This is a genomic window from Plantactinospora alkalitolerans, assembly GCF_015690345.1.
GTDB lineage: Bacteria > Actinomycetota > Actinomycetes > Mycobacteriales > Micromonosporaceae > Plantactinospora > Plantactinospora alkalitolerans.
Genome location: NZ_JADPUN010000177.1, coordinates 1 through 57,671 on the forward strand (window position 1 = coordinate 1; position 57,671 = coordinate 57,671).

Sequence of the window (57,671 nt, forward strand, 5' to 3'; positions counted from 1 at the left end):
GTCTGTGGATCCGGCATCGTCTGTGGATCCGGCATCGTCTGTGGATCCGGCATCGTCTGTGGATCCGGCATCGTCTGTGGATCCGGCATCGTCTGTGGATCCGGCATCGTCGCCGGTCCGCCCGGTCGACGCGGTCCCGGCGGTCCCGGCCCGGTGTTCGGGCAGCGCCAGGGCCACCGCCGCGCAGAGCAGTGACACGAGCACACTCGCCGCACCCGCCGCCGGGTAGCCACCGCTGGCGAACACCGGAGCCGCGACCGCGGTGGCCAGCAGCACGGCGAGCAGGCTGAGCGTGCTGGCCCGGCCGATGACCCGCCCGTACCGGTCGGCCAGGCCGAGTCGGTCGAGTTCCTCGTAGACCAGTGCCTCGGAGGCTCCGGACTGGAGCGCACCGCGCGCTCCCCACAGCACGAACCCGAGCGCGAACGCCCAGTACGAGGGGGCCGCGACCCACAGTCCGAACCCGAGGCCACCGAGCAGCGGTGCTCCGGCGAGCAGCAGCCGCCGGGAGACCATGTCGGCCCAGACGCCGGAGGGGACCTCCAGCAGGATGCCGGTCGCGGCCCAGATGACGAACAGCGAGGAGATCTCGGCGACGGAGAGTCCGGTGTCGGTGAAGAGCAACGCGTACACCGGGTAGAGCAGGACGAAGTCGTCCAGGAACGCGTAGAGGTAGAAGGTGACGACGAGACGCCGCGCGGCGCTCGCCGCCGCGCGCGCTGGAGAGATGAACATGAGGCCTTCCCACCGGGACGATTCGGACAGGGGTCACGAAGGTCCCGGCGGTGCCCGGCAGCGGGTGCCGTGGCGGCCTCTGGTCGAGAACTAATGTCGTTGCGTCATGCGGGTCAGTCTAGGCGCTCCACCGCCGTCACAGGGCCCGCGCCGAGGCGGTCGGCGCCGCCCCGTCGACCGAAACCGGGATCGCGATTTCCGGGCGGGGAGCAACCGGAGAATCGGCCCGGTACCGGGCCCATGGAGCGCCGGACGTCGTGGACGTCGTGGACCGCCCAGGTGGGAAGTGTCAGGCCGGCAGCAACCCGTCCAGGCTGGGCCGTTTTCTGGTAGTTGCCGCATCTTCCGACTGGTTACCACCGGTTCCCGCCAGCGGACACGAAAGTGCGCCGGATCGGGATTGCTGATCAGGGCTGAACGGGAATAGCAGTTGACGAAGGAGGAGCCATGTCGCCCATAGAAGTCGTCCTGATCGTCCTTGTGGTCCTCGCCGTCGCGGCCGCCGTTCCCGCCATCTGGGTAGCCAGCCGCCGACGGGCCCTACGCACCCGGTTCGGCCCCGAGTACGACCGGGTGGTCGCCGAGCAGCAGGACCGTTCGGCAGCCGAACGCGAACTGCGGGAGCGCGAACGCCGCCACGCGGAGTTGAACCTGACCTCGCTCTCGGCCGACTCCCGCAGCCGGTACACGGCCGCCTGGGAGGAGATCCAGGCCCGCTTCCTCGACTCCCCCGCCGAGGCGGTCGGTGCGGCGGACGAACTGGTCACCCGGCTGATCGCCGAGCGCGGTTACCCCACCGGGGACTACGACGACCACCTCGCCCACCTGTCCGTCGAGCACGCCCGCACGCTGACCCACTACCGGGACGCCCACGACATCCACCTGCGCAACGAGCGTGGCGAGGCCAGCACCGAGCAACTCCGCCAGGCAGTCGTGCACTACCGGGAACTCTTCGCCGACCTCCTCGGCGAGGACCCCGTACGCCAGCAAACCTCGGACGAACCCCGTCCGGACACCCCGCAGGACGTATCGAGTCGGTAAGGAGAGACTTGCCATGCGCCAGCAGGACCGCCAGATCAACGACGACACCCCCGATGTGATCAAGTCCGAGCCGGTGCCCGTACCCGGGCCCGGCAGCGTCGAGTTCCCGGCGCCGGACGACCCCGACGGCCGACACCGGACCGGTTACCCGAACAGCGACATCGCCGACCACGGTCCGGAGGACGCGCTGGACGAGCGGGGCTCCTACGACAACGACCTCGACACGTCCGGGCCGGGACCGTGGTCCGGCGACCCGGCGGCGGACGCACGTACCAGGGACGAGCGGCTCGGGAGCGACCGCCGGCCCGAGGAACGGGCCGAGGACGCCGCGTTGGACGACGACGCGCTCACCGAGCGCACCCCCGGCGACCGGGCGGCGGACCCCGACGGCGACGACCGCGGCACGAGCGACCGGGGCGACCTGGCCGACGCCAGCCAGGCCGACGCCGACGGCCCGTCGGCGGATGCCGACAGATCACGGGCCGACGCCGAACGGGCCGACGCCGAGCTGGTCGACACCGAACGGGCCGACGGCGAGCACGTCGACGCCCAGCAGGCCGACGCCGAGCAGGTCGACACCGAACGGGCCGACGGCGAGCAGGTCGACGGGGACGCCCGGAACCGGCCGGAGTTCCACGAGCCGGCACCGCTGCCGACCTCCTTCGGCGCCCCGACGGTCGGCGGCGCGGTAGCGGCGTCCGCGCTGGCCGGGAGCCACCGCGACGCCCGGGAGGAGGACACCGTCCGATCCGGCGACGGCCCGGCCGAGGACCGGATCGACGGCGTCGGCGACGAATCGGAGCGTGACCGCCACGCCATCCTGGCCAGCGACGAGGACCGGAGTCTGGGCGCCGCCGATGCCGCGGTCGATCAGCGGTCCGACGGAACGGCCGTGGGCCGGGATGCGATCGACGGCGCGGACCATGGATTTGGCACCGCGAACACGACGGAGACCGGCAGCACCACGGATGCCGTAACCACGCCGGATGCCGTAACCGTGTCGGATACCGGAACCGTGCCGGATACCGGAACCACACCGGCTGCCGGTACGACGCCGGACGGCGAACTGCTGCCCGGCGCGGCACCGGCCGAGCCGATCGTCGCCATCCTCAGCCCGGACACCGTCCAGGGCCTCCGCGACCGGTGGCGGGAGGTCCAACTGCGCTTCGTGGACGATCCGCCCGGCGCTACCGCCGACGCCCACCGACTGGTCGAGGAGTCCGTCGACGCGGTCACCGCCGCCCTGACGCAGCAGCGCGAGGAACTCGGCGGCTGGCAGCGCGACGGCGCGACCGACACCGAGGAGTTGCGCATGGTGGTCCGCCGGCACCGGGACTTCCTGGACCGCCTGCTCGGCAGCTAGCAGTACCAGCGCTCAGACGATCTTCGACGGCTCCCCGACGCGCCCGCCCGCGGGTCGGGGAGCCGCCGCCGCTCCGGCCGGGTCGACACCGCCCGGCCGCCGTCGACACAGGCGTGAAAACTCCTCACCCCGGGTAGTAGGGCCTCGCCCGGCGGCGGGTCCGCCGGAAGCGGACGGCGCGAGGCGTACGAACGAGGTGGACACTGTGGATGGTGGCCTGCGACTGGACATGGACGCGCTGGACTACGTGATCCTGGCGCTGTACTTCGTCACCGTTCTCGGGGTCGGTATCGCGGCCCGCCGCGCCATCCGGACCAGTGTCGACTTCTTCCTCTCCGGCCGTTCGCTGCCGGCCTGGGTGACCGGACTCGCCTTCGTCTCGGCCAACCTCGGTGCGCTGGAAATCATGGGGATGGCGGCCAACGGCGCCCAGTACGGCCTGATGACCCTGCACTACTACTGGATCGGCGCCATCCCGGCGATGGTCTTCCTCGGCATCGTGATGATGCCCTTCTACTACGGCTCCAAGGTACGCAGCGTGCCGGAGTACCTGCGGCTGCGGTTCAACCGACCCGCCCACCTGCTCAACGCGCTCAGCTTCGCGATCGCCCAGGTGCTCATCGCCGGAGTCAACCTCTACGCGCTGGCACTGATCATGCAGGCGCTGCTCGGCTGGCCGCTCTGGGTGTCCATCGTGGTCGGCGCCCTGATCGTGCTGGCGTACATCACGGTCGGCGGGCTCTCCTCGGCGATCTACAACGAGGTGCTGCAGTTCTTCGTGATCCTTGCCGGTCTGATCCCGATCACGATCATCGGACTGGTCAAGGTAGGTGGGGTGGACGGACTCTGGGACAGGGTCCGCGGCTCCGACCTGGGCGAGGCGGGGCTGCACACCTGGGCCGACACCGGCAGCTCCGCGAACCCGCTGGGCGCCAGTTGGATCGGGATCGTCTTCGGCCTCGGCTTCGTCCTCTCCTTCGGCTACTGGACGACAAACTTCGCCGAGGTCCAGCGGGCGATCTCAGCGAAGAACATGAGCGCCGCGCGCCGTACGCCGATCATCGCCGCGTACCCGAAGATGTTCATCCCGTTGGTCACGGTCATCCCGGGCCTGATCGCGGTGGTGACCGTCAACGGCCTGGGCGCCGAGACCGGCGACCTGACCTACAACAACGCGATCCCGCTGCTCATGCGCGACCTGCTGCCGACCGGGGTGCTCGGGGTGGCGGTCACCGGCCTGCTCGCGTCCTTCATGGCCGGGATGGCCGCCAACGTCAGCGGCTTCAACACCGTCTTCACCTACGACATCTGGCAGGCGTACGTCCGGCGCGACCGACCGGACGGGTACTACCTGCGGGTCGGTCGGATCGCCACCGTCGCAGGGGTGCTCGTGGGGATCGGGACGGCGTTCATCGCCGCCGGTTTCAACAACATCATGAACTACATCCAGATGCTCTTCTCGGTGTTCAATGCGCCGTTGTTCGCCACCTTCATCATCGGCATGTTCTGGAAGCGGATGACCGCCTGGGCCGGTTTCTGGTCGCTGTTGACCGGTACCGCCGGGGCACTCGCCACCTATCTGCTGTACGAGGCCGGGGTGCTGCCGTTCGACTCCGACCTGGAAGAGAGCTTCTGGGGCGCCGGGATCGCGTTCGGGCTGGTCGTCGTCGTCGCGGCGATCCTCACCCCGCTCACCCCCGGCAGGCCCGAGGACGAACTGCGCGGCCTGGTCTACGGACTGGGTGGCGCCGACGCCCAGGGCGACATGCTGGCCGGTGACGCCCGCTGGTACCGCTCGCCGATTCTGCTCGGCGGGATCGCGGTGCTCCTGGCCGCGCTGTTCTACCTGCCGGTGCTGTGAGGCCCACGGCCGCGCCGGCCCCGGCACCGGGGCCCGGGACACCGACCGTGGCGGCACCTCGGATCGCCGACGCCGATAGCGAGAAGGGACAACCTCGATGGAAGACGACAACCGAGCCCCGGGCGAGGCACCGATGGACGAGGCGCCGGTCGACGGGGCCGAGCAGGAGCGTCGGTCGGCCGCCGCCCGGCTGTTCGACATCCGCCGGGTGATCGGAGGTCTCTTCGTCGCGTACGGCGTGATCGTCGGCCTGATCGGGCTCTTCGACGGCTCGGCGGCGATCGAGAAGGCGGAGGGAATCCGGATCAACCTCTGGGCCGGTCTGGCCATGCTCGCCCTCGGCCTCGGCTTCCTGCTCTGGCAGTGGCTCCGCCCGGTCGACCGCGAGTGACAAACGGGCGTCCGGGGCCGGGAAGTGCACCGGTCGTGTCCGGTCCCGACGGGCCGACCCGGGGCACGGCGCGGCCCGGCCACGGGTCCGGCGGGCAGGCATGGCGTCGGTGGTCCGGGGTAGTCGATTTGGAGGACCGACGCCCGCACGAAGACCGACAACCGGATGGCGTAGCCGGACAGGAGGGCAGGAAGATGACGGACCGCGATCCGCTACCGAATCGGCCGCTCGAGGAGAGTCCCGAGGTGGCCTCGGCCGTCGACGACGACACGGCCGTACCCCAGTTCGCCTCCGATGGCGGGCGGGGCGCCCAGAGCCCGGACTTTCTCGACGCCGAGGATGCTCCCGGCGACTTTCCGGCAACCGACGACCTGATCGGCGACCCGTACGGCGCCGGCGCGGGCAGCGCCGGCGACACCCGTACCGGAGCCGAGCAGCCGTGGGAACCGGCCGATCTCGCCATCGCGCAGGGGCGCGATCCGACACCGGAGAACATCGACCGTGCCCGCGGGGAACTCGACCGGGAGGGTACGGCCGCCGCGGTGGAGAAGACCGTTCCCTGACCGCCGTTCCCGGGCCGCCGTTCCCGGACGGTCCGGATGATGCACCCGAGCGGGGCGGGACTGTCCGAACCCGACACCGGGTTCGCTCCCCCGATCGGCATCGACGACCGACGGTCCCCGGTCGGCGCCTGTGCGCCGGCCGGGGACCGCCTGGTGGTGTAGCCGTGGTGGTGCTGTTCAGCCGATCAGAGAGCCGGGTAGGCGTTCTGCATCAGCTGGGTGAGCTGGGCGGGGAACCAGGCACCGGAGATCGGGGCACCGGACAACGCACCACTCATGTTGTTGTTGTTACGCGGGTTACCGGTGTAGGTCGGGTCACACATCCGGTCGAAGCCCTTGCCCTCGTCGTTGTCGATGAGGGTGCTGGAGCCGTCCGACTCGCCCGGAGGCTTGATCCAGACGTACGCGTCGATGCCGGTGGCGGGCGCCGCACGGGGCCGCTCGCCGATGCCGGCACCGCTCTGGTTGCACCAGTTGCCGAGGTGGATCCGGCGGTCGATGCGGGAGCCGTTCACCTGCGCGTTGACGTCGCCCGTGGTGACCGCGGCGGTCGGCCGGCCCGCGCCGCCCCAGCCGTTACGGGAGGTGTCGATCAGCATGCCGACGTTGGAGTCGAAGCCCTGCGAGACCATCTCCGTACGGAGTGCCTGGGCGTAGCGCTGCTCGTCCACGTACCGGTTCCAGTCGATCCAGGTCGACAGCCGGTTCGCCTCGGTCACGTTGAGGTAGGGCTCCACGGTGGCCGAGAAGTTGGCGGTGTTGGCGATGAAGCCGTGCACGTTCGCCGTGGTGCTGCCCTCGGCCCGAGCCGCCTCGGCGATGATCTGCGCCGACGGCCGGAAGTTGTCGTCCCAGCCGAGCCAGCCGTGGTGGCCGACGTCGACGTAGTTGTAGACGTTCGGGATCGCGCCGAGCTTCGCCAGGGCGTAACCCACACCCTTGACGTAGTTGCCGTTGGCCTTCATCGTGTCGCAGTTCGCGGTCGCCGTCGCTCGCGGGGAGACGTTGGTGATCAGGTTCGGCAACGAGTCGATCTCGACGATCGTGATGATCCGCAGGCTGCTGTACGCCGCGTCGTCCAGGATCGCCGCAATCGGGTCGATGTAGTCCGTCTTGTACTTGGGCAGGTCCGTCGCCTGGAGTTCACCGTTCGACGCCAGCGCAGAACAGTCGCGGCCCGGCAGGTTGTAGATGACGAACTGGATGTAGCCGGCACCCTGGGCGAGGGCCTCGTCCAGGTGGTCCCGGACGCCCATCGGGCCGTTCGAGCTGCTGTCCGGGTCACCCTCGATCGCGGAGATCCGGTCGATCCAGACGCCGGTCGGGTTGCTGGAGATCCGGTTGCCGCCGGAGACGCTCTCCGCCTTGGCCTTCCACTCCGGGTTCACGTAGCCCCGGGCACCCGAGTACGGGTTGTTCACCCGCGCCGGGCCGGGCCCGCCGGTCGGTCCGGTCGTCGGGCCGGTCGTCGGACCGGTCGTCGGCCCCGTGGTCGGACCGGTCGTCGGCCCCGTGGTCGGACCGGTGGTGGGCGGGGCGCCGTTGCAGTTCACCCCGTTGACGCTGAAGGAGGTGGGCGACGGGTTGCTGCCGCTCCACGCGCCGTTGAAGCCGATGTTGGTGGAGGCACCGGTCGCCAGGTTGCCGTTGTACGACATGTTCGTCGCGGTCACCTGGCTGCCGGACTGGGTCCAGTTGGCCGACCAGCCCTGGCTCACCCGTTGGCTGCTGTTCGGGAAGGTGAAGCGAAGGGTCCAGCCGTTGATCGCGTCGCCGACGTTCCGGATGGTGACGCTGGCGGTGAAGCCACCCTGCCACTGGTTGCTGCTGTACGTGACGTCACACCCGGGGGCGGCGTACGCCGATGTCGCAGGAAGGGTGACCAGGCCGGCAGCCACGAGGGTACTCGCGCCGGCCAATGCCACGACCTTCTGCCGGGCGGACATTCTAGTCCGTAAATTCATGCCAGTGATCTCCTTGGGCCAGCCGGTCACGACAGGCGGAACCGGCGCGGCGACCGCGCGGACGTGGTACTTGGTGGGTACGTCCGTGGACGCCATGGGGGACTGCGGTATGCCCGGCCCGGACGGGCGCGGGAGCGGTGGTGGTGCCGGCCGCGGGTAGCGACCGTGTTGACGCCGTCCGGAAAACCGGCTGCCCTCGGCGTCTGCTGCGCGGTGTGGCTCCCCCAGCACAGTGGATGAATTCTTGCATGGGAGCGCTTCCACCACAACACCTCGACACTGATGGATGACGATACCTGACACCCGGCCGCGCCGCCCGGGCGACCGAGGGTGTGCCGGCTGACCGCCACCCACTTTGGACACGTCCGCACTGGTGAACGCGGAGATTCCGCACCCCACCGCGCGGCGCCGGCGAGCAAGATACCCGTGGGACAAACCGGACGACCGGCCCCCACGTCCCGGGCCAGCACCATCCCGGATGAACAGCGGTTGACCACCCGGAACCGACGAGCACCCCCAGAAAGGCGGGATCTCGTACGGGAAGCACCCGCGAGCGCAATGGGTGCGGTAGGGCCGGTTCCCGCCAGGCTCCCAGTTAGCACGTACCGCCCCCAAGTCGGCCTGTTTGGGGAAAAGCCGAGAAAATCCGATGAAAGCTCACAAATTCGCTAATGTCGGTCGTGGCTCGTCTCCCGGCGAGCCGAGACAAGAGGGAAGGATGACGAAAGTCATGTCCAAGAAGTTCCTCGGCAAGGTGATCGCTGGAGCCGCTCTGGGCGGCGCGTCCCTACTGGTATGGGCCCCCTCGACCGCTCTCGCGGACGGCGGGTACCACCCGGACGGGTACCAGAAGCACGACTCGGGCCATGTCTTCGCGAAGCCGGAAGTGGCAAAGCCAGGGCAGGAGGTCAAATTCATCGAGGTCTGCTCTGAGGCGCAGGAGCACGCATGGCTGTGGTCCAAGGTCACCGGCAAGGTGGATCTGGCACCCAAGGACCACAAGGTGGGCCACGAAGGCGGCAAGGAAGCCGACAAGAAGGCCGAAGAGCGCAAGGACGGCTGGGACGACAAGAAGGCCGGAGACAGCGCGGAGGACGCCGCGAAGCCCGGGGACGCCGGCGGCCACGAAAGCAGCGGCGAAAACTACAAGAAAGAGCGCGAGTACCAGGAGTTCCTGAAGTACAAGGAGCAACAGGAGTACCTCGAGTACCGCCGCTACAAGGACAAGGCGGCCCCGGAGGAGGAGCAGGCGGCCCCGGGAGAGAAGGAAGCGCCGGAGGCCGAGGGCGCTCCGTCTGCCGGAGAAGGGGCACCCGCCGCGCCTGGCCCGACGGCCGACGCGGTCCCGGCTCCGACACCGTCGGCGACCGGGCAGCTCCCCCAGCCTGCCGAGGGCTACCAGCCGCCGGCCGGCGGTGCCGGTGGCGCCATGGCGGACGACGGTAAGGCATACGAAGAGGGCGCGCAGGGCTGGGACGGCAAGAAGGCCGACGAGGGCGAGCACGGCCGGGACGACAAGAAGGCCCAGGAAGGCGAACGCACCTGGGAAGACAGCAAGCCGGCCGAGAAGGGCAAGCCCAACTCGGACGAGAAGAAGGCCCAGGAGGGCGAGCACGGCTGGGAGGACAAGAAGGCCGACGAGGGCGAGCACGGCTGGGACGACAAGAAGGCCGGCTACGAGTACTGGGCCAGTGTCACCATCCCGTGGGACGCCAAGCCGGGGACGTACGAAGTGAAGGGCTCGTGCGGCGAGGGCGAGTTCGTCGTCACGCCCAAGGGTTGGGTCGACGGTGGTGACGGTGGACTCACCTCCGGCAGCAGCGACAACCTCGCGGTTGCGGGCGTGGGCATGCTCGGCATGGCCGCCCTCGGCGGGCTGGTACTGATGCGGCAGCGCCGTACCGATGAATCGCACGCCTGACTCGGCGGTGCGCGGGGCCGGCGGCCGTCACGGGGTACCGTGGCGCGCCGCCGGCATCAGCCTGGTCGCCCTGTTGGCGCTGGTCGGTGCCGGTCTGATCGGCGCCGGCCTGAACGCTCCGGATCCGACAGCACCGCCACAGCCGAGTGCCGCCGCCGCACCGCAGAACCCCGACGACGAGTCCACGACCGCCGCACCGCAGACCGGAGCGGCCCTTCCACCGACGGCCACGCCGCCGCCCGGATCGGATCTCCCCGAGGTCGCCCAGACACCCGGAGCCATGCCGACCAGGAGATCCCTCGACCGGTCCGAACCGATCAGGATCGCCATTCCGAAGATCGACGTCGGTGCGACGATCATGCCGCTCGGGGTCACCGCCGACGGCATGGTCCAGGTGCCGCCGTTGGCAAAGGCGCAACTCGCCGGGTGGTACCAACTCGGCCCGGCACCCGGGGAGGTCGGCAACGCCGTGATCGTCGGCCACGTCGACTCGAAGGAGATCGGGCCGGCGGTGTTCTTCCGACTGGGGGCCCTGCTGCCCGGAGACACGATCGAGGTGATCCGGAAGGACGGCAAGATCGCCAACTTCGTCGTCGAGGGCGTGAAGTCGTACCCGAAGACGGCGTTTCCGACCGACCTCGTCTACGGTCCGACCGACGTGCCGGGACTGCGGCTCATAACCTGCGGCGGCGACTTCGACGAGCGGATCGGCTCCTATCCCGACAACATCATCGCCTTCGCCAGGCTTGCCACCTGAGCGGGACGGCTACACCGTAGGGCCTGTTTCGGGGGACGGCGATCGCTCGCCGTCCCCCGAAGGTGTATCTCCGGGCCCGCGAGGTCGACAAGGCCCCGCAAGCACGGCAACGCCCGATGTTGGCGACAACCGCTCTATCACCTCAATACGAGCTTTCGGAAAAAATACTCGTAATCACGACATCAACTCCCAAAGTGGCTAGCGTCGGTCGTAGCTCGACTGGCCGTCGGGCGAACCAACGGGGAAGGAGTACCTCGAGATATGAGTAGCAAGTTGCTAAAGGTGATGGCCGGCGCTGGCCTGGGCGCCGCCGCACTATTGATCTGCGCGCCCGGAACCGCCCTGGCGGATGACGCCCCTCCCGGACACGAGTACAACAAGGGCTACATCTACACCGAGCCGAAGGGGGTGAAGCCGGGACACAAGTTCAAGATTCTGCTCAAGTGCGAGCACCCGGTGCAGCGGCCCTGGGTGTGGTCGAAGATCACCGGCAAGCTCTGGCTCAAGCCCGTGGAAGAGAACGGTGGGTGGGAGCCGGAACACCCACAGGCGCCCGACGACGGCCAGCCCGAAGACCCCGGCCAGCCGGAGAACCCCGGCCAGCCCTCGCAGCCTCCGGGGCAACCGACGCCGCCCCCGAACGGCGGGCAGCCAGGAGTGCCGCAGGACGGGCCGCCACAGGCCGAAACCGACGAGCCGGACCAGGGCGGCGAGGGCGGCCAGGCGGCGTACGGCAACGAGGCGAAATACTGGGCCTGGGCCGAGGTCCCTTGGAAGACCGGGCCCGGCCACTACGCGGCCAAGGGAGCGTGTGGCAACGGCAGGATCGTGGTCCTGCCTCGCGGCTCCGTCGACGGTGGTGAGGGTGGAGCCAGCACCGACCCGAGCCGTACCGCCGCCGGTGCGAGCCTGTTGGGGGCGGCCGCGCTCGGCGGATTCCTACTGATCCGTCGGCGTCGTACCGATGGCTCACCCGCCTGAGGTGCCGATCAGGGGCGCCGGCGGCCGGCACGGGCAACCGTGGCGTGCCGCCGGCGTCGTGCTGGTCGCCCTGCTGGCCCTCGGCGGAATCACGCTGGTCGCCACCGGCCTCAGTCTGGTCCCGGCGCAGCCACCTCAACCGGTGGACAGCGTGCCCGAGACGGCCCCGGCGCCGGACTGGGGCGCCGGAACGGACTTCGGCACGGACCTCGGATTGGACCTCGGCTCGGGGCTGGAGTCGACGACACCGACCCCGTCGACGACCACCGGACCCGCCCGTACGGGTCCGCCCGCCGGCACCCCGACGACACCGGCACCGGTGGCCCTGCCCCGATCCGAACCGACCACGATCGCGATACCGAAGATCAAGGTGAACGCCAAGATCATATCGATCGGACTGAACGGCGACGGCACGGTCCAGGTGCCTCCGCTGAAGCAGGCCCAACTCGCCGGCTGGTACAAGCTCGGCGTGAGCCCCGGCGAGATCGGTAACGCCGTCGTCGTCGGACACGTCGACTCGGCAGCGATGGGACCGGCGGTCTTCTTCAAACTCGGCGCGCTCCGACAGGGCGACGAGCTGCGGGTGACCCGCAAGGACGGCGAGATCGTCCGATTCGCCGTGGACACCGTCGAGTCATATCCGAAGACGGCGTTCCCGGCCGAGCTGGTCTACGGAGCCGTCGACACCGCCCGACTCCAGGTGGTCACCTGCGGCGGCAAATTCGATCGTAAGAAGGGCAGCTATCCCAACAACATCGTGGTGTCCGCGACCCGGATCCCATGAGTCGCGGAGCCTGGCCGGCGCGACCTCGCCGGCCGGCCAGGCTCCCCGGTACGTCTCAGCTGGCCGCCGACGTACGCACCAGCGTGCGGATCTGTCGCAGCAGCACGGAGAGCGCCGCCAGATCGGCCCGGGACTCGTCGAACTCCCCCATCGCCCTGCGGGTCCGGTTGATCGAGATGGAATTCGACCGCTCCCACTGCTCGACCCGCTCGTCCGGAGCCAGGTCGGCCGAAGTCCCGCTGAGCACCTCGGCGGTGAGCGCGGCCAGTGCGGCATAGAGGTCGTACCGCAACGCCATCCGGGCGAGCGTCTGCCAGCGGTCCTCCCTCGGCAGCAGCGAGATCTTCGACAACAGGGAGTCGACCCGGAAGCGGTCGGAGAGTACGAAGTAGACCGCCGCGACCTCGCTGACGTCCCGACCGGTCGTGGTGGCCGTCTCGACCACGTCCAGCAGTCCGAAGCTGTACATCAGCCGGGTCGCCTGCTCGGCCAGTTCCCGGGGCAGCCCCCGCCCGACCGACGCCTCGACGTGCGCCTCCAGCGCCCGCCGTTCGCTGCCGTAGAACAGGTTGCCCAGCTCCGGCAGGAGGCGGGACACCCCGTCGCGCAATCGGGCGACCTCGGTCGGCACGTCGATCGGGGAGCGCCGGTTCGTCACCAGCCACCGGACCGCGCGGTCGAGCAACCGGCGGGTGTCGAGGTAGACCGCGGTCTGCACCTCGGTCGGCACCCGGTTGTCCAACGCCTCGATGTCGGCCCAGACCTCGCGCAGCCCGAACACCTCGCGGACCACCACGTACGCCCGGATCACGTCCGCCGGGGTCGCGCCGGTCTCCTCCACCACCCGGTAGATGAACGAGATGCCGCCCCGGTTGACCGCCTCGTTCACCAGCATGGTGGTGACGATGTCCCGGTGCAGGCGGTGGTCCGACATCCGGTCGGCGTACCGCTGGCGCAGCGGGGTCGGGAAGTAGCCGGCGAGCACCTCGAAGGTCCACTCCTCGTCCGGTAGCCCGTCGGCCAGGATCTCCCGCTCCAGCACGATCTTGACGTACGCGAGCAGCACCGCGAACTCCGGCGCGGTCAGTCCCGAGTCGGTCCTGGTCGCCAGTTCCTCGTCCGGCGGCAGCGCCTCCAACTCCCGGTTGAGGTGACCGGCGCGCTCGAAGTCGGAGATCATCCGCCGGTGTACCGGCAGCAGGGACGCCGCCTGGGCCATCGCGTTGCCGATCGCCCGCGCCTGGTCGTAGTTGTCCCGCAGCACCAGGTGGGTGACCTCGTCGGTCATCTCCGCCAGCAGGGCGTCCCGGTCCGGAACGCTGAGCTGGCCGTCGGCCACCGCCGCGCCGAGCAGGATCTTGATGTTGACCTCGTGGTCCGAGGTGTCCACCCCGGCCGCGTTGTCGATGAAGTCGGTGAAGATCCGGCCACCCCCGAGGGCGTACTCGATCCGGCCGACCTGGGTGAAGCCCAGGTTGCCGCCCTCGCCGACCACCTTGCAACGCAGGTCCCTGCCGTCCACCCGGATGGCGTCGTTGGACTTGTCGCCGACCTGGCCGTTGGACTCCGACGACGCCTTGACGTAGGTACCGATCCCACCGTTCCAGAACAGGTCGACCGGAGCGCTCAGGATCGCCTTCATCAGCTCCTGCGGGGACATCGACTCGGCACCCGCGTCGAGGTCGAGCGCCGCCCGGACCTGCGGACTGATCGGGATCGACTTCGCGGTACGCGGGTAGATCCCGCCCCCTTCCGAGATCAGCTCCGGATTGTAGTCCGCCCAGGAGGAGCGCGGCTGGTCGAACAGCCGCCGCCGCTCCTGATAGGAGGACGCGGCGTCGGGATCCGGATCCAGGATGATGTGCCGGTGGTCGAAGGCGGCCACCAGCCGGATGTGCTCCGACAGCAGCATTCCGTTACCGAAGACGTCGCCCGACATGTCGCCGACGCCGGCCACGGTGAAGTCCTGGGCCTGGGTGTCGATCCCCATGTCCCGGAAGTGCCGCTTCACCGACTCCCAGGCACCCCGGGCGGTGATGCCCATCTTCTTGTGGTCGTAGCCGGCCGAGCCGCCGGAGGCGAACGCGTCGGCCAGCCAGAATCCCTGGGACACCGAGATCTCGTTGGCGATGTCGGAGAAGCTGGCGGTGCCCTTGTCCGCCGCCACCACCAGGTAAGGGTCGTCGGCGTCGTGCCGGACCACGTCGTGCGGCGGCACGATCTGCCCACCGACCAGGTTGTCCGTCACGTCCAGCAGGGCCGAGATGAACCCCTTGTAACAGGCCACCGCCTCGTCCCGGTCGCCCGGCTTCTGCTTGAGCACGAAGCCACCCTTGGCACCCACCGGCACGATCACCGCGTTCTTCACCATCTGCGCCTTGACCAGGCCCAGCACCTCGGTACGGAAATCCTCCCGCCGGTCCGACCAGCGGATGCCACCCCGGGCCACCGGCCCGAACCGCAGGTGCACACCCTCGAAACGCGGCGAGTAGACGAAGATCTCGTACTTCGGCCGGGGCGCCGGCAGGTCAGGGATCGCCTGCGGGTCCAGCTTGAACGCCACGTACGACTTGGGCCGCCCGTCCATCCGGCGCTGGTAGAAGCTGGTCCGCAGGGTGGCCTGGATCAGCGTCAGGTACGACCGCAGGATCCGGTCCTGGTCGAGGCTGCTCACCTCGTCGAGCTGCTGCCCGATGCTGGTCACCAGCTCCTTGCTGCGCAGCACGCGCTCCTCGGCGCCGCGGCCCGGCGACGGCGAGAACCGCACCTCGAAGAGTTCCACCAACGAGGCGGCGATCGCGGGGTAGGCGATGAAGGTGGACTCCATGTAGTCCTGCGAGAAGACCGTGCCGGCCTGCCGCAGGTACTTCGCGTACGCCCGCAGCACCACCACCTGCCGCCAGGTGAGGCCGCCGCGCAGTACCAGTTCGTTGAAGCCGTCGACCTCGGCCTCGCCGCGCCAGGTGGCGGAGAAGGCGTTCTCCACGTGCGGGCGGACCTCGGCGAGATCCCGGGCGCCGTCCGGCAACTCCAGGCCGAAGTCGTAGAGGTAGATCCGCCCGTCGATCCGGTCCACCTCGTACGGGTGCTCGTCGACCACCCGTACGCCGAGGGAGTGCAGCACCGGCAGCACCGCGGAGAGCACCATCGGCTCGCCGTACCGGTAGACCTTGAACCGGACGTCCTCGATCGCGGTGGCCGGTGCGGTCCCGCCCGGCCGGACGGCCTGCTGCTTGCGGAACATGTGCATCTCGAGCTGGCCCGGCTCTTCGAGCAGTTCGAGCTTGGCGAGGTCCTTCATCGCCTCGTACGGGGTGTGCCCGTCCTTGTAGCCCTCCGGGAACGCGTCGGCGTACCGGGTGAACAGCCGCTTAGCCTGCTCGTCGCCGAGCTTGCGCTCCAGCACCAGCCGGTAGTCGTCGTCCCACAGCCGGGTGGCGTCGGCGAGTTCCTCGGCGAGCAGGTCCGCGTCGACCTCGCTCGGCGGGTTGGCCGGGTCGGTCCGGACGATGAAGTGCACCCGGGCGAGCATCGACTCGGTGACCCGGGTGGTGTAGTCGACCCCGATCCCGTTCAGCTCGCGGAGCAGGATCTCCTGCATCCGTAGCCGGTTCTGGGTGGTGAACCGGTCCCGGGGCAGGTAGATCAGGCAGGAGATGAACCGGCCGTAACCGTCACGGCGCAGGAAGACCCGCAACTGGCGGCGGCCCGCCATCCGGAGCACCCCGACGACCGCGTGGTAGAGGTCGTCGGTCTTGATCTGGAACAGCTCGTCGCGCGGATAGGTCTCCAGGATCTGCAGCAGGTCCTTGCCGGAGTGGCTGCGCGGGCTCAGCCCGGACCGGTCCAGCACCTCGGCGACCTTCCGCCGGACCACCGGCAGCTCGCGGACGCTGGTCCGGTACGCCGCCGTGGCGAGCAGGCCGAGAAAGCGTCGCTCTCCCACCACATCGCCGGCTTCGTTGAAGACCTTGAAACCGATGTAGTCCAGGTACGCGGACCGGTGCACGGTGGCCCGGGAGTTCGCCTTGGTGATGATGAGCAGGCGCTTCTCCGTCACCTTCTGGTGCGCCTCCGGCGTCATGGAGGACAGTGCCCTCGGCACCGTCGAGTCCTGACGCAGGATGCCGAGTCCGGTGCCGAGGACCGCCTCCAGCGCCTTCTCACCGCCGGAGACCTCGACCAGCCGGTACTCGCGGTAACCGAGGAAGGTGAAGTGTTCGTGCGCGAGCCAGCGCAGCAGTTCCACCGAGTCCGTGATGTCCTTCTCCGGCACCGGTGGGCGGTTCTCCGCGGTGCGGGCCGCGGCCAACTCGTCGGCGAGCGCCAGGGCCCGCTGCCGCATTTTCGGCCAGTCTTCCACCGCCTCGCGTACGTCGGTGAGCACCCGCTGCAACTCGGCCCGCAATCGGTCCCGGTCCGCCGCACCGCGGACAGGATCGATCTCTATTCGCATCCAGCTCTCGACGATGTCGCCGTCGATCGCGTCGTCGGGTTCGACGTCGGCGGCGACCTCGGTCAACCTGCCGAGCGGCTCGCGGCGGACCACCACGAGCGGATGAACCAGCATGTGTACGTCGAGGTGGTGACCGGTGAGCAGGGCGGTGATCGAATCCACCAGGAAGGGCATATCGTCCGTGACGATCTCGATCACGGTGTGCTGCTGGTCCGGAACCGGCTCGTGGATCCGGATCTTCAACTCGCCCGGCACCCGCTGCTCGGCCAGCTCCCGATGAGCCCGCGCCGCGGTCAGCATCTCCTCGGCGGTGAACCCGATCAGCTCCTCGTCCGGCGCGAACCGCCAGAACCGGTCGACAAGCGTCGCCGCGTCGTGGTCGTTCCCGGCCAGCGTGACCGCCTGGGCGACGAGGCGCTCCGCGTTCGGCACCGGCTCGTCGAGGTCCGCGTCCTCCACGTCGTCCGCCAGCGCCTCCGGTGGCAGCCCCAGGTCGTAGAGAGTGTCGATGCTGGCTCCCGGTACGCCGGTCACGCCGGATGCGAGTCGAGAGCCGACCCCGTCATCGTCGACCGCCGTGTCGTAGCTGTCATCTCGGTCGGCATAAGCCGGCCGGAGATCGGGTTCCGGTTTGATCGCCGGACGCCGGTCCATCGTGCAACTCCCCTCGACCCACCACGCCGTGGGTCACTCTCCGCCAGACTAGGCCCTGCCGACGCACCCCTCTATCGGCGGACGGTCAGCCGGACGTCGGATCCGGACTCTGTCCTTTCACCTGTTGCGGGTAATCGACACGCCCGCCTCGGAGTACCCACGCTTCCCCTGCCTTCACCCGATTCACCGCATCCCCTCACCGAACCACCACATCCGCGGCCCGGCCACCGCGTTCCGCCGTACCCTCCACGACAACGCCGGGACCAGCATCGGAGGGCACCGAAAGGGACGTACGGGCCGGAGGGGCATCCCCGGCACCAGGGCACCCGCCGAACGGACCCGCGTACTACCGTCAAGCTGCCGCCGGAGGAGTTCACGGCGGTGCGCCGATCTGGAAGGTAACCGCAGCATGGGCTCTCCGTATCCATCCCTCCGCCACCACGGCCGGCGAACCGCCCCTCGCCAGGTGGTCGGTGCGGTCGTCGGACTACTGCTCGTCACCGGAGCCCTGGTCGGCTGTTCCGGGTCGGACGGCCCGGAACGGGCCGTGGACGCCTTTATCGCCGGCTGGCGGGGCGGCGACCTCAACAAGGTCGGTTTCCGGGACCCGGCCGGCGGGCGCATACCGGCGACCGACGTGGCCGACGAGATCAGGGAACTCTCCGGCGACCTGGCCAAGACGCCACCGGCGCTCCGCCGGGAGGGCGAGGCGAAGATCACAGCAGACACCGCGACCGTGACGGTACGGGTGGACTGGACACTTCCGGATAACACGCACTGGACGTACCCGTCGGAGATCCACCTCAAGCGTGGCAATGATGACGATTGGCAGGTGCTCTGGGAGCCCAAGGTGGTCGAGCCGAAGCTCACCAGCGGCGATCAGCTCGCCCTGCGCCGGCTCCCCGCCAAGCGGGCCCAGGTGACCGACGGCGCGGGCAACGGCATCGTGCTGCCCCGGCCGGTGGTCGTCGTTGGCGTGCAGCCCGGTGAGGTGTCCAACGTACCGGCGCTGGTACGCGACCTGGACCGGGCGTTCAAGGCGATCCGTCCGCCGATCACCCCGGCCATCGACCTATCCGACCTGCCGAAACGGTTGAGCGAGGCGAAACCGGACGCCTTCGTCGACATCGTCAGCCTGCGCCGGGACGCGTACCTCCAGATCAAGTCCCGCATCTACGACCTGCCGGGAACGAAGTTCCGGGACGAGCAGCGCGAGCTGGCACCGTACCGGGGCTTCGCCGCAGCCCTGCTCGGCTCGGTCGATCCGGTGCAGGCCGCCGACCTGGAGGCCAACCCCGGCTTGTTCTCCGACGGTGACGTGGTCGGCCACGGTGGACTCCAGGGCCGCTACGACAAGCAACTGCGGGGTGGAACCGGGATCAGCGTGATCATCACCAGCAAGCGGCCGGACGGTTCCGTGACCCCGACCGGCACCGAGGCGTTCCGCCGCGAACCGGCGGCCGGCATCCCGCTGAAGACCACCCTCGACGTGCGGGTGCAGAGCGCCGCCGACCGTGCCGTGGAGGCGGAGAAGCGCCGGAGCGCCCTGGTCGCGGTACGGATCAGCGACGGCGCGGTGCTCGCGGCGGCCAACGGTGGCAGCGCCGAGAACCTCGCCTTCACCGCCCAGGTACCGCCGGGCTCGACCTTCAAGATGGTCAGCACGCTCGGTCTGCTCGACGCGGGCGCGGTCACCCTCGACGGTCCGGTCGCCTGCCCGAAGACCTTCACCGTGGAGGGACGTTCGTTCAAGAACTCCGACTCCTTCGAACTCGGCACGGTGCCGTTCCGGACCGACTTCGCCAAGTCCTGCAACACGGCCTTCGCCGCGCTCGCTCCCAAGCTGGGCCCGGACGGGCTGGCCAACGCGGGCCGGAGCCTCGGTCTGGAGGGCACCTGGCAGCTCGGGGTCGACGCGTTCACCGGCAAGGTCTCGGCCGGCGGCTCGGCCGCCGAACGGGCCGCAGCCGCCTTCGGTCAGGGGACCACGCTGGTCAGCCCGCTGAGCCTGGCGGCGGCCACCGCCGGGGTGGCCCGGGGCCAGTGGCAGCAGCCGAAACTGGTGGTGGAGCCGAACCCGGGCCAGGCCGCGCCACCCGGTCCGCAACTTCAGGCCGGTTCGGTCGAACCGCTGCGCACGATGATGCGCGAGGTGGTCACCTCGGGGACCGGTTCGGCGCTGAAGGACGTGCCGGGCAAGCCGGTGTACGGCAAGACCGGCACCGCCGAGTACGACGACAATCCGGCACACACCCACGCCTGGTTCGTGGGCTGGCAGGGAGACGTCGCGTTCGCGGTCTTCGTCGAGAAGGGCGGAGCGAGTACGGCCACCGCCGTGCCGATCGCCGAGCGCTTCCTGCGCAGTCTGGCCGCCCGGTAACCGCGTCCGGTCTCCGGACCGGGCTCGGGGCGGCCGACGGGGAACTTTCCCGTCGGCCGCCCCGGTGTCAGGCCTTCACCAGCAGCAGTGGACCGCTGGTCAGCGGGCCAGCGCCAGACCTTCCTTGTCGGTGAACTTGCCGATCAGGATCATGATGAAGTCGATCAGCACCCAGACGCCGAGCCCACCGAAGGTCAGGATCATGAGAACGCCGGTGCCGATCTTGCCGACGTAGAACCGGTGCACCCCGAACCCGCCGAGGAAGAAGCAGAGCAGCACCGCGACGAGCCAGGACCGGGTCCCGACGCCAGCACCGGTAGTGGTTGTGGACATGTTTATTCCCTTCAGGACACACAGGCTGATTGCGCGCGCCGGAGGACGGCGCGACTCGTCCACGCCAAGGGGGTTTTCCGGCGTGGACGGCGATCGCGCACACTACCGCAACAGGCGCGGTCATGTTGTCCCTGAGCTGGGGTCCGAGCAGGGACGTTACGGGGCGACGGGCCGAGGCAGGCTCGCGACGAACATCGCGATCAGTTGCTCGTACGTCTCGTCCAGATCCTCCGGTAGGCCGAAGCCGCCCCCGGCCTCGATCGAGACGAAACCGTGCGCGATGGACCGGGCACACCTCGTGGCGTGGATCGCCCCCGAATCCGTGAGCCCGTATCCGCGCAGGGTGGCGAGGAAGACCTGCAACAGCCGGGTGCCGGCGGCCACCATCACCGGGTTGTGCAACGGGTCGGGGGGCAGCGCGGCATAGCGGGCGGGATGGTCCCGTACGTAATCGCGGTAGCCGCGCATCAGCACCGCCACCGCCTCGTCCCCACTGCGGCCCATCGCCGCCGCCGTGAACCGCTCGGTCATCTCGTCCATCACCCGCGCGCCGACCAGCATCCGCAGCTCGGCGAGTCCTGCGACGTGCTTGTAGAGCGACGGCGGCGCGACCCCGGTACGCCCGGCGACCGCCGCCAGGGTCAGCGCCTCCGCGCCCTGCTCGTCGATGACGGCCAGCGCGGCGTCCACGACCGCCGTGGTGGACAATCCGGCCCTAGGCACCGCTTCGTCCGGCAGGGACTCGAACACGGCGGGTCACCCGGCTATTGCTCATAGCCGCAAAGCTATTCACCACTACCACCACCTGTCAACCGACCGCGACCTCCGCCCCACCGACTCCAGACCTTGACGACCTGTTGTTGCTCGAACAACCGCGGTGACGACAACAGGTCGTCAACATCTACGACAAACCGTCGAGGTTGACGTGGAACTCGAGCCGGTTGCCCGCCGGGGAGCCGGCTGGGCACCCTGAAGCGCGGCCAGTCAGGCGATCTCCGCAGCCGACCCGGTCTCCGGACCTGGCGTCGGCGACTCCCGATCCGGCCCACCGATCCCCGGCACGGAATCATCGGCCGGCAGCACACCGGCCGACGGAGTCTCGGCGGGCCGCAGGCCCGTGGCTGGCGAGGAGTGGCGCCGTAGCCGTCCCGGGCCCGCCGACGCGGGCGGGCCGACCGCCTCGGACCAGCGGGCGGACAGGTCGCGAGGCTCGGGCCGTCGGGAGTTGACGCTGGTCGACTCGTCCCGGCCGAACGACGCGGCACCGTCGAACGACGCGCCCCGATCGGATGCCTCAAGGCCCTCGGGCAGCCCAACACCCTCGGGCAACTCGACACTCGCGGGCAGCCCAGCACGGGCAGACGACTCAGCCCGATCGAACGACTCAGCCCGATCGAACGACTCAGCCCGGTCGGACGACTCAGCCCGATCGGACGACTCAGCAGGGTCGGCGGCGACCGGGGCGCGGCGGTCAGACCCTGGTCCGACCGCCTGCACCAAAGGCTCGTCCGACACCGGAATCAGGGACGGGACCGGGGTCGGGGTCGGGACCGGGGACGACACCGGAATCAGGGGCGACACCGGAATCAGGGGCGACACCGGAATCGGGGCCGGGTCCGGAATCGGGGCCGGGACCGCGCCCAGGGCGGCCGCCGCCGACGAGGGCTGGGCGAAGGCAGACATCCCGAGCGGCGGGACGCCCCGCGGCGCGACCGTGGACACGGTGGGCTGCCTGGCCGGCGGGACCGCCCGGGGTCCGGGCATCGCCGTCGGACCGCGCTCGGTTCCGGCTGACCGGGTCGACACGAGCCGCGGCGGGACCGCGTCCGGGGCGGCGACCGGAGCCAGACCGGCGACCAACGTACCGACGATCTCGGCGGCGTACGAGCCGGTCGGGTCGTAGTCGGGGTCGAAGACCGTGACCTCCACCCCCAGACAGTGCGGGGTGTCGACCAGGCCCGCCAACAGCAGCTCCAACTCGGCGAACGCGATCCCGCCCGGGTCCGGCGCGTCGACCGCCGGCATCACCGCCGGGTCGAGTACGTCGACGTCGACGTGCACCCAGTAGCCCGCGCAGTCGGTCAACTGGTCATGGGCCCACTGGGCGGTCCGGGCCGCCCCCTCGACCCGCAGCGCCGGTACCGGCCGGGTCACGATCCCGGCCGCCTGCAGGTCGAGTCGGTACTCGTCATGGGCCCGGATGCCGAGCACCACCACGTCGATGTCCCGAAAGTACGGCCGGCGTCCCTCGATCGCGGCCAGGTCGGCCTGTCCCCGCCCGGTGACCAGGGCCAGGTCCTCGCCGGCCGCCGCGCCGACGTACGAGGCATTGCCCGGGTGCCGGAAGTCGGAATGGCCGTCCACGAAGACGAGGCCGATCCGACCGCCGACCGACTCGCCGAGCCGGTGCATCGCGAGCGCCGAACCGAGCAGGATGGAGCAGTCCCCGCCGAGCACCAGCGGGAACTCGCCCTGGTCGATGATCCCGCCGATCCGGTCGGCCAACTCCATCGAGTAGTCCGCGATCGCACCGGCATGGCACACCCCGTCCCCGGGACGCCAGTCGCCCGGGTCGTACCGGGACGGGGTGAGGCAGCCGGCGTCCCGGGCTCCCAGCCGGGCGATCAGCTCGTGGTCCCGCAGCGCGCCCGGTGCCTTGGCACAGCCCGGCACCGACGTGGAGGTCGGCGGACGCAGACCCAGGTTGGACGGAGCGTCCAGGACGGCGATCCGGCGCATAGTGTGCTCCCGTCCGGTATCGCGGCTGCCAGGCCGGCATGCGCGCTGCTCGTACTCACATTGTCAGAAGAGCGCGCGCGAGAGCGCCCGCCGGGCGCTGGCCACCGCAGGATCGTCCGGACCGGCGATGCTGAACAGGGACACCAGGTGCTGCCGGGTCGCCTCCCGGTCATCGCCGGCGGTCCGGCGGACCAGTTCGACCAGCCGGGCGTACGCCTGCTCCGCCTGGCCGCTGAGCACCTCGATGTCGGCGGCCAGTAGCTGCGCCGCGACGTCGTCCGGCGCCGAGTCGGCCACCGCGAGCGCTGCCGCCGGGTCCGCACCGCTCACCCGGCGGGCCAGCGCGACGTGCGCCAGGCCGGCCTCGGCCGCGGCGTCCGCCGGAGCATCCGACAGGATCTTCTTGTACGCCCGCTCGGCGGCGTCCAGGTCACCGCTGATCAGCGCCTCGTCGGCCTCGGTGAGCCGGGGGTCCTCCGGAGCCTCCACCGATACGCCACCGGCCTTGAGGACCGCGCCGATCCACTGCCGCAACTGCGCCTCGGGCACCACGCCGGAGAAGGCGTCGACCGGCTGGCCGCCCACCACCGCGTAGACCATCGGGATGCCCTGCACCCGGAACATCTGGGCGAGGCGGGGGTTGGCGTCGACGTCGACCTTGGCGAGCACCCATGCGCCGTCGCCCTCGACGGCCAGCCGCTCCAACACCGGAGAGAGCTGTTTGCAGGGCTCGCACCACTCGGCCCAGAAGTCGATCACCACGGGGGTGGTCAGGGAACGTTCCAGCACCTCGGACTGGAAAGTGGCTTCGGTGACGTCGATCACCGAGACTCCACCCGCGCCCGCGGGAGGTGTGCTGGCCGGGGCCGCGCCCGGCGTGGCACGGCTGGCCGGCTGGGCGGAGGGTGCCGGCGTGGCGGGCGTCTGGGCGGCGCGCAGCGCGCCGAGGTCTACCGCGCCGCGGGTGAAGATCGACGAGGTGATCCGTGGGTCGCTCATGGTTGTCTAGTCTCGCACGCGACGCTGGCATCCCAGCCCAACCGCCACCGCCCGACAGTATCGACCGGGTCACCCATCCCAATACCGGCCGTCACCGGGCGCACCGCCGCGTCAGAACCGGGCCGGTTCCCGGTAGACGCCCCATTCGGCGCGCAGTGCGTCACAGATCTCCCCCAGGGTCGCTTCGGCGCGTACCGCGTCCAGCATCGGCGGAATGAGGTTCTCCCCGGTCCGGGCGACGTCGACCATCCGGGCCAGGGCCGCCGTCACGGCGTCGGCGTTCCGGCCGGTTCTGCGATCGCCCAGCAGCCGGCGCTGCTCCACCTCGACCTCGTGCGAGACCCGCATGATCTCCAGCTCCTTGGCGATCGTCCCGGTGTGGCAGTTCACTCCGACGATCCGCTTGTCGCCCTTCTCCAGCGCCTGCTGGTAGACGAAGGCCGACTCGGCGATCTGGCCGGTGAACCAACCGTCCTCGATCCCGCGCAGGATGCCGGAGGTCATCGGCCCGATCGGGTGCGGCCCCTCCCCGCCGAGCTGCCGGATCCGGCTGAAGATCTCTTCCGCCTCGGCTTCGAGCCTGTCGGTGAGCGCCTCGACGTACCAGGAGCCACCGAGCGGATCGGCCACATTGGTGACTCCGGTCTCCTCCATCAGTACCTGCTGGGTCCGCAGCGCGATCTCGGCGGACGAGTCGCTGGGCAACGCCAGGGTTTCGTCCAGCGCATTGGTGTGCAGCGAGTTGGTGCCGCCGAGCACCGCGGCGAGCGCCTCGACCGCGGTGCGTACGACATTGTTGACCGGCTGTTGGGCGGTCAGCGACACCCCGGCGGTCTGGGTGTGGAAGCGCAGCCAGAGCGCGCGCTCGTCGGTGGCGCCGTACACCTCGCGCAACCATCGGGCCCAGATCCGGCGCGCGGCCCGGAACTTGGCGATCTCCTCGAAGAAGTCGACGTGCGAGTCGAAGAAGAAGCTCAGGCCGGGCGCGAAGCTGTTGACGTCCAGGCCCCGGGACAGTCCCAGTTCGACGTAGCCGAACCCGTCCGCGAGGGTGTACGCCAACTCCTGCGCGGCGGTCGACCCGGCCTCCCGGATGTGGTAGCCGGAGACCGACAGCGGCTTGTAGCGGGGGATCTCCCGCGCGCAGTACTCCATCAGGTCGCCGATCAACCGCAGGTGCGGCTCGGGATCGAAGAGCCACTCCTTCTGCGCGATGTACTCCTTGAAGATGTCGGTCTGGAGCGTTCCGTCGAGTGCGGAGATGTCGGCGCCCTGCCGTTCGGCGGCCACCAGGTACATGCAGAAGACCGGTACCGCCGGGCCCGAGATGGTCATCGAGGTGGTCACCCCGGCGAGGTCGATTCCGTCGAACAGCGTCTCCATGTCCGCCGCCGAGTCGATCGCCACCCCACAGTGCCCGACCTCGCCGAGCGCCTGCGGGTCGTCGGAGTCCCGGCCCATCAGGGTCGGCATGTCGAAGGCGACGGACAGTCCGCCGCCACCCGCGCCGAGGATCATCTTGTAGCGCTCGTTGGTCTGCCGGGCGTTGCCGAACCCGGCGAACTGCCGGATCGTCCAGGTCCGCCCCCGGTAGCCGGTCGGGTACAACCCCCGGGTGTACGGGTACTCGCCCGGCCAGCCGATCCGCTCGAAGCCGGGATGGGCGGTCCCGGGTTGGGGGCCGTACACCGGTTCGACGGGCAGGCCGGAGAGTGTGGTGAAGTCCGCGTCCCGCTTGCGTGCCGCGTCGTACCGGGCCTGCCAGCGGGCTCGACCAGCGGCGATTTCGTCGGCGTTCATCGGGAAGGCCTCCTTGCGATCCTCGACTGCGCCCCGAGTGTAGAGGCCCGACCTGAACGATCGCTAAGGAGAGTCGTGATCAAGGGATCTTCCGGGTTCGAGCCGGCGCGATTCCGGACGAAAGATCCCTGATCACGGTGATTGGCGGCCACCCCACCCCCGGCCGCAGGGTCGGGGCGGTCAGGCTCCGGCGGCCGGCGGCGCGTTCAGCTCGATGTCGTCGACCTTCACGTTCACCTCGGCGACCTGAAGGCCGTAGTTCTCGACCGCCTCGATCACCTTGGCCCGGACCGCCTCGGTCACCTCGTGCACGACGTGGCCCGCCTGGATCACCAGGACGACCCTGATGGTCGCACTGGTTCCCTTCACCTCGGCCGAGACGCCTCGCCCGGCGTCGCCCACCTCGTCCAGCCCGACCTTGTCCAGCACGCTGTTGAAGAACCGCGCCACGTCGCCACCCAGATCGGCGACACCCGGCACCGAACGGGCCGCCGTACCCGCGATCTTCTCCACGACCTCTTCGGACACCTCGGTGGCGCCCCTCGGCGCGGCGGCCGGCGCGGGCTGGGCTACCGGCGCGGGCTGGGCGGCCGGCGCGGTGCTCTCCGGCGCCTGGCCAGAATCGTTAACGTCGGTCATTCTTCGTCTCTCCCCTGGTCTCGACGGCCTGGCACGGCGCCGTCAGCGTTGACGGAGCCTACTCGCCGCGGGCAACCAACGACGGAACTGACACATTCTCGCTGTTTCGCCGGCCGCATCCCGGCCCCGTCCAGCGGCTCGGAGTCCACAGTCGCCGCGACGGAGCGCTCCGAAGTGGGCACCGAGTGGCGCCGAAAGCACGCACGCAAAGAACGTACAAGACCCACCCCCACCACCCCACGCATGCTCGCCGAGCGTAAGGAAGGGCCCCCTGTTATCGCTTTTTGTAGATAAAGGGCCCCTTCCTAACCACTGCGAGCCCGAGGAGTTCGAGATGAGCGTTTCCGTTCCCACCAGCGAGCCGGAGGCGGCGCGGGTACGGTTCGACACCAAGATCGCCGTACTGCTCCGCGCCGACCTGGCCGGCTGGCAGCGGCTCAACGTCACCGCGTTCCTGTGCAGTGGCATCGCCGGAGCCGAACCGGATCTGCTGGGTGCCGAGTACCTGGACGCCGACGGAACCCGTTACCTGCCGATGTTCCGCCAGCCTGTACTGGTCTTCGCGGGTGATCGGGACACCGTCATCGGCGCGCACCGGCGTGCCGTCGAGCGTGGGATGCGAATCGCCGTGTTCACCGAGGAACTCTTCCGGACCGGCAACGACCGGGACAACCGCGCGGCGGTACGGGCCGTCGGGCGGGACCGGCTCGAGGTGGTGGGACTGGCCGTGCACGGACCGAAGAACGCGGTCGACAAGCACATGAAGGGCGCCGTCCTGCACCCGTGAACCGGAGCGGTCAGCCGGCGTGGTGACCGAGTTGGTCGAGCAGCTCGGCGGCGGCGGCGTACGGGTCCAGCACGCCGTCGGCCACCCGTGCGGCGAGCCCTGCGAGCGGCGTACCCGCGCGCAGCGAGCCCATCCGGTCCCGAAGGGTGCCGAGCGCGATCGCCTCGACCTCGGCGGCGGCCCGCGCCTCGCGGCGCTGCCGCAGCTCGCCGTGCTCGACCAGCCAGCCGCGGTGTTTCTCGATCGCCGTGACGAGTTCGTCGATCCCCTCGCCCCGGGTGGCCACCGCGCGCACCACGCGTGGCCGCCATGCCCCGGCACCGCGCTCGCCCAGCGCGATCATGCCCTGGATGTCCCGGACGGTGGCGTCCGCGCCGTCCCGGTCGGCCTTGTTGACGACGAACACGTCGGCGATCTCCAGGATGCCGGCCTTAACCGCCTGGATCGCGTCGCCCATTCCCGGCGCGAGCAGCACCAGCGTGGTGTCGGCCAGCGAGGCGACCTCCACCTCGGCCTGGCCGACCCCCACGGTCTCCACCAGTACGACGTCGCAGCCGGCGCCTTCCAGCACCCGGACCGCCTGCGGGGTGGCCGCCGCCAGCCCGCCCAGGTGACCCCGGCTGGACATGGACCTGATGTAGACACCGGGATCGGTGGCGTGGTCCTGCATCCGGACCCGGTCGCCGAGGATCGCCCCACCGGTGAACGGGCTGGACGGGTCCACGGCGAGCACCCCGACCCGGTGGTCGCGGGCCCGCAACGCCCGGACGAGTTCGTTGGTGGTGGTCGACTTGCCCACCCCGGGCGATCCGGTCAGGCCGATCACCTGGGCTGCGCCGGTGTGCGGCGCGAGAGCCGCCGCGACCTGCGGCAGCAGTTCGTCGCCCGACTCGACCAGGGTGATCAATCGGGCCACCGCCCGTGGATCACCGTCCCGGGCCCGGCTGACCAGCGCCGGCACGTCCCGACTCCGCCGTACCGGCCCCGCCGGAGTGGCCACCCGCGAACCGTCGCCAGCCCGCGCCGTCGGGGCATCGCCTGGCCGCGCCGTCGGGGCATCGCCTGGCCGCGTCGTCGGGGCCGGACCTGCGGAACGCGGCGCCGTCACTCCTGCCCGCCACCCTGCCGGGGCACGTGGATGATCAGCGCGTCGCCCTGGCCACCACCACCGCAGAGTGCCGCCGCCCCGGTGCCGCCACCCCGGCGTCGCAGTTCCATCGCCAGGGTGAGGACCAGCCGGGCCCCGGACATCCCGATCGGGTGGCCGAGCGCGATCGCTCCGCCGTTTACGTTCACGATCTCGGGGCTCACTCCGAGGTCACGGGTCGACTTGACACCGACCTGGGCGAACGCCTCATTGATCTCGATCAGATCCAGGTTGGCGACGGAGAGCCCGCCCTTGCGGAGCGCGTGCTCGATGGCGTTGGACGGCTGCGAGTGCAGCGAGTTGTCGGGACCGGCGACGTTGCCGTGCGCGCCGATCTCGGCGAGCCAGGTCAGGCCGAGTTCCCTGGCCTTGGCCTCGCTCATCACCACCACCGCACAGGCGCCGTCGGAGATCGGCGACGAGCTGCCGGCGGTGATCGTCCCGTCCGGAGTGAACGCGGGGCGCAGCCGGGCCAGGGACTCGACGGTGGTGTCCGGACGGATCCCCTCGTCCTCGCTGATCACCAGCGGGTCGCCCTTGCGCTGCGGAACCGTCACCGGAACGATCTCGTCGGCGAAGGCACCGTTCTTCTGCGCGGCGGCGGCCCGCTGGTGGCTGGCCGCCGCGAAGGTGTCCTGCTCGGTACGGCTGATCCCGTGCCGGGAGTTGTGCCGCTCCGTGGACTCGCCCATCGCGCAGCAGTCCCAGGGGTCGGTCAGGCCGTCCAGCGCCATGTGGTCGGAGATCACCACGTCGCCGTACTTGTAGCCGGCCCGCTGACCGCGCAGCAGGTGCGGGGCGTTGGTCATCGACTCCATCCCGCCGGCCACCACGATGTCGAACTCGCCGGCCCGGATGAGCTGGTCGGCCAGGGCGATCGCGTCGAGGCCGGAGAGGCAGACCTTGTTGATGGTCAGCGCGGGTACGGACATCGGAATGCCCGCCTCGACGGCCGCCTGTCGGGCCGGGATCTGGCCGGCACCGGCCTGGAGCACCTGCCCCATGATCACGTACTGCACCTGGTCGGCAGGGACACCGGACCGCTCCAGGGCGGCCCGGATGGCGATCCCACCGAGCTTCGTCGCCGGAAAGTCCTTGAGGTTGCCCAGCAGCCGCCCCATCGGGGTACGGGCGCCGCTGACGATCACGGATGCCATCGAAACTCTCGCCTCCGGGGGGACCTGGCGAAACGCCTTAACGTCGGTTAGGTCAGACTATCGCGGTGGACGACGACGACTCGGTCTGGCCCGCTGCCGACAATGTCACAGGCACCGGTGACGTCACAGGCACTGACAACGCCACAGGCACTGGCAACGTCACAGGGATCGACAACGCCACAGGCACTGGCAACGTCACAGGGATCGACAACGCCACAGGCGCTGACAACGTCGCGGGGATCGGCCTGCTCCGTATCGATCATGTCGGGGTGGCGGTTTGGGACCTCGACGCGGCGATCGAGTTCTACCAGCGGGTCTTCGGGATGCGCTGCGTACACACCGAGACGAACACGGAGCAGGGCGTCCGCGAGGCGATGCTGAGCGTCGGCCCGACACCGGCCGGCGGCTGCGTACAACTGCTGGCACCGTTGACCCCGGAGGCCCCGATCGCGAAGTTCCTGAACCGGTTCGGGCCGGGCGTCCAGCAGGTGGCGTACACGGTGGCGGACGTCGATGCCGCCTGTGCCGCGCTGCGCGACCGGGGCGTGCGCGTGCTCTACGAGACGCCGAGACGCGGCACCGCGGGGTCCCGGATCAACTTCGTACATCCCCGGGACGCCGGTGGGGTGCTGGTGGAACTGGTCGAACCCGCGAAGGGATGAGCCCGGCGGGACGGGCGAGGGTCGTTGGTCAGGCCGGCACGGTGTCGTACGACTCGATCAGCTCGGCCGGCAGCGGCGCCAGGTCGGTCGCCCGCAGGAAGTCGCCGAGGGTCGTCCCGGTGCATTCCGAGTCGACGTTCCGCGCGCCGGCCCGAGCCTGCACGTCCCGGAGGTTGACGGCCCGGAAGTCGATGGAGAACCGGGTCCGGCCCGAGGTGTTCGGCACGGTGCTGTGCAACTGGGCGCCGGAGAAGAGCAGGACGCCGCCGGGCGGGGTGACCACCCGGAGATCCGGCTCCGGTTCGAGGTCCTGCAGGGCCGCAGGCTGCTTGCGGGTCTCGGCGTGTACCTGCTGGGCGGCGCTGGTCCGCCCGTGCGCCACCCACTCGGCGTAGTTGTAGTTCCGGGAGCTGTTCGGGATCCCGGTGTCGAAGTATCTCGGGTGGAAGGCCATCACGTTGGACTCCGCCACGTCGTACACCGGCATCCAGAAGTTCAGCTGGGACATCGGCGCGGAGAACCAGGTGTCCCGGTGGGACTCGAACTGGAGGGTCAGGCCGGCGTTGAGGTACTCGCTGGTCATCGTGCGGAGCCGGGGGACGTCGAAGTACGTCTGCGCCGGATCCGCGCCGAGGTCGGAGAGCATGCCCCGGACGAGTTCGGCGCTCCGCGGATGGTTGATGAAGCTCGGCTTGAGCTCGGCCAGCACCCGTACGTAGTCCGGACCGGCGAGGTGGTGCTGGGCGTCGGGCGGGAAGTGTGGTGTGAACGCCGTCTCGACCATCTGCCGGGCGAAGGCGACCAGCGCCATCGAGTGCGGCGTCGGCGAGTAGACGAACAGGTCCCCGGCGAAGAGCCTCTTCCGACGCTCGTCGTCGGACATCGGCGAGTCGAAGTGCAGCACCGTCACTGAGGCCTCCTGCGGTAGCTCCCGGTAGGTCTGCGCAGCGGTCACGGTAGGCGGCGTCCGGCGGCCGGCGGAAGCGGCCGTGCGGTCGGGGCGGCGCCCGTGTCGCGAATCCGACTTCACGAAGCGCGACGAGCCGGTCACGTACGACCGCCTCGGGGATCCGGGCACATAGAGTCGGACGATGCCGCCGCGCCCGCCCCTGGAGAGTCGGACGACGCCGCCCGCGCCCACCCGTGGCGAGCCACCCGCCGGGCGGTCCGTCCAGCCACCCGCCGGGCGGGGAACCGAGCCACCCGCCGGGCGGGGAACCGAGCCATCCGCCGGACGGTCCGTCCAGCCACCCGCGTACCGGTCCGTCCCGGCGCGGCCGTTCCGGTTCACCGCCTCCATGCCCGCTCTCGACGGACCGGTGGCCCGCTGGCGCGACGAGATCCGCCGGATCGAGGACCTCGGCTTCAGCTCGGTCTCGATCTCCGACCACCTCACCGGCGGCTGGGCGATGGACCCGCTCGTGGCGATGACCGTCGCCGCCGAGGCCACCACCCGGCTCCGGGTGTCGGCGATGGTCTTCTGCAACGACTTCCGGCATCCGGTGCTGCTGCACAAGTCACTGGCCAACCTCGACGTCTTCTCCGGCGGCCGGGTCGAGGTCGGGCTCGGCGCCGGCTGGCTGCGCGACGACCACGACGCGGCCGGTCTGCCGTTCGACCCGCCAGGGGTACGCGTCGAACGGCTGAGCGAGTCGATCGAGGTGCTACTCGGCCTGTTCGGGGACAAGCCGGTCAGTTTCGCCGGGCGGCACTATCAGGTCGCCGGGCTGGACGGTCTGCCCAAGCCGGTGCAGCGGCCCCATCCGCCGCTACTGGTGGGTGGCGGCAGCCGCCGGATCCTCGAACTGGCTGGCCGGCGTGCCGACATCGTCGGCATCAATCCGCGGCTCGCCCCGGACGTCGATCCGCTCGCCGCCGTCGACGAGATGAGCCCGGAGCGCTTCGCCCGCAAGGTTGCCTGGGCCAGGGAGGCCGCAGTCGCCGCCGGTCGCGACCCGGGCGCGTTGGAGTTCCAGTTGCGGATGTTCGACGTACGGGTGGTGCACCGTGGTGTCGAGCACCAGGCCAGCTCCAGTCATGCCCGGCTCGCCGACCCGGCCGCGCTGGCCTCCTCGCCGTCGGTGCTGCACGGCAGCGTCGACGAGTGTGTCGACCGGCTCCTCGCGATCCGGGAGCGGTACGGCGTCAACTACCTGCACCTGGGCGGCAACCTGGACGCCGCCGCGCCGATCGTGGCCCGGCTGGCCGGACGATGAGCCGGTCGGCGAGCACGGCGGCGGCCGTGGCCGGTCGATCGCGGCGGTCGGTGCTCCCCGTCGGCGGTCGCGGCCGGCGACCCGAAACCGGCGAGCGAAGTGGCGAGCCAAACCGGCGACCGAAAGTGGAAAAGGTACGACCGTCCGGCGAGTTGTGTTGACCTTGTCATCTGCGCGCGATAGAACGGGCCGGCTCTTGCGAAGGACCCCGGGGAGTCTGCAAGTATGTCCCAATGCCCCAGCAGCAGTCCTCCCCTCTCGCGTTCTTCGACAACGCGAACTCGCAGCCAGACTTCACGGTCGCCCTGCGCGGCTACGACCGTGAGCAGGTCAACAGTCATCTCGGCCGGCTGACAGCGGCACTGAACCAGTCGGAACAGGGCCGTGCAGAGGCCGAACAGCGGATGAACGACGCCCAGCGTCGACTCCGCCAGGCCGAGCAGCGCCTCGCGTCGGTGGAACAGAAGCTCACCGACACCAACAAGCAACTCGAGGAGAACAACCGCCCCACCCTCTCCGGCCTGGGTACCCGGGTCGAGCAGATCCTCCGGCTCGCCGAGGAGCAGGCCAACGACCACCGCAGCGAGGCCAAGCGCGAGTCGGAGGGCATCCTCTCGGCCGCCCGGCTGGAAGCTCGGGAGATCACCGACAAGGCCCGCGCCGAGGCCGCCGCGATGAAGGCCTCGGCCGAGCGGGAGGCGGGCAGCGTCCGTACCGCCGCCGAGCGCGAGGCCGCCGAGGTCCGGGTGCAGGCCCGCCGCGAGGCGGACACCCTGCGTGCCGACGCCGAGCGCGAGACCAAGCAGCTCCGTACGGTGACCGCGCACGAGGTTGCCGAGCTGAAGTCCACGGTCGAGCGGGAGGTCGCCACCCTGCGGGCCACCGCCGAGCGGGAGATCACCCAGCAGCGAGCCAAGGCTGCCCGGGAGGCCGAGGAGAAGCGCGCCGAGGCCACCAAGCTCCTCACCGACGCCCGGGACAAGCGGGACAAGGACCTCCAGGCGTTGGAACTCCAGTTGGCGGAGCGCCGGGAGAAGGCCGAGCGCGAGGAGTCCGAGCGGCACGCCGCCCAGGTGGCCCAGACCCAGAAGCTGGTCGGCGAGGCCGAGCAGCGGGCCCGGGCCGCACAGGACCGCGCCAAGGAGATCGAGCAGCGCGCCGAGGCCCGCCGGGTGGAGTCGGAGCGGTCCGCCGCCGAGACCATCGACAAGGCCAAGAACCTGTCCGACAAGACCCTCAACGAGGCCCGCGCGGAGGCGCACCGGGTGCTCAGCGAGGCGCGTACCGAGGCGGACCTGACCACGCAGGCGGCTCGCCGGGAGGTCGAGGACCTCACCCGGCAGAAGGACGCCGTCACCTCGCAGCTCGGTCAGATGCTCTCGGGCCTGGCCGGCATCGTTCCCGGTGTGGGCGCGGCGGCCAAGGCCGAGCCCGCCAAGCCGGCGGCCGACAAGGACGACTCGGAGGACCGGGTCACCGCCGACGCAGCCGGCTGAGCCGTTCGAGGGTCACAGGTCGGACTGCGGGGCAGCAGCACGGCCGGGGCCGTACCGGATTTCCGGTACGGCCCCGAGTGCTGTCCACCAACAGGTCCGGTAGGTTGGGCATTGTCATTACCCGTGAGCTTCGTCCCATCAGCGGCGCCGGGTATCGCCGCAGAACGGGGCGACCCGTGTGAGGATGGGAGCATGTCGCACGGCGAGGAACTGTTTGCCCTGAACGGGGACGTGGCTACGGAGCCGAGCTTCGAGCCGGCCTTTCGGGGCTACGATAAAGGGCAGGTGGATCGGTACGTCGCTCGCGCCGAGAACGATATCGCCACCCTGGCGGCCCAGCGTGAGCACGCGTACAGCCAGATTCACAACCTGGCGGGTCAGGTCGAGGTGTTACAGCGCGACCTCACGGCGGTACGTCGGCAGACCGGCGTGGTGGACCGGGCCTCCTTCCGGCACCTGGGTCCGGTGGTCGAACAGATCCTGACCCTGGCCGAGGAACAGGCCGAGTCCATCGCGCGGGACGCGGCGCACGAGATCGACGCCCGCAAGGCCGAGGCCGACCAGGTCCTCGAGGACGCCCGCCAGCAGGCCGCCGACGCGCTCCGCGACTTCGAGCTGGCCCTCACCGCCCGGCGGGCGGAGGAGGAGAAGGTCAACACGGCCCGACGGGCCGAGGCCGACGCCGCCGTCGCCGCCGCCGCCCAGGAGGCCACCCGGCTCCGCGAGGCCGCCCAGGCCGCCTTCGCAAAGGCCCAGCAGGAAAGCTCCGAGTTGCGCAACCGCGCCGCCGAGGAGGCGAACCGACTGCGCGACGCCAGCCAGGCGGCACACGCCAAGGCCCTGCAGGAGGCGAAGCAGCTCCGGGACACCGCCGAGCAGGAGGCGACCCGGCTCACCGAGCAGACCGCGCGGGAGAGCCAGGAGCTGACCGAGCGGACCGAGCGGGAGACCCAGCAGGTCGTCGAGCGGGCCCGGCAGGAGTCGGCACGGCTCCGCCACGCCGCCCAGCACGAGGCCAACCGGCTGCGCGACGCCGCCCAGCAGGAGGCCACCCGGCTCCGCGAGGCCGGCCAGGCGGCACACGTCAAGGCCCAGCAGGAGGCCCAGCGCCTCACCGACGCGGCGGCGCAGGAAGCCGACCGGGTGGTCGAACTCGCCAAGCAGGAGGCCACCCGGCTCCGCGAGGCCGGCGAGGGGCTGTACGCGAAGGCCAAGCACGAGGCGACCCAGCTACGCGAGGCCGGGCAGGCGGCACACGCCAAGGCCCAGCAGGAGGCGAAGCGGATCAACGAGGAGACCGCCGAGTTCGTCCAGCGTTCCCGGGCCGACGTGGAGGACTACGCCCAGAAGATCCGAGCGGAGACGCAGCAGGAGCTGGGCGCCTGGCGGGCCGGGGTCGAGCAGGAGGTGAACCGGCGTACCACCGCCGCCGAGCAGGAGATCGCCGCCCAGCGGACGGCTGCCGAGGAGGAGCTGGCCGCCGGTCGGGCCGCGCTGGAGGAGGAACTGGCCGCCTACCGGGCCGGAGCCGACCGCGAGTACGCCCAACGGCAGTCCGAACTGGAGCAGCAGTTCCAGCAGCGGCAGGCGGAGCTGGAGCAGTCGTACGAGGAACGGCGTGCGGAGATCGAGGGCGGCGCCGACGAGGTGCGCCGGCAGGCCGACGAGTACGCCGCCGAGGTCCGGGCGAAGGCGGAGGAGCGGGCCGCCGAGATCCGCCGGGAGGCCGAGGAGCGTCTCGCCGAGTTGCACCGGGAGGCGGAGGAGCAGGCCGCCACGTCCCGCCGCCAGTTCGAGGAGTACATGGCGACCGCGCAGCAGCACCTGGCCACCACCCAGCAGCACCTGGCCAGTACCCAGCAGGAGGCGGTCGCCGGACGGCAGCAGTTGGCCGAGGTCATGCAGGAGATCGCCGCGGCTCAGCAGGCACTCGCCGACATCCGGCAGGAGACGGTGTCCTCCCGGCAGGAATCCGACCGGATCCAGCGACAGTTGGCCACGGCGCGCGAGCAACTGGCCGGCGAGCAGGACCGGTTGACGGGTACGGAGCAGTCGGCCCAGCAGGCCGGGGAGCAGTTGGCCCAGGCCGAGGCCGACATGCAGCAGCTCGTCGAGGCGGCCGCCGAGCAGACCGCTCCGGACAAGCGGGCCGACGGTGGCCGGTCGTCCGGGTCGACCCGGGTGACCGAGCCGGTGACCGGCGGCGTGGACGGCGGGTTGGACGGAGAGCCGACGGTGGCCGCGATGCCGGGTACCGGTGGCCGCGAGCCGACGCCCACCAAGATCACAAGCACCGGCGACTCCGGCAAGCGGAGCGGCAAGCCGATCGTCGAGGACCAGGGCACGAAGTCGAACAAGGTCAGCGTCGACTCGGACTGATCCGGACCCGCCGCCCGAGACGTACCGTCGCGACACGCGCGACCGCCCGCTAACCTCTGCCGAGGCGATCGGTCGGGAGGTTCGGGGTGGACGGCGAGCAGCGGGCGGTGCACGGCGAGCAGGCGGCCGGCGGAAACGGCGGACCAACCGGCGGGAACGGCGGACCGGCTGCCGGGGCGGCAGCGGCCGGCACCGCGACGGATCCCGGCGAGCAGACGTCGGCGTCGACCAGCGACGCGACGGATCCCGGCGGGGGGACGTCGGCGTCGACCGGCGATGCGGCCGACCCGGGCCCGGTCCCGGGCCACCCGGCGGCCGGCGGCGCCGGTCAGTTCGGGCAGCCAGGACGGCCGCTGCGGCTCAACCCGTTTCTGGTCGGGCTCACCGGTGGGCTGGGCGTGCTGCTGGCGTACGCGTTGTTCCTGGCGGTGCGCAACGCGGGCTCGGTGCTGGTCCTGGTCTTCATCGCCCTGTTCCTGGCGATCGGGCTGCATCCGGCGGTGGTCCGGCTGCGCTCCTGGGGGCTGCCCCGGGGGCTCGCCGTGGCGGCGGTGACGCTGACCCTGCTTGCGATCATCACCGGCGCGGTGTTCGCGCTGGTCCCACCGATCGTCAGCCAGACCGGTGAGTTGATCGAGAACGTGCCCGGCTACGTCACGCAGCTACAGCGCAACGACACCGTCAACGACCTGATCGTCCAGTACGACCTCCAGGGAAAGATCAATTCGGCCGCCACCACGGAGAACATCACCCGGGCCCTGGGCGGGGTCTTCGGGGCCGCCGGGTTCGTCTTCGGCGCGGTCTTCAACATCGTCACCGTGATCGTCCTGACCATCTACTTCATGGCCACCTTCGACCGGCTCCGCGACCTCGGGTACGGGCTGGTCCCCGCCACCCGGCGGGACCGGGTCCGGCTGATCGGGGACGCGATCCTCGCCAAGGTCGGCGCGTACATGGTGGGGGCGCTGGCGATCGCGCTGCTGGCCGGGGTGTGCACGTTCGCCTTCGCGGTAGTCGTCGGCCTGGCGTACCCGTTCGCGCTCGCCGTGGTGGTGGCCATCTGCGACCTCATTCCGCAGATCGGCGCGACCATCGGGGCGGTGGTGATCAGTCTGGTGGGCTTCGCCGCCGACGTGCCGACCGGAATCGCCTGCGCGGTCTTCTTCCTGATCTACCAGCAGGTGGAGAACTATCTGGTCTATCCCCGGGTGATGCGGCGGTCCGTCCAGGTAAACGACGTGGCGGCGATCGTCGCGGCGCTGCTCGGGGTGGCGCTGTTCGGGGTGATCGGCGCGCTGGTGGCCATCCCCGCGGTGGCGGCGATCCAACTGGTGTTGCGTGAGGTGGTGCTTCCCCGGCAGCAGGTCCGCTGAGCGTGGGTAGCAACTTCTGTCCGCAATCCGTCTGAATCGAGAATAGTAACCCCTTCGATACGGCTTGTAGTATTCGTTCACGGCCAACAGATCGGAACGATCCGAATCACACCCCATCTGAGCAGGGAAGTATTCGAATCGTAGCGATCACGCCGACCGCCACGGTCGGCGCGGAGCGGCCGAACCGGCGGTGGGCAGACCTCGTTGCGAACGAGCTGCGGCCCATGCCTGTGTGTAACGCGCCCGTGGGGGGTAGCCGTGACCGACACCAACGCCGTACCGCCGATCGAGCCTCCGGATCTCGCCCGCCGAGCGGACCGCACCCGACGTCGCGCTCTGCTCGCCGGGGCCTTCACCCTCACCCTCGTCGTCCTCGCCGCCAGCGGCTATCTCGTGCTCACCCTCGCGGGCGCACCGGTCCGGGCCGCGCCGCTGGTCCTGGACCAGCCGGCCGGAGTCCTCTGGGGGCAGACCGTCAACCGGCCGATCGAGGTGGCGGCCGACAACGTCACCATCCGACGGGTGAAGGTACGCACCGGCGGTGGCGGCGCCGCGATAACGATCAGGTCCGGCGTCATCGGCACCCTGATCGAGGACACCGAGATCCGGTGCACCTCGGCCGGTACCGACGGGGTGGCCCCCGGCGGCTACTCGGCACTGCGGGTCCGGGTCAACGGCTGCCGTCAGGCGTTCCGGCAGACCGAACGGCACACCGCCACGATCGTCGAGTCCGAACAGGACGGAAAGCCGTACCCGGGTGGCGAGCTGAGCAGCCCGATCGGCCCGGTTCCGTCACCCGACCCCGAGGCCGACCAGATGCGGGACGAACCCCCGTACGCGCCCGCGGCGGCCCCGCCGACCCCGATCACGTACTGGCCCAGCGCGGCCAACACCGGCGTGCCGGTCGGGACCGCGCTGCGCAACTCGGGCTCGCTGAGCCTGCGTACCGCCGGACAGGTGGTGACCGGGCTGAACATCGTCGGCTGCGTCACCGTGGCCGCCGCCAACGTGAAGATCATCAAATCGAAGATCACCTGTAGCAGCACCACCTACTCGATCCGGACGCTGGCCGGAACGACGAACCTGCTGATCCAGGACGTCGAGATCAACGGCATGGGGATGAACTCGGCCTCGATCTGCTGCGGCGACTACACTCTGCAACGGGCGAACGTCTACAACATGATCGACGGGCCCCGGCTCGCCACCAACAGCAAGATCCTCGACTCGTACCTGCACAGCCTGGCCCGGGTCACCGGTTCGCACAACGACGTACTCCAGAGCACCGGAGGCAACAACGTCCTCGTCCGGCACAACACGCTGCTGTCATACAACGCGGTGACAAGGGATCCGTTCAACTCCTGCCTCACGATCGGCTCGGAGACCGCCCCGACGCTGACGAACCTGACCTTCGAGGACAACTACTGCAACGGCGGGAACTATTCGATCGGGATCAGCCCACGGCTGGTCGGCTCCGCCATCCTCTTCCGGAAGAACAAGTACGGCCGCGACTACCGGTACGGGGTGGTCTCCGGCTGGAACCGTGCCGGCGTGGTGTGGGAACGGGCCACCAACGTCTACTTCGACACCGGCCTGCCGGTGGTCTAGTGCGGATCCACCGACCTGCGAGCCTGCACCGGAGGCTGGTACGCGACCAGGGTCGCCGGTTCCCGCAGCCGCTTGCGTCCGATCCGGCGCAGCGTGCCGACGGTCGACCGCAGCTTCTCCCCGATCGACAGGTGCCGCCACCAGATGCCGGCCATCGGCAGGTGCCGGAGCCGGGGCACCATCAGGCCGGCCAGCCGCAGCGTGGTCAGCCGACCCCAGACCGCTCCCCTGGCCCGGAGCAGGTTCGGCTGTGACGCGGGCAGGATCCCGGCGGCCACCGGCGTCAGCACCAGTACGCCGGCGGCGATGGCGGCCTCGACCAGCCGTACGCCCCGCTCGGTGCGGGCCAGCACCAGCGACTGCCCCGGGTCGTCACCGGTCGGCCGGTACCACGGGTCGCCGACCGCGACGTCGGCGAACTCGCCGGTGTGGTCGGCGCAGAGGTAGCAGCGCCACTGCCGGTGCTTCTGGAGGATGTCGCCCCAGGACTCGGCGTAGCTCAGTTCCCGCTGCTGGCCGGGCGGGTCGTCGGTGAGTCGGGCCCGCGCCCGGCCGGGCCAGCCGGACCCGCGGTAGTGCACCGACTCCAGCTCCGCCGGGTCGGACACCCCGAGCCGGGTGAGCATCTCCAGCGTGCCCCGGGTGGTCGGGGTGCCGGCGCAGAAGACCGCGATGGTGAGGCCGAGCCGGCGGTCCAGTTCCGGCCGGACCTGCCGGGCCATCCGTACCGCCGCCACGTCGCAGGGCTTGCCGACGAAGACGCACGGCGCCTCGGCCGACTCGATCAGGTCGAGCCGGTCGCAGGGGCTGGCCGGCGCGTACCGGGAGCCGGCGTTCGCCAGCAACTCGGCCGGGGTCCGGGACAGCCGGGTCTCGTTCAGGTACGGCACGTCGGCCCGCGCGCCGATGTGCAGCACCCCGGCCATTCCGGCGCCGGTCAGGCAGTAGCCGGCCAGTGCGGTCGCGACGCCGCCGCTGGAGCCGGCGTACCGGATCTCCGGGTCGGCTGCGTACCCCTCCCAGATCGCCCGGACCGGTCCCCAGGCCCCCCGCAGTTCGCCGATCTCGCCGGGTTCCGGCCGGCCGCTGTCGTGCGCCAGCCGTACCCCGGGGCAGCAGGCCAGCGCCGCCGCCGCGCCGCCGGCCGCCGGACCCGGGTCGCCGGCCCGGGTCGGGGTGCGCAGTGGCGTGATCGGCAGGGGACGCCGGCCGTGGTCGAGTACGTCGACCATCCGCACCTCGTCCGGGGCCAGGTAGGCGCAGACCCCGCAGCCGGTGCAGAGCTTGCCGGACGCCACGTCGTGCACGGTCCGGGGCCGGGGCATCAACGCGCCCCGACGGCGCCGCGCCGGTTCCGTTCGGCCCGGGCCACCGCGACGAACTCGTCCATCTGGGCGGCGGCGCGACCGACCGCGACCGGCGTACGCAGCGCCAGTTCGGCGGCGGACGACGCCCGATCGGTCCAGGACTCCCAGAGTGCGCCGAGCAGGTCGTCGTCGGGCAGTCGACGGGCGTCGGCGACGTGCCGGCGCTGCCCCACACTCGTGAACACCCCGCGTGCCTTGTCGCTGTAGGCGACCACCGCCGCCGGAACCCCGGCGGAGAGCGCGGCGATGGTGGCGTGCATCCGCATCCCGCACAACCAACTGGTCCGGGCGATCACCCATTTCGTCTGGTGTGGATCAAGGCCGGCGGGTGAGAGGGCGACCCGGTCGCCGTACCGGACGGCGAGCGCGGCGTACAACCGCTCGCTGGCCACCCGGTCGTCGTCGGTCCCGTTCGGGGTGAGGACGTGCGGCACGATGATCACCCGGGTGTCCGACTGGTCGAGCAGCCGCTCGCAGAGCCGGGTGGCGACCCGGTGGGGGTCGCCGGCGATGCCGAACCGGGAGCGACCCTCCGGTCGGGTGATCAGTCCGCTCACGTTGATTCCGGCGACCGGACCCGACGCGGCCTCGAACCACCCGGTCAACCGCTGGTACGCCGGCTCGTCCGGCACCCTCGGCTCCAGCCCGAAGGCCACGTCCACGCCCTGCCGGTGGCGTGCCGGATCGAGGTCGGGGCCGAGCAGGTCGGCGAGGGCGGCAAAGCTCTCCGGATCCCGCGCCCAGGCCATCGTGGCCCCCCGGACCAGCGCCGCCGCCTCGGCCCGGAACCGGGCCGACCGGAACGGCCCGTACGTCTGCGGCAGCAGCACCAGTGGACGGCGGCGCAGCAGCGCCAACCGCTTCGGCCAGGCCACGGTCCGGAACCGGTGTTCGCCGTAGATGTCGCTGAAGCTGTCTCCCCCGCTGACGTCGAGCACCACGTCGGCCGCGTCGATCCGGGCCAGGCCGGCGTTGCCGAGCCCACCCAGCGCCGCGCTGATCCGCATGTTCAGGTACGACTCCGGGCGGTGGTACCGGCGTGAGTGCCGGGCACCGGCCAACGAGATCGGCACCGGGGACCCGGCCACGAAGGTGTGCCCGCGGCGTTGCCCCCAGCCGTCGTCGAAGACCGTGACGTCGGCGGCCGGCTCCCGGGCCAGCAGCCCGCTCAGGGTCGCGGCCCGCAGCGCGCCGACGCCCAGGTTCAGGTTCGCACCCGGTACCCCGAACAGGCACGCCGACAGCGGGGGCCGGGGAATGGTCTCGGTCATGGTTCGATCACCGCTTTCTCGCACCGGAACGCCTCGGCGTACCGGGACCGGCACTCCATCCCCCGCAGCCGCGCCAGCCCGAGGAAGACCTCGTCGTCCCACCAGTCCCGGGCCTTCTGGGACGGGTAGCTGGCGTGCAGCAACTCGACCTTCCGGCGGGCCCGATCCTCGGCCAGCGGCAGGTAGACGTTCCGTCGGCCCAGGTCCCCGTCCCACTTGGGGATCTCGTAGTACAACACCGTCGCGTCCCGGAACGACGTGGGCACCAGCGCGGCGAGTGTGTGGTGGTCCTGGTGTGCGTCGTCCGGGGTGGGCGCCAGTACCAGGTCCGCCGCGAGCGTCGAGGCGGCGGTGTCGACGATCTGCTTCGCCTCCTCCCACCTGGCCGGTACCCGGCCGTCCGGCAGGTCGTACAGATCGAAGCTCAACCGTGCGTGGGGCAGGAACGCCCTGGCCGCGGCCCGCGCCTCGGCCTGCCGGTCCGGTGTCCCGGTGAGCAGTACGTAGTGCACCCGCACTCCGGGCACGTCACCCAGGGCGAGCAGCAGCCCGCCGGCGCCGATCTCGATGTCGTCCGGATGTGCCCCGAGCAGCACGACGGAACGGGCCGCGCCCAGTCGCAACGGCATCATCAACCGGTCAGCCCCAGGTTCCCGGGTGCTCCGACCACCGCGACCGCCGCGGTCGCTCCGGTCGCGGCGAGCGCCGGCTGCACGGCCGCCGGGCCGCGCCCCCGGCTCCGGTTCGCGTCCCAGAGCATCCACGGGCAGCGGGCCGACTGGTAGAGCTGCTCCAACTCGGCCCGGTCCTTGAAGGTGTCGGCGGCCCGCCAGAAACCGGTGTAGCGCTGGGCGATCAGCCGTTGGTCCGGCAGCAGCCGGTCGAAACCGTGCGGCACCAGGTCCTCACCGTCACGCAGCACCGAGAAGATCTCCGGACGGAGGATGAAGTAACCGCCGTTCTCCCACTGCATCAGCTCGCGGATCGGGCGTACCCGGGTGACCTGGTCGCCGGAGTCGATGTCGATCACGTGGTGGGTCGACTGCACGGGTACGGCGAGCAGGCTGGCCACCGCGTCGCTGTACCGGAACCGGTCGATCATCTCCGGCAGCGGGGCGTCGGTGAGGGTGTCCGCGTAGTTGGCCAGGAACATCGGGTCGCCCTCGACGTACTTGCGGACCCGCATCAGCCGCTCGCCGATGCTGGCGCCGAGGCCGGTGTCGATGAAGGTGATGTTCCAGTCGGTGATGTCGCTGGAGAACAGCCGCACGTCCCGGCCGTCCATCGAGAGGCTGAAGTCGTTGGAGAGTGTCTCGTCGTACCGCAGGAAGTAGTCCTTGACCGCGCGGGCGCCGTAGCCGAGGCAGAGGATGAAGTCGGTGTGCCCGAAGTGCGCGTAGTACCGCATCACGTGCCAGAGCAGGGGCCGGTCACCGATCATCGCCATCGGCTTGGGCGCGGAGGCCGCGTCCTCGCGCATCCGCATGCCGAGACCGCCGCAGAACAGGACCACCTTCATCAGACCACCTCCAGCACCGGGATCGGAAAGACCAGCCGGCCACCCCAGTGCCGGATGTAGGCCAACTGGGCGGAGATCTCGGTGCGCAGGTTCCACGGCAGTACGAGGACGTAGTCGGGACGGTCCTCGGCGATCCGCTCGGGCGGATGGATCGGGATGTGGGTGCCGGGCAGGTACAGGCCCTGTTTGTGCGGGCTGCGGTCGACCGTGTACTCCAGCAGGTCGGACCGGATCGCACAGTGGTTGAGCAGGGTGTTGCCCTTGCCCGGTGCGCCGTAGCCGACCACCCGGCGGCCCTGGGCCCGCGCGGTCAGCAGGAAGTCGAGCAGTTCCCGCTTGATGTCGAAGACCGCGTCGGCGAAGCCGAGGTGTCCGGCCAGGCTGTGCAGGCCGGCCTCGGTCTCGGCGTCCAGTACGGACTTGACGTTGCCGGACGGTTCGCCGGCCGCGGCGGCCGGTCGGGCATGCACCCGCAGCGATCCGCCGTGCGAGGAGAGTTCGTCCACGTCGGTCACGATCAGGCCGGCGGTGGCCAGCGCGCGCTGCGCGGTACGCAGGGTGAGGTACTGGTAGTGCTCGTGGTAGATGGTGTCGTACTGCCGGCGTTCGATCAGCCGCAGCAGGTGCGGGACCTCGCAGGTGACCAGGCCGGTCGGCTTGACCAGCGCGGCCAGTCCGGCGGTGAAGTCCACGATGTCGGGCACGTGCGCGTACACGTTGTTGGCCGCGACCAGGTCGGCCCGGCCGTACCGGTCGGCCAGCTCGGCCCCGGTCGCGGCGCCGAGGAACCGCGTCTCGGTCCGGATCCCCCGACCCCGGGCCACCTCGGCGACGTTGCCGGCCGGCTCGACCCCGAGCACCGGAATGCCCCGGGCGACGAAGTGCTGCAACAGGTACCCGTCGTTGCTCGCCACCTCGGTCACCAGGCTGTCCGGTCCCAGGTCGAGCGCCTCGGCCATCGCGTCGGCGTACCGCCTGGCGTGCGCCACCCAGGAGTCGGAATAGGACGAGAAATAGGCGTAGTCGGAGAATATCTCCTCACCGGACACGTAGGCTGGAAGTTGCACGAGCAAACAGTTTGCACAGATTCGTACGTGCAAAGGATAGAAGGTCTCGGCCGAATCAAGTCGATCCGCGGGCAGATAGCTCTCACAGAGTGGAGACATGCCCAGGTCGACAAACGTTTCGGTCAATGCCGCGGCACACAGCCGGCATTTGGCAACGGTCATGCCCCACCCACCCCGATATGATCGGAATACCGGCGCGGCGCCCGCCCGCCTGCGGGCCACGCTAACCAGGGCTCCGGTACGCCGGGAGTGGTTCAGTAAAAAGTCCGACAATAGCCGGCCCGGTCATCCGAGCACCCATAAACTCGCCTTCTCACCCGGCGACGACGGGAGCTTTGCCGTGCGTGTTCTCGTTACCGGCCATCATGGTTACCTCGGCGGCGTACTCACCCCGATGCTGCGCGCGGCCGGACACGATGTGACCGGCCTGGACACCGATTACTACCTGGACTGTCTACTCGGCCCGCCGCCACCGGCCGTACCCACGATCCGGCTCGACCTGCGGGACTGCGAACCCGAGCACCTCGCCGGCTTCGACGCGGTGTGCCACCTCGCCGCCCTCTGCAACGATCCGATCGGCAACCTCAACCCCGAACTGACCTACGACATCAACCACCGGGCGACGCTCCGACTGGCCCGGGCCGCCAAGGCGGCCGGGGTGTCCCGGTTCCTCTTCTCCTCCTCGTGCAGCCTCTACGGCGCGGGCACCGACGACCGGCCGCTGAACGAGAACGCCGGCTTCGCGCCGGTGACCCCGTACGGCGAGTCGAAGATCCGCGCCGAGCAGGACCTCGCCGGGCTCGCCGACGACGACTTCTCCCCGGTGTTCCTGCGCAACGCCACCGCGTACGGCTTCTCGCCCCGGCTCCGGGGCGACCTGGTGGTCAACGATCTCACCGCACACGCACTGCTCACCGGCGAGGTCCGGCTGCTCTCCGACGGCTCCGCCTGGCGTCCACTGGTGCACGCCGAGGACATCTGCGCGGCCTTCCTGGCACTGCTGGAGGCGCCCCGGGAGCAGATCCACGGCCGGGCGTACAACATCGGGGTCAGCACCGAGAACTACCTGATCCGGGACGTCGCCGAACTCGTCGCCGACGTGGTGCCGGGGTCGAGGGTCACCTTTGCCGGTGGTGCGTCACCGGACGCCCGCAACTACCGGGTGAGCTGTGATCTGGTGGCGGCCCAGGTGCCCGGCTTCCGTCCCCGGTGGACGGTGCGCAAGGGCATCGAGGAACTGGTCGAGGCGTACCAGCGGCACGGGCTGACCATCGAGGCGTTCCGGAGCGCGCGGCACCAGCGGCTACGCCAGATCCGCGCGCTCACCGACGCCGGCCGGCTCGACAGCGAGCTGCGCTGGAGTGCGCGGTGACCGAGGCCGGTACACCGGTCGGGGTGCGGCGGTCGGTCCACCGCTGTGCCGCCTGCGGGCGCCACGACCTGGTTCCCTTCGCCGACCTGGGCGAGATTCCGGTGTTCTGCGGTGTGCACTGGGCGAGTCGGGACGAGGCGCTGGCCAGCCCGCTCGGCCGGATGTGGTTGGCCTACTGCCCAGAATGCGGGTACGTGCGCAACCTCGGGTTCGATCCGACCGTTCTGGTCTACGACACCACCATGGACACCAATCTGCACCACTCGCCCGCGTTCGGCGTCTTCTCGGCGGAACTGGTCAAGCACCTCGCCGAGCGGTACCCGCTGCGCGGCGGGACGGTCCTCGACGTCGGCTGCGGCCAGGGCGAGTTTCTCCGCGAGCTGTGTTCGGTGGCGAACTGCCGGGGTGTCGGCTACGACGCGATGTACGCCGGTGCGGTCGGTCCCGACCCCTCTGGCGCGACCTTTCGTCGCGGGCACGCGCCACTGGACGACGACACACCGGCGTTCGATCTCGTCACCTCCCGGCACTGGTTCGAGCACCTCGACGACCCGTACGCCTTCCTCGTCCGGCTGCGCGAGCTGGCCGGGGACAGGCCGGTGTACGGCTACCTGGAGGTGCCGGACGCGGGCTACGACCTGGCCACCGCCGGCTGGGAGGTGATCTATCCGCACGTCTCGTACTTCGACGGGTACTCGCTGTGCCGGATCGCCGAGCGGGCCGGTTGGCGGGTGACGGCCACCGAGCGGCTCTTCTCCGGAATGTTCCGGAGCGTGGAGATCTCGGTCAACGTGCCCGGCCCCGTACCCGGGAGCGGGCTGGCCGGGACCGCGCTGCCGGGGCCGGCGGACCGGGACCGGCAGTTGGCCTCGATCGCCGGCTTCGCGCAGCGGCACGCCGCCGAGCGGGAGCGGTGGCGCGACACGATCGACCGGCTGATCGCCGACGGGGACCGGCCGGTGCTCTGGGGCGCCGGATCGCGCGGGGTGCAGTTCCTGCACCTGGCCGACCCGGGTCGCCGGCTCGCCGCGGTGGTGGACGTCAACCCGCGCAAGTGGGGCCGGTACCTGCCGGTGACCGGGCACGAGGTCACTGCTCCGGGAACTCTCGCCGGGTCGGGCACCCGTTCGGTGATCATCACGAATCCGGCGTACCACGACGAGATCGACGCCGCACTTCGCCAACTCGGCGTGCATGCCACGCTGCTGGTCGCCTGAGCGGAGGGATCTGATGGAGTCCGCACCGCGGGTGACTCTGGGCGTGCCCCTCTACAACGCCGAGCGCTACCTCGAAAGCTGCCTCGACGCGCTGCTCGCCCAGGACTATCCCGACTTCGAGATCATTGTCAGCGACAACGCCTCGACCGACCGGACCTGGGAGATCTGCCAGACGTACGCGGCGAAGGACGCCCGGATCCGGCTCTACCGCAACCCGCGCAACTTCGGCGGCCACGTCAACTACACCCGGGTGGTCGAGCTGGCCCGGGGCGAGTTGTTCAAGTGGGTGGCGTACGACGACGTCTGCCTTCCTTCGTACCTGCGCACCTGCGTGGCGGCCCTGGACGCCGCCGGCCCGCAGGCCGTGCTGGCCTATCCCCGTACCGTGCTGATCGACGAGTCCGGCGAGGTGATCGGCCCGTACGCCGACCGGCTCGACCTGCGTGATCCGCGACCGTGGCGCCGGGTGGCCCGGGTGGCGAGGAACATCAACCTCTGCCACGCGCACTTCGGGGTGTTCCGGATGTCCGCGCTGCGCCGGACCGGCATGATCCGCCCCTTCCTCTCCTCGGACTACACCCTGATCGCCGAGGTGGCCCGGCTCGGCGAGATCCACGAGGTCGCCGAGCCGCTGTTCCTGCGCCGCATGCACGGCGGCTCCACCCGGCAGGCCAAGGGCGCGACCCCGGCCTCGGCGCTGGCCTGGTACGGGCAGGCGGGGCGACGGGTACGCGCGCCCCGGCTGCGGATGCTCGCCGAGACGCTCCGGATGCTCTCCACCGGCTCCGACCCGCTGGGCACCCGGATCAGCTCCGCCGCGGCCTTCCTCGCCACCTGGTGGGCCCGCCGGGTCCGGGTCCGGCTCGGTCGACTGCGCCGCAGTGTGGTCCGACGGATCCGGGCCAGCACGGCAAAGGGCAGCGCCTGAATGGCTCGTCCGCGAACCGGGTCCAGGGAAGATGGTGGTCGAGCGTGATGACTCTGCGGCATAAATATGACTGAGCGGCATATCCCCTCGGGAGCATACGAGTCACCGGCCGTCGGCGCGGTCGCGACGGACCCGACGCAGGTGTCGACCGACGCGGCGCAGACATCGACCGACGCGGCGCAGGTGTCGACGGATGCGGAGCGGACCCGGTCGGGCGGCACCGGAGGGCTGCGTTCGGCGATCGGCTGGTCGTACGTCCTCACCGCCGGTCGGATCGGCTCGTCGATCCTGGTCACCTTCCTCCTCGCCCGGTTGCTCGGGCCGAGCGACTTCGGGTTGGTGGCGATGGCCACCGTCTTCATCACCGTGGCGCAGACCCTGATCCAGCAGGGGCTGGTCTCCGCGATCGTGCAGCGCGACAAGCTGACGCCGGAGCACCTGGACGGTGCCTTCGTCGTACTGGTGCTGGCCGGGGTGGTGATCGGCGGGCTCACCGCCGCCGCGAGCCCGCTGTGGGCGTTGGCCAACCGGGCTCCGGAGTTGACCATGATCTGCGTGGCGCTCTCCCCGCTGGTACTGCTGCAAGGGCTGTCCATCGTGCCCGAGGCGGTGCTGCGCCGGGAGCTGCAATTCCGCGCGGTGGCCATCCGTACCCTGCTCGCCTCGCTGCTCAGCGGCGCCGTCGGGGTGGGGCTGGCGCTGGCCGGTGCCGGCATCTGGGCCCTGGTCGCCCAGCAGTTGGTCAACGCGGCGGTCGGCCTGGTGGTGCTCTGGACCGTCTGTCCGTGGCGGCCGAGCCGCCGGCCCCGGCTGTCCGGGATCCGGGACCTGCTGGTCTTCTCCGCCCACTCGGCCAACGCCGGACTCGGCCTGATGCTCAGCTCCAAGGCGGACGTCATCTTCACCGGCCTGTTCTTCGGCCCGGTGGCGACCGGCATCTACCGGCTTGCCGCCCGGCTGCCGGACATGCTGGTCGACGTGACGATCCGCTCGCTGCAACAGGTGGCGCTCCCCTCGCTGTCCCGGTTGCAGCGGGACCGGGCCGCCCTCGCCGCGCACCTGGGCCAGCTCCAGCACCTCGGTGCCGTGGCCGGGCTGCCGGTGCTGGGCGTGCTGGCGGCGACCGCACATCCGCTGGTCACGCTGCTGGGTCCGCAGTGGGCCGGCACCGAGGTCCCGCTCCGGCTGCTCTGTCTCTTCGGCGCCGCCAACGTGTACGGCGTGCTCCTCGGCCCGGCGTTGCAGGCGATCGGTCAGCCGGGCAAGCTCGCCGCGATCCTCTGGACCCGCGGGGTGCTCGGAGTGGCGACGCTCGCCGCCGTGGGTACCCTGTTGACCGGGTACAGCGACGTGGCCGAGGCGACGGCGGTGGCCCTGGCCGGGATCGTCATGCAGGTCACCGTCACCGCGCTCGCGGTCTGGGTCACCGTACGCCGGGCCGCGCAGGCGTCGATCGCCGGTTTCCTCGTTCCCACGCTGCCGGCGGTGCTGGCGGCCACCGCCGCCGCGCTGGTTCCGCTGGCGTACGACTGGATCGGTCTGTCGGTCGGGCCGGTGGTCGGCCTGCTGGTGCTGGGCGGCACGGCGAGCCTGGTCGCCGGGGTGCTGCTCTGGCTCACCGACGCGCGGCTACGCCGGCTGGTGCTGACCCGGCTCCCCGACCGGCTGCGCGATCGGATACCCGGTCGCCGCCAGGCGTGACCCAGATGCTGGGCGCGGCTGTCCTCCCGGCCCGACACCAACCCCAGGAGGAGTTGCACCATGCGGCGATTCATCATCACCGGAGCGCCGGGCGCCGGCAAGACGACGATCCTGGCGGCGCTGCGGGGTCGCGGACACGCCGTGGTCGACGAGGCGGCGACCGACGTCATTGTCCACCTGCAAGCGCTGGGCCAGGACGAGCCGTGGCGTGATCAGGGGTTCGTCGACGCGATCACGCTCCTACAGCGAGAGCGTCTGGAGCATCCCGCACCGCCGGCAACATCGGTCCAGATCTTCGACCGGTCGCCGATCTGCACGCTCGCGCTGGCCCGCCACCTCGGCCTGCCGGTAACGCCGATCCTGACGAAGGAGGTTGACCGCGCGGTCGCGGACGGGATCTACCAACCTCGGGTCTTCTTCATCCATCTGCTCGGGTTTCTCACGCCGACGGCGGTTCGCCGGATCAGCCTCGCGGAGTCGGTCACGTTTGAGCGCTTACACGTGCAGGCGTACCGGGACCACGGCTTCGAGCTGGTCGACGTACCGGCCGGATCCGTCGAGGAACGGGTGGAACTCATCGACCGGTGCCTCCGGGCCTGGGCCGAGTAGTCCGCCAAGCCGACGAAGGTCCGGCCGTAGCCGTTTAGCTAACCTCGCCGCTTGTCGAGGGCCGATCGCTCGCTACGGCCATTTCAGCACCCTCGGCGCGGACGGGTCGTTGTTGTCGACCACCACGTCCGCCCGCCGGGTCGGTGCCGCCTCGTCGCGATAGAGCTGCTGTCCGGGCAGGTAGCGTGCAAGGTAGCGCTCTCGCACCGCTTCCACGGCACCGAACAACTCGACGTCCCGTACCAGGGCCCGGCGGATCGACTCGGCCGGAGCGACCTCGAGATAGATGCTGAGGTCCCAGTGTTCACGCAGCTCCGGACGGAGCAGGAAGACGCCGTCGACCAGCAGGACCGCGTCGTCGGGCGCCACCTGGAACTGCCGCTCGGTGGCCGTGTCTGCCCGATGGTCGTAGCTGGCCGTCCGATAGTGCCGGTTGCCGCCGGGACCGAGCGGGTCGAGCAGCGAGTCGCGCAGTGCGACATGGTCGAAGGAGTCGTGGTAGTAGCCCTCCGGCGACAACTCGCCTCGGCGGCGGCGTACGGCTCTGGGCTGGTGGAAGCCGTCCACGCTGGCCTGAATCGTGTTCCGGGTAACGGACAACCGCTGCCCCAGTTCCGCCACCAGCGTGCTCTTGCCGGCCGCGTCCGGACCGTCCACCGCCACCCGGAGCACGCGTCCCGGCCGCATCGACAGGATCAGCGCGACCAATCCCCCGACCAGTTCCGCTCGCTGCACCAGCATCCTCCACCGAGCGTGTCCTCCCACCGTCCCGCCGAAGGATAGCGGGAGGACAACGACCGCCTCGTCAGCCCTTGACGTTGACCACGAAGGCCTGCCAGGCGGCCGGACCGAAGGCCAGGGTGCCGCCGTCGCGGTCCTTGCTGTCCCGGACCAGCACCCGGCCGGGCAGGTTGTCCGCCACCTCTACGCAGGTGCCCTGGTTGGAATTGCTGCGGGTGCTCGTGCGCCAGCGCGCGTCCGTTACGTCCATCTCTCCGCCACCTCCCGGAACTTCTCCACCGACTGCTGCGGGGGCAGTGCCTCGCTCAGTATCGCCTCCCAGTGTCGGCGCAGCAGTTCCACTTCCTCGGGCCGGACGGTCACCTGCCCCTGCAGAGGGTTGTCGAGGTATGCGATCTCCTCGTCGCCCGGCATGGTGGCGATGACGAACTGCCCGTCCAGTCCGGGATAGGCTCCGACGCCGGCTGGCACGACGTGCAGCCGCAGCCGGGGGTGCTCTTCGCCGAGCCGGGCCAGCTCCAGGCACTGTTCGCGCATCACCTTCGCCCCGCCGATCGGCCGGCGCAGCGCCTCCTCGTCCAGCACCGCCACGATCTGGGGCGGATCGGCGACGTCCAGGATCCGTCGCCGTTCCAGTCGGGCGGCCACCCGTTTCTCCACCTCGGCCGTCCGCAACGCGGGGTTACTCGTGAACACCGCGCGGGCGTACTCCTCGGTCTGCAACAGGCCCGGCACGTACGCGTGCTCGTACCAGCGGAGCAGGACCGCATCGCGCTCCATCGCGGCCCGCTCGCGTACCCAGGATGGCTCGTCGTCCAGCCCGGACAGTTCCTTCCACATCCGTTCGAAGAGTCCGCCGGTCTTGAACGCCTTGTCGACCGCGCGCAGGTAGTCGAGCTTCAGCGGTCGGGTTCCCACCTCCACGGCGCTGACGTGCGAGCCGGAAAAGTTGATTAGTTTGCCCATCTCGTCCTGGTTCAGGCCCGCCGCCAGTCGGGTCCGTCGTAACTCCCGGAGCAGGAACTCGCTGAACGGACTTCCCATCGGTCCTCCCACGTTCTGATCGAACACGTCGGCACCCGAGCGTAGCGAACTGATCAACGGAGCGTGAGATGTAGCTCGTCAACCCCCCGCCGGCGGCGTGAAGATGATCGCCTTGCTGTTCGCCAGCACGAGTTGGTTGTAGGAGTACTGCACCGCGCCGGTGCCGGTCGCGTTCTCGATACCGACGGTCGCCGAGTTGCCCAGCTCCCGTCCGGAGTTCAGCGCGGCGTAGTTGAAGGTGATCTGCCCCCACTCGGAGATGACCACCTCGAAACTGATCCGGGCGGCCGGCGCACCGGACAGGCCCATGTCACGCCACTCGACCACGAACTGGCGGTCCGGCGCGGTGCCCACCACGGCGGTCCGGACCCGCGACTCGGGATGCATCACCAGGTCGTCCCAGAACGGGTAGAGCGTCGCGTTCGGTGCCGCCGCGTTCGGCAGCGGCCGGTTCGTCGGCCAGGAGCCGCGCGGGTCGACGAAGGACAGGGACCCGTTGGTGTCCACCCACGCCCTGGAGTAGTTCTGCCCGTAGAACGGAACCGGGAACGGTAGCGGCACCGAGGCGCTGTCGTTGTCGGCGGTCAGCGGCATCTCGCTCGGTCCGGCCGGTACGAAGGGCGTCCCGGTCTGGGTCCGGCAGGTGTAGCCGAAGCTGTCCGCACAGCTTCCCGGCGCGCCGTCGTAGGTTGCGGTGTAGGTCCGCGCGGTGGCGGGCGCCGTGATCACATGCGTCGCCGCGCCCCCGTCCGACCAGTTCTCGAAGGTGTACGTCGCCGGGCCGAGCGTCTGTGGTCCGGGCGCGCTGATCGTGTTCGTCGACCCGACGATCACCTGGGTACTGTTCGGCGTGGTGAGGTTCCGGCCGTTCACGTTGAGCCGCAGCCCGGCGGGCTTGGTAGCCAGCGCGAGGTTCACGGTCTGCGGGTCGAGCCGGAGCGTCGTGCTGCCGGTCAGTCCGCCGTTGTCCCGGGCGGTCAGCGTCAGCTCCAGGTAGGACGGATACTCGTGGTCCGGTGCCAGGAACGAGCCGGAGGCGGCCCCGGTCCACTCCCGCACCGGATGGCTGTGGCAGTTGTCCGGCGTGCTGCAGTGCTGCTGGACCAGTTGCCAGGAGAGTCCGGAGGCCGGCAGCGCGCCCTGCTGCGGATCGGTGGCCCGGCCGCTGAAGCTGACGGTCTGGCCTACCGACCAGCGGAGCGCCGCCGTCGGCGTCTCGATGACCGGCACCGGAGCGGCGGTACCCACCCTGATCTGCACCGTCGCGGTGTCACTCAGCCCGGCGAAGTCGACCACCCGCAGCCGGGCGGTGTAGGTGCCCACCGTTGGATAGCGGTGGCTGGCGGTCAGTCCGGTGGCGTCGATGGTGCCGTCGTCGGTGAAATCCCACTGGTACTCCAGGATCTCGCCCGGGTCGGGGTCGGTCGACCCGACGGCGTCGAAGGAGACCGTCAGCGGCGCGTTCCCACTGGTCGGGGTCGCGTCGAGCACGGCGTGCGGCAACTGGTTCCCCGAGTTGTAGTGGAACCGTCGCACCGTGCCGCCGGTCAGGTCCACGTAGTACAGATCGTTCTCCGGCCCGATCCGCAGGTCCACCACGCCCGGCGCGGACGCGAACGGCACGATCCGGGCCGGGTCGGGCAGTCCGTCCGTGCCCGCCCGCATCGCCCAGACGCAGCCGCGCGAATAGTCGGCGAAGAACAACGAGCCCGCGTACGTCGCCGGATAGCTGCCGCCGCCGGTCGGATAGAACGCCAGGCCGGACGGGGCCGATCCGCCGGTACGGCAGCCGTCGCCGGGCGCCACGACCTGGCTGTGCTGGTACGTGTAGTACGGCGCGGTCACCGTACCGGCGGGCGAGGCGTACAGGCTCTCGCAGAGGGTCAGGTTCGCGGCGTTGTAGCCACCCTGTGCGGCGTTGCCCTCGTAACACGGCCAGCCGTAGTTCCGGACCGGCCCGACCGCCGGGTCGACGATCCGGTTTATCTCCTCCCAGGTACGCCAGCCGATGTCGCCGATCCAGACCTCGTTGGTGCCCGGCCGGAACGTCCAGCGGAACGGGTTGCGCAGCCCGTACGTGAGGATCCGTCGACTGTTCGGGTCGGCGCTCGCGGCCAGCGGGTTGTCCGGCAGCCCCGCCCCGGTGGTGGGGGAAACCCGGATCAGGGTGCCGGAGAGGCCGGTCGGATCGGCCGGGGTGCGGATGTCCTGGGACCGCAGTGCGCCACCCTCGGCGGTCGGCGGCGTCACCGCCGTACCGGCCGGACCGGGCGGGTCACCGCACGGGTTGACCGGGCTGCCCGCCTGCCCGTAGTCGGTGAAGGTGGCGGAGGCGCCCTCGCCGCCGGTGACGTAGAGCGCGCCGTCCGCGCCGAATCCGAGGTCGCCGATCGAGTGGCTGTCGATCTGGTGACACCAGTCGTGCAGCAGCACCTGCTCGGGGCCGGTCATCACGTCGCCGCTGGCCCGCAACCGGGAGACCCGGGCGCTCGCCCGACAGTTTCCGATGACCGGGCAGGCGTCCCCGTAGGTGGGGGCGCTGCCGCCGATCACCCCGTCGTAGGTGTAGCTGACGTAGACGTACGGGTCGGTGGGGAAGGTCGGCGCCAGGGCCAGGCCGATCAGGCCGAGGTCGGTGAAGTTGTAGACGTTGGTCCGCAGGTCGGCGAAGACCGTCGGGGTGTTGTCGGAGAGGCTGTCGAAGACCTTCACCAGTCCGCTTTTCTCCGCCACGAAGACGCGTCCGTCGGAGGCGAAGACCAGTTTGGTCGGCCGGGTCAGTCCGGTGAACACGACCTGCTGGGTGAATCCGGTCGGTACGGCTGCGGCGGGCCGGGGTCCGAGTGTCGGTAGTCCGACCACGACCGGCGCGCCCAACACGAATGCCAGGATGAATGCCTGGACACGTTCCACGGCGCGCGACATGACGGTCTCCCTCCGGGCGGAGCGACCGGGTTCGGCGCCTGTTGCCCTGACCCAGAATCGCCACTCGCGCCGTGACTGACTGTCACGAGGTTGACCCTCGGGGGTGACCGACCGGATCGACTTAACGACCGATCAGCATCCCTGGTCAGCCGTTTGAACAGGTCGTGGCGCGGGCCGGATTACCGCCGTCTTCGGAGGAATGCGAGGACCTGTCTCGTGCTGCCGAACTCGGCGACGTTCAGCAACTCCCAGCCGAACCGGTCGAGCACTTCCGCGGCGGCGACCGCCGCCGTCACCCGCTCCGGGCTGAAACCCCGCTGGGCCCGGATCACCAGATTCCGGTACGGGTAGCCCCGAAGGTCGACCCGGTTCTCCAGCACCGCCTCGGCGTTCACCATGCGCAGCCGCGCGATTGCCTCGGGGGTATCCGGATTGGACATGCCCCCCACGATAGTCAGGGCCGGGAAACGTCGACCGGTCTGTGGCCGGTGCCCACGACGGGTACGTTGGCGGCATGGGGCAGTCGGTTCGCGGGCGCGGGCATTCGGGGCGCGGGCGCTGGGCGCTCGCCTGTTCCGGCGGCCTCGCGGCGGTCCTGCTTCTCGGCGGCTGCACGGGCGAGAGGGACAACCCCGGGAGGACACCGTCCGCCTCCGCCACCGGATCGGCGCCGTCGGCGAGCACTGGTGCGGCGCCGGACGGGTCCGGCTCGACGTACGACGCCGTCGGGCTCGATCTCTGTGCCGGCACGGACCTCGCCCCGCTGGCCGACCTCTCACTCAGGGTCGAGAAGAAGAACGCCCAGGCGCCACGGTCGGCACCTGGCTCGGCATGTCAGTTCAACCTGCGCACCCGGAGCGGGCACGAGGCGACCCTGCTGGTCGAGGCATCGACACTGACCTCGGCCGAAGAGGCCGGCCGCCTCTACAAGGCCACCCGGGACGTCACGGCGATGCGCCCGGACGGGGCGGTCGGCGGCATCGGCGACGAGGCGGAGGGGTTCAGCGAGGAATCGGACCCCGGGTTCAAGTACTCCGAATACATGATCCACGCGCGCAGCGGCAACCTGGTCCTCAAGGTGTGGCTGGCGGTGGGCGGCACGGCGTTCACCCCGAAGGACGTACTGGCCGAGAAGACGACGGCGATCACTGGGGCGACCCTGGCCCAGGTGCCCCGGTAACGGACCGGCGCCCGCCCCGGTGGCGGGGAGAGCGCCGGTCCGGCCGACTATCCGCGTACGGCCTCCGGCCAGCGCCCGCCGGGCAGCTTCGTATGGTCGCCGACCTGGCCGTTGATGTCCCGGACGTTGCCGAGCGCCTCGACGAATCTCGAGCCGACGTCGACCAGCCTGTTCAGCCCTGCCTCGACCAGCTCGCCCACCGAGTCCGAGAGAGTCTCGACGATCAGTGGGATCGTGATGACCCCGGCGGCCTCGCCGGCCGCCTCGATGATCTCGCCAGCGAGCCCGGTCACCAGCTTCGCCAGTTCGAGGGCGAAGTCGACGTTGCTCTTGGCGATCTTGAAAAGCCACTGACTGATGAACTCGGCCTTGAGGACCATGTCGTCGACGGCGCCCTTCTGCTGCGCCGCCTTGTGGAGGTAGGAGCTGGCCGCGTCGCCGGTCCACTTCGGCAGGTCCTGGTCCGCGGGCTCCGTGATCGCGAAGGAGAGGTCGGAGACGGGCGTCTTCACGGAGTTGACCCAACGGAAGCTGTTGATGATCAGCGACAGCACCGGGACCTGGTGTTCGAGCGCGTACTTCACCTTCTCGATCGCCTTGGCGAGTGCGTCCCGCACGGCCTCGAGTCCCCGCTTGACCCACAACAGCGCGGCCGCACCGAGCAGCCAGGACCACTTGTTCACCTTCTGGACGAGCGAGTTGAACCCGTCGACGGCCTTCTTTATGCCGTCCTGGATCTTCTGGAACGCCTCGTTGTACGGGCCGGTGAGTTCGGGCTCGCTGAGCGTCGGCGCCATATCTGAATCCTTCCCCCGTTTGTCACGCCGTGTATATCTTGTTGAGATCGAGGCTGACGATCCTGTCGGTCCGGTCGTACGCCTCGGCGATGGTGTCGAGCGCGTGGGCGAGCTGGTTGAACTCCTTCACCCCACCCGCGAGCGCCTGCTCACAGAAGTTCTGGAAGCTGATGTACGCCTGGGAGTGCGGGGCAGCGTTGGCGTCACCGATGAAGAACGCGGTGGCGTCGAGGTCGAGGTCCCGCACCGCCGAATGAACGGGCTCCATCTTGTCGGCGAGCTGTTTCCACTTCTTCGCCTCCTTGTACACCGTCCGGGTGACGACGGTCACTTCCGACATATGTCAGCTCCCTCGTGAGACGGCTCGGTGTGAGCCGGTTTCGGCCCGGACGGCGCGGAACAGGCCGATCGCCTCCAGGCGCAACTGTTCGGTGCTGGCCCCCCGGATCCGCTGGGTGTCGCCGGTGATCCCGGCGATCCCCCGCCCCTGGATCCGGGCGGTGAGGTGGCCGTGCGGGCTGGTCAACGTCCGCTCCGGGTCGTCGGCCGCCACGAGTCCGATGTCGATCCGGTCCAGCCGACGTAGCTGGTCGTCGAGGTCGTCCAGGGTGCTCCGGGTGATGGCGAGCCAGTCCCGGTCGTCGGGCTCCGGCTCGGCCACCTGCCGGGGTCGGGCGTACCGGTCCGTTCCGCGCTCGTCGGGTCCGAACGGTGACTTCGGGCGCCGCCCGAGGCCGAACGGGTCGCCTC

Annotated in this window: 47 protein-coding genes and 1 pseudogene (1 of these 48 running past the window's edge); 23 read left to right on the forward strand and 25 right to left on the reverse strand. The window is 70.4% G+C overall.

The window, feature by feature from the left end; all coding sequences use genetic code 11:
* Positions 1 to 735 (reverse strand): MFS transporter (locus tag I0C86_RS18860; protein ID WP_230394389.1); only part of this gene is annotated, 735 nt, incomplete at its 3' end.
* Positions 736 to 1,182: 447 nt separating this feature from the next.
* Here I0C86_RS18860 and I0C86_RS18865 point away from each other — a divergent pair.
* The 5 genes from I0C86_RS18865 to I0C86_RS18885 all read left to right on the forward strand — a co-directional run bounded on the left by I0C86_RS18865 (position 1,183) and on the right by I0C86_RS18885 (position 5,954).
* On the forward strand, positions 1,183 to 1,776 hold the full coding sequence (locus I0C86_RS18865; RefSeq protein WP_196202570.1) for a hypothetical protein: 594 nt from the start codon (positions 1,183 to 1,185) through the stop codon (positions 1,774 to 1,776).
* A gap of 13 nt (positions 1,777 to 1,789) precedes the next feature.
* Positions 1,790 to 3,139 (forward strand): midas domain-containing protein, encoded by a 1,350-nt coding sequence (locus I0C86_RS18870; protein ID WP_196202637.1) that lies wholly within the window; start codon positions 1,790 to 1,792, stop codon positions 3,137 to 3,139.
* Positions 3,140 to 3,368: 229 nt separating this feature from the next.
* Positions 3,369 to 5,000 carry a sodium:solute symporter family protein gene (locus I0C86_RS18875; RefSeq protein WP_196202626.1) on the forward strand — a complete coding sequence of 544 codons (1,632 nt, stop codon included), beginning with the start codon at positions 3,369 to 3,371 and terminating at the stop codon, positions 4,998 to 5,000.
* A 97-nt stretch (positions 5,001 to 5,097) separates the two neighbouring features.
* A complete protein-coding gene (locus I0C86_RS18880; protein ID WP_230394390.1) occupies positions 5,098 to 5,391 on the forward strand; it encodes a hypothetical protein in 294 nt (97 codons plus the stop codon).
* 194 nt (positions 5,392 to 5,585) lie between these two features.
* Positions 5,586 to 5,954, forward strand: coding sequence for a hypothetical protein (locus I0C86_RS18885; RefSeq protein ID WP_196202571.1), 369 nt, complete (start codon positions 5,586 to 5,588; stop codon positions 5,952 to 5,954).
* A gap of 185 nt (positions 5,955 to 6,139) precedes the next feature.
* Here the strand turns inward: I0C86_RS18885 and I0C86_RS18890 are convergent, their stop codons facing one another.
* On the reverse strand, positions 6,140 to 7,918 hold the full coding sequence (locus tag I0C86_RS18890; RefSeq protein WP_196202572.1) for a glycoside hydrolase family 6 protein: 1,779 nt from the start codon (positions 7,916 to 7,918) through the stop codon (positions 6,140 to 6,142).
* 730 nt (positions 7,919 to 8,648) lie between these two features.
* Between I0C86_RS18890 and I0C86_RS43530 the strand changes: the two genes are divergently transcribed.
* The 4 genes from I0C86_RS43530 (at position 8,649) to I0C86_RS18910 (ending at position 12,361) form a co-directional block, all read left to right on the forward strand.
* Positions 8,649 to 9,839, forward strand: a complete 1,191-nt coding sequence (locus I0C86_RS43530) for a hypothetical protein (protein WP_230394391.1) — start codon at positions 8,649 to 8,651, stop codon at positions 9,837 to 9,839.
* On the forward strand, positions 9,823 to 10,596 hold the full coding sequence (locus I0C86_RS18900) for a class F sortase (RefSeq protein ID WP_196202573.1): 774 nt from the start codon (positions 9,823 to 9,825) through the stop codon (positions 10,594 to 10,596). The genes I0C86_RS43530 and I0C86_RS18900 overlap by 17 nt, the downstream gene beginning before the upstream one ends.
* 261 nt (positions 10,597 to 10,857) lie before the next feature.
* Positions 10,858 to 11,577 carry a hypothetical protein gene (locus I0C86_RS18905; protein ID WP_196202574.1) on the forward strand — a complete coding sequence of 240 codons (720 nt, stop codon included), beginning with the start codon at positions 10,858 to 10,860 and terminating at the stop codon, positions 11,575 to 11,577.
* Position 11,578: 1 nt separating this feature from the next.
* Complete coding sequence (locus I0C86_RS18910) at positions 11,579 to 12,361, forward strand: class F sortase (protein ID WP_407676324.1); 783 nt, start codon at positions 11,579 to 11,581, stop codon at positions 12,359 to 12,361.
* Positions 12,362 to 12,416: 55 nt separating this feature from the next.
* Here the strand turns inward: I0C86_RS18910 and I0C86_RS18915 are convergent, their stop codons facing one another.
* Positions 12,417 to 17,471, reverse strand: a complete 5,055-nt coding sequence (locus I0C86_RS18915) for an NAD-glutamate dehydrogenase (protein WP_196202576.1) — start codon at positions 17,469 to 17,471, stop codon at positions 12,417 to 12,419.
* Positions 17,472 to 17,880: 409 nt separating this feature from the next.
* Between I0C86_RS18915 and I0C86_RS18920 the strand changes: the two genes are divergently transcribed.
* Positions 17,881 to 19,851: a penicillin-binding transpeptidase domain-containing protein gene (locus tag I0C86_RS18920; RefSeq protein WP_196202577.1), complete on the forward strand. Its 1,971-nt coding sequence runs from the start codon at positions 17,881 to 17,883 to the stop codon at positions 19,849 to 19,851.
* A gap of 99 nt (positions 19,852 to 19,950) precedes the next feature.
* On the opposite strand, the gene I0C86_RS18925 is transcribed toward I0C86_RS18920, so the two are convergent.
* The 6 genes and pseudogenes from I0C86_RS18925 to I0C86_RS18950 all read right to left on the reverse strand — a co-directional run bounded on the left by I0C86_RS18925 (position 19,951) and on the right by I0C86_RS18950 (position 26,361).
* Positions 19,951 to 20,184 carry a TM2 domain-containing protein gene (locus I0C86_RS18925; protein ID WP_196202578.1) on the reverse strand — a complete coding sequence of 78 codons (234 nt, stop codon included), beginning with the start codon at positions 20,182 to 20,184 and terminating at the stop codon, positions 19,951 to 19,953.
* 156 nt (positions 20,185 to 20,340) lie between these two features.
* On the reverse strand, positions 20,341 to 20,934 hold the full coding sequence (locus I0C86_RS18930; protein ID WP_323373720.1) for a TetR/AcrR family transcriptional regulator: 594 nt from the start codon (positions 20,932 to 20,934) through the stop codon (positions 20,341 to 20,343).
* Between the two features lie 795 nt (positions 20,935 to 21,729).
* Positions 21,730 to 22,923 (reverse strand): annotated as a pseudogene (locus I0C86_RS18935) (arginase family protein); the annotation flags it as partial.
* Between the two features lie 63 nt (positions 22,924 to 22,986).
* Positions 22,987 to 23,922, reverse strand: coding sequence for a tetratricopeptide repeat protein (locus I0C86_RS18940; RefSeq protein WP_196202579.1), 936 nt, complete (start codon positions 23,920 to 23,922; stop codon positions 22,987 to 22,989).
* 111 nt (positions 23,923 to 24,033) lie between these two features.
* Positions 24,034 to 25,722, reverse strand: coding sequence for an acyl-CoA mutase large subunit family protein (locus I0C86_RS18945; protein ID WP_196202580.1), 1,689 nt, complete (start codon positions 25,720 to 25,722; stop codon positions 24,034 to 24,036).
* Between the two features lie 180 nt (positions 25,723 to 25,902).
* Positions 25,903 to 26,361, reverse strand: a complete 459-nt coding sequence (locus tag I0C86_RS18950) for an Asp23/Gls24 family envelope stress response protein (protein WP_196202581.1) — start codon at positions 26,359 to 26,361, stop codon at positions 25,903 to 25,905.
* 334 nt (positions 26,362 to 26,695) lie between these two features.
* Here I0C86_RS18950 and I0C86_RS18955 point away from each other — a divergent pair, with 334 nt between their 5' ends.
* Positions 26,696 to 27,148 (forward strand): DUF2000 domain-containing protein, encoded by a 453-nt coding sequence (locus I0C86_RS18955; RefSeq protein WP_196202582.1) that lies wholly within the window; start codon positions 26,696 to 26,698, stop codon positions 27,146 to 27,148.
* A 10-nt stretch (positions 27,149 to 27,158) separates the two neighbouring features.
* Here I0C86_RS18955 and meaB read toward each other — a convergent pair whose 3' ends face one another.
* Together meaB and I0C86_RS18965 are read right to left on the reverse strand one after the other, a co-directional pair.
* Positions 27,159 to 28,148 carry a methylmalonyl Co-A mutase-associated GTPase MeaB gene (meaB, locus tag I0C86_RS18960; protein ID WP_196202583.1) on the reverse strand — a complete coding sequence of 330 codons (990 nt, stop codon included), beginning with the start codon at positions 28,146 to 28,148 and terminating at the stop codon, positions 27,159 to 27,161.
* A 104-nt stretch (positions 28,149 to 28,252) separates the two neighbouring features.
* Entirely contained in the window at positions 28,253 to 29,452 is a 1,200-nt protein-coding gene (locus I0C86_RS18965; protein WP_196202584.1) for an acetyl-CoA C-acetyltransferase, read from the reverse strand.
* A gap of 203 nt (positions 29,453 to 29,655) precedes the next feature.
* On the opposite strand from I0C86_RS18965, the gene mce reads away from it, so the two are divergent.
* Positions 29,656 to 30,114, forward strand: a complete 459-nt coding sequence (mce, locus tag I0C86_RS18970; protein ID WP_196202629.1) for a methylmalonyl-CoA epimerase — start codon at positions 29,656 to 29,658, stop codon at positions 30,112 to 30,114.
* A 28-nt stretch (positions 30,115 to 30,142) separates the two neighbouring features.
* Here the strand turns inward: mce and I0C86_RS18975 are convergent, their stop codons facing one another.
* Positions 30,143 to 31,069: a phytanoyl-CoA dioxygenase family protein gene (locus I0C86_RS18975; protein WP_323373721.1), complete on the reverse strand. Its 927-nt coding sequence runs from the start codon at positions 31,067 to 31,069 to the stop codon at positions 30,143 to 30,145.
* Positions 31,070 to 31,205: 136 nt separating this feature from the next.
* On the opposite strand from I0C86_RS18975, the gene I0C86_RS18980 reads away from it, so the two are divergent.
* The 5 genes from I0C86_RS18980 (at position 31,206) to I0C86_RS19000 (ending at position 39,183) form a co-directional block, all read left to right on the forward strand.
* Positions 31,206 to 32,330 carry a TIGR03621 family F420-dependent LLM class oxidoreductase gene (locus I0C86_RS18980; protein WP_255527762.1) on the forward strand — a complete coding sequence of 375 codons (1,125 nt, stop codon included), beginning with the start codon at positions 31,206 to 31,208 and terminating at the stop codon, positions 32,328 to 32,330.
* A 233-nt stretch (positions 32,331 to 32,563) separates the two neighbouring features.
* Positions 32,564 to 33,826 (forward strand): coiled-coil domain-containing protein, encoded by a 1,263-nt coding sequence (locus I0C86_RS18985; RefSeq protein WP_196202587.1) that lies wholly within the window; start codon positions 32,564 to 32,566, stop codon positions 33,824 to 33,826.
* Positions 33,827 to 34,018: 192 nt separating this feature from the next.
* On the forward strand, positions 34,019 to 36,205 hold the full coding sequence (locus tag I0C86_RS18990) for a hypothetical protein (RefSeq protein WP_196202588.1): 2,187 nt from the start codon (positions 34,019 to 34,021) through the stop codon (positions 36,203 to 36,205).
* Positions 36,206 to 36,291: 86 nt separating this feature from the next.
* Complete coding sequence (locus I0C86_RS18995) at positions 36,292 to 37,578, forward strand: AI-2E family transporter (protein WP_323373722.1); 1,287 nt, start codon at positions 36,292 to 36,294, stop codon at positions 37,576 to 37,578.
* A 258-nt stretch (positions 37,579 to 37,836) separates the two neighbouring features.
* A complete protein-coding gene (locus tag I0C86_RS19000) occupies positions 37,837 to 39,183 on the forward strand; it encodes a hypothetical protein (RefSeq protein ID WP_196202589.1) in 1,347 nt (448 codons plus the stop codon).
* Here the strand turns inward: I0C86_RS19000 and I0C86_RS19005 are convergent.
* The 5 genes from I0C86_RS19005 to I0C86_RS19025 are packed head-to-tail and all read right to left on the reverse strand — an operon-like array spanning position 39,180 to position 44,569.
* Entirely contained in the window at positions 39,180 to 40,508 is a 1,329-nt protein-coding gene (locus tag I0C86_RS19005; protein WP_196202590.1) for a Coenzyme F420 hydrogenase/dehydrogenase, beta subunit C-terminal domain, read from the reverse strand. The two genes, I0C86_RS19000 and I0C86_RS19005, sit on opposite strands and share 4 nt — an antisense overlap.
* Positions 40,508 to 41,821 carry a polysaccharide pyruvyl transferase family protein gene (locus tag I0C86_RS19010; protein ID WP_196202591.1) on the reverse strand — a complete coding sequence of 438 codons (1,314 nt, stop codon included), beginning with the start codon at positions 41,819 to 41,821 and terminating at the stop codon, positions 40,508 to 40,510. The genes I0C86_RS19005 and I0C86_RS19010 overlap by 1 nt, the downstream gene beginning before the upstream one ends.
* Positions 41,818 to 42,453 carry a PIG-L deacetylase family protein gene (locus I0C86_RS19015; protein ID WP_230394392.1) on the reverse strand — a complete coding sequence of 212 codons (636 nt, stop codon included), beginning with the start codon at positions 42,451 to 42,453 and terminating at the stop codon, positions 41,818 to 41,820. The genes I0C86_RS19010 and I0C86_RS19015 overlap by 4 nt, the downstream gene beginning before the upstream one ends.
* Complete coding sequence (locus I0C86_RS19020) at positions 42,453 to 43,340, reverse strand: glycosyltransferase family protein (RefSeq protein WP_230394393.1); 888 nt, start codon at positions 43,338 to 43,340, stop codon at positions 42,453 to 42,455. Before I0C86_RS19020 ends, I0C86_RS19015 begins: the two co-directional genes overlap by 1 nt.
* On the reverse strand, positions 43,340 to 44,569 hold the full coding sequence (locus tag I0C86_RS19025; RefSeq protein ID WP_196202592.1) for a class I SAM-dependent methyltransferase: 1,230 nt from the start codon (positions 44,567 to 44,569) through the stop codon (positions 43,340 to 43,342). The genes I0C86_RS19020 and I0C86_RS19025 overlap by 1 nt, the downstream gene beginning before the upstream one ends.
* A 178-nt stretch (positions 44,570 to 44,747) precedes the next feature.
* On the opposite strand from I0C86_RS19025, the gene I0C86_RS19030 reads away from it, so the two are divergent.
* The 5 genes from I0C86_RS19030 (at position 44,748) to I0C86_RS19050 (ending at position 50,234) form a co-directional block, all read left to right on the forward strand.
* A complete protein-coding gene (locus tag I0C86_RS19030) occupies positions 44,748 to 45,779 on the forward strand; it encodes an NAD-dependent epimerase/dehydratase family protein (RefSeq protein ID WP_196202593.1) in 1,032 nt (343 codons plus the stop codon).
* On the forward strand, positions 45,776 to 46,996 hold the full coding sequence (locus I0C86_RS19035) for a class I SAM-dependent methyltransferase (protein WP_196202594.1): 1,221 nt from the start codon (positions 45,776 to 45,778) through the stop codon (positions 46,994 to 46,996). Before I0C86_RS19030 ends, I0C86_RS19035 begins: the two co-directional genes overlap by 4 nt.
* A gap of 13 nt (positions 46,997 to 47,009) precedes the next feature.
* A complete protein-coding gene (locus I0C86_RS19040; RefSeq protein ID WP_196202595.1) occupies positions 47,010 to 47,924 on the forward strand; it encodes a glycosyltransferase family 2 protein in 915 nt (304 codons plus the stop codon).
* Positions 47,925 to 47,990: 66 nt separating this feature from the next.
* A complete protein-coding gene (locus tag I0C86_RS19045; protein ID WP_196202596.1) occupies positions 47,991 to 49,625 on the forward strand; it encodes a lipopolysaccharide biosynthesis protein in 1,635 nt (544 codons plus the stop codon).
* Between the two features lie 60 nt (positions 49,626 to 49,685).
* Entirely contained in the window at positions 49,686 to 50,234 is a 549-nt protein-coding gene (locus tag I0C86_RS19050; protein WP_196202597.1) for an AAA family ATPase, read from the forward strand.
* 72 nt (positions 50,235 to 50,306) lie between these two features.
* Here the strand turns inward: I0C86_RS19050 and I0C86_RS19055 are convergent, their stop codons facing one another.
* The 5 genes from I0C86_RS19055 to I0C86_RS19075 all read right to left on the reverse strand — a co-directional run bounded on the left by I0C86_RS19055 (position 50,307) and on the right by I0C86_RS19075 (position 55,384).
* On the reverse strand, positions 50,307 to 50,975 hold the full coding sequence (locus I0C86_RS19055) for a nucleoside/nucleotide kinase family protein (protein ID WP_196202598.1): 669 nt from the start codon (positions 50,973 to 50,975) through the stop codon (positions 50,307 to 50,309).
* 64 nt (positions 50,976 to 51,039) lie between these two features.
* Positions 51,040 to 51,225: a DUF397 domain-containing protein gene (locus I0C86_RS19060; protein WP_196202599.1), complete on the reverse strand. Its 186-nt coding sequence runs from the start codon at positions 51,223 to 51,225 to the stop codon at positions 51,040 to 51,042.
* A complete protein-coding gene (locus I0C86_RS19065) occupies positions 51,216 to 52,019 on the reverse strand; it encodes a helix-turn-helix domain-containing protein (protein WP_196202600.1) in 804 nt (267 codons plus the stop codon). The genes I0C86_RS19060 and I0C86_RS19065 overlap by 10 nt, the downstream gene beginning before the upstream one ends.
* A gap of 78 nt (positions 52,020 to 52,097) precedes the next feature.
* Positions 52,098 to 54,944 (reverse strand): PQQ-dependent sugar dehydrogenase, encoded by a 2,847-nt coding sequence (locus I0C86_RS19070; RefSeq protein WP_196202601.1) that lies wholly within the window; start codon positions 54,942 to 54,944, stop codon positions 52,098 to 52,100.
* A 179-nt stretch (positions 54,945 to 55,123) separates the two neighbouring features.
* Positions 55,124 to 55,384, reverse strand: a complete 261-nt coding sequence (locus I0C86_RS19075) for a transcriptional regulator (RefSeq protein ID WP_196202602.1) — start codon at positions 55,382 to 55,384, stop codon at positions 55,124 to 55,126.
* A gap of 74 nt (positions 55,385 to 55,458) precedes the next feature.
* On the opposite strand from I0C86_RS19075, the gene I0C86_RS43535 reads away from it, so the two are divergent.
* A complete protein-coding gene (locus I0C86_RS43535) occupies positions 55,459 to 56,124 on the forward strand; it encodes a hypothetical protein (RefSeq protein ID WP_230394394.1) in 666 nt (221 codons plus the stop codon).
* 47 nt (positions 56,125 to 56,171) lie between these two features.
* On the opposite strand, the gene I0C86_RS19085 is transcribed toward I0C86_RS43535, so the two are convergent.
* The 3 genes in view from I0C86_RS19085 to I0C86_RS19095 are tightly spaced (at most 22 nt apart) and all read right to left on the reverse strand, a layout consistent with a single transcriptional unit that may run on beyond the window.
* Positions 56,172 to 56,921, reverse strand: a complete 750-nt coding sequence (locus tag I0C86_RS19085; RefSeq protein ID WP_196202603.1) for a hypothetical protein — start codon at positions 56,919 to 56,921, stop codon at positions 56,172 to 56,174.
* A gap of 22 nt (positions 56,922 to 56,943) precedes the next feature.
* Positions 56,944 to 57,261 carry a hypothetical protein gene (locus I0C86_RS19090; protein ID WP_196202604.1) on the reverse strand — a complete coding sequence of 106 codons (318 nt, stop codon included), beginning with the start codon at positions 57,259 to 57,261 and terminating at the stop codon, positions 56,944 to 56,946.
* A gap of 3 nt (positions 57,262 to 57,264) precedes the next feature.
* Positions 57,265 to 57,671, reverse strand: partial view of a hypothetical protein gene (locus I0C86_RS19095; protein ID WP_196202605.1) — the 3' portion only. It continues 340 nt past the right edge of the window; 407 of the gene's 747 nt are visible here — the last part of the coding sequence; its start codon lies beyond the right edge, outside the window; the stop codon is at positions 57,265 to 57,267.

Coding starts and splice junctions, on each gene's coding strand:
- I0C86_RS18865 (WP_196202570.1), top strand. CDS start 1,183: ATGTCGCCCATAGAAGTCGTCCTGATCGTCCTTGTGGTCCTCGCCGTC.
- I0C86_RS18870 (WP_196202637.1), top strand. CDS start 1,790: ATGCGCCAGCAGGACCGCCAGATCAACGACGACACCCCCGATGTGATC.
- I0C86_RS18875 (WP_196202626.1), top strand. CDS start 3,369: ATGGACGCGCTGGACTACGTGATCCTGGCGCTGTACTTCGTCACCGTT.
- I0C86_RS18880 (WP_230394390.1), top strand. CDS start 5,098: ATGGAAGACGACAACCGAGCCCCGGGCGAGGCACCGATGGACGAGGCG.
- I0C86_RS18885 (WP_196202571.1), top strand. CDS start 5,586: ATGACGGACCGCGATCCGCTACCGAATCGGCCGCTCGAGGAGAGTCCC.
- I0C86_RS18890 (WP_196202572.1), bottom strand. CDS start 7,918: ATGAATTTACGGACTAGAATGTCCGCCCGGCAGAAGGTCGTGGCATTG.
- I0C86_RS43530 (WP_230394391.1), top strand. CDS start 8,649: ATGTCCAAGAAGTTCCTCGGCAAGGTGATCGCTGGAGCCGCTCTGGGC.
- I0C86_RS18900 (WP_196202573.1), top strand. CDS start 9,823: ATGAATCGCACGCCTGACTCGGCGGTGCGCGGGGCCGGCGGCCGTCAC.
- I0C86_RS18905 (WP_196202574.1), top strand. CDS start 10,858: ATGAGTAGCAAGTTGCTAAAGGTGATGGCCGGCGCTGGCCTGGGCGCC.
- I0C86_RS18915 (WP_196202576.1), bottom strand. CDS start 17,471: ATGGACCGGCGTCCGGCGATCAAACCGGAACCCGATCTCCGGCCGGCT.
- I0C86_RS18920 (WP_196202577.1), top strand. CDS start 17,881: ATGGGCTCTCCGTATCCATCCCTCCGCCACCACGGCCGGCGAACCGCC.
- I0C86_RS18925 (WP_196202578.1), bottom strand. CDS start 20,184: ATGTCCACAACCACTACCGGTGCTGGCGTCGGGACCCGGTCCTGGCTC.
- I0C86_RS18940 (WP_196202579.1), bottom strand. CDS start 23,922: ATGAGCGACCCACGGATCACCTCGTCGATCTTCACCCGCGGCGCGGTA.
- I0C86_RS18945 (WP_196202580.1), bottom strand. CDS start 25,722: ATGAACGCCGACGAAATCGCCGCTGGTCGAGCCCGCTGGCAGGCCCGG.
- I0C86_RS18950 (WP_196202581.1), bottom strand. CDS start 26,361: ATGACCGACGTTAACGATTCTGGCCAGGCGCCGGAGAGCACCGCGCCG.
- I0C86_RS18955 (WP_196202582.1), top strand. CDS start 26,696: ATGAGCGTTTCCGTTCCCACCAGCGAGCCGGAGGCGGCGCGGGTACGG.
- I0C86_RS18965 (WP_196202584.1), bottom strand. CDS start 29,452: ATGGCATCCGTGATCGTCAGCGGCGCCCGTACCCCGATGGGGCGGCTG.
- I0C86_RS18980 (WP_255527762.1), top strand. CDS start 31,206: ATGCCGCCGCGCCCGCCCCTGGAGAGTCGGACGACGCCGCCCGCGCCC.
- I0C86_RS18985 (WP_196202587.1), top strand. CDS start 32,564: ATGCCCCAGCAGCAGTCCTCCCCTCTCGCGTTCTTCGACAACGCGAAC.
- I0C86_RS18990 (WP_196202588.1), top strand. CDS start 34,019: ATGTCGCACGGCGAGGAACTGTTTGCCCTGAACGGGGACGTGGCTACG.
- I0C86_RS19005 (WP_196202590.1), bottom strand. CDS start 40,508: ATGCCCCGGCCCCGGACCGTGCACGACGTGGCGTCCGGCAAGCTCTGC.
- I0C86_RS19010 (WP_196202591.1), bottom strand. CDS start 41,821: ATGACCGAGACCATTCCCCGGCCCCCGCTGTCGGCGTGCCTGTTCGGG.
- I0C86_RS19015 (WP_230394392.1), bottom strand. CDS start 42,453: ATGATGCCGTTGCGACTGGGCGCGGCCCGTTCCGTCGTGCTGCTCGGG.
- I0C86_RS19020 (WP_230394393.1), bottom strand. CDS start 43,340: ATGAAGGTGGTCCTGTTCTGCGGCGGTCTCGGCATGCGGATGCGCGAG.
- I0C86_RS19025 (WP_196202592.1), bottom strand. CDS start 44,569: ATGACCGTTGCCAAATGCCGGCTGTGTGCCGCGGCATTGACCGAAACG.
- I0C86_RS19040 (WP_196202595.1), top strand. CDS start 47,010: ATGGAGTCCGCACCGCGGGTGACTCTGGGCGTGCCCCTCTACAACGCC.
- I0C86_RS19045 (WP_196202596.1), top strand. CDS start 47,991: ATGACTGAGCGGCATATCCCCTCGGGAGCATACGAGTCACCGGCCGTC.
- I0C86_RS19050 (WP_196202597.1), top strand. CDS start 49,686: ATGCGGCGATTCATCATCACCGGAGCGCCGGGCGCCGGCAAGACGACG.
- I0C86_RS19055 (WP_196202598.1), bottom strand. CDS start 50,975: ATGCTGGTGCAGCGAGCGGAACTGGTCGGGGGATTGGTCGCGCTGATC.
- I0C86_RS19060 (WP_196202599.1), bottom strand. CDS start 51,225: ATGGACGTAACGGACGCGCGCTGGCGCACGAGCACCCGCAGCAATTCC.
- I0C86_RS19065 (WP_196202600.1), bottom strand. CDS start 52,019: ATGGGAAGTCCGTTCAGCGAGTTCCTGCTCCGGGAGTTACGACGGACC.
- I0C86_RS19070 (WP_196202601.1), bottom strand. CDS start 54,944: ATGTCGCGCGCCGTGGAACGTGTCCAGGCATTCATCCTGGCATTCGTG.
- I0C86_RS19075 (WP_196202602.1), bottom strand. CDS start 55,384: ATGTCCAATCCGGATACCCCCGAGGCAATCGCGCGGCTGCGCATGGTG.
- I0C86_RS43535 (WP_230394394.1), top strand. CDS start 55,459: ATGGGGCAGTCGGTTCGCGGGCGCGGGCATTCGGGGCGCGGGCGCTGG.
- I0C86_RS19085 (WP_196202603.1), bottom strand. CDS start 56,921: ATGGCGCCGACGCTCAGCGAGCCCGAACTCACCGGCCCGTACAACGAG.
- I0C86_RS19090 (WP_196202604.1), bottom strand. CDS start 57,261: ATGTCGGAAGTGACCGTCGTCACCCGGACGGTGTACAAGGAGGCGAAG.